This window comes from Stenotrophomonas cyclobalanopsidis, assembly GCF_008710035.1.
GTDB lineage: Bacteria > Pseudomonadota > Gammaproteobacteria > Xanthomonadales > Xanthomonadaceae > Stenotrophomonas > Stenotrophomonas cyclobalanopsidis.
In genome coordinates this window covers 36,681-93,600 of the sequence record NZ_VYKI01000008.1, presented here as the reverse complement: position 1 = coordinate 93,600, position 56,920 = coordinate 36,681, and the positions used below count along the sequence as shown (strand labels likewise).

Genomic DNA, 56,920 nt, shown 5'->3' with positions numbered 1-56,920 from the left:
GCGGAACAACACCGGGCCAGGCGAGCTCAGCTTGACGCCAATGGCCAACACGGCGAACACCGGGGCCAGCACGATCAGCGCCAGACCCGCCACCAGGATGTCTTCCACGCGTTTGGCCAGCCGGAAATTGTGGTCCGCCAAGCCTTGGCGCACACCGATCATCGGCACGTTGCCGACCTGGTGCACACCCGGATTCAGCGTACCCCAACCTGTAGTGTCCGGAATCAGCCGCACCGGCACCGGGTAGCGTTCGATCTGCTTAAGCATGGCCTTCATGTCACCGGCATCACCTGGGGTCATCGACACCCAGAGCTGATCGAATTCGCCACGATGCTGGTCCATGTAGCGCGGCAGGTCGGCCAGCACCCCTAGGCAACGGGGCGCATCACCGCCGCGGCGAACAGCAAGATCGCCCTTAGCGGAAAAGTAGCCGACCACTTCCTTGCCCAGCTCAGGCTTGCCGCGCAGCAGACGATGCAGCTTCAACCCCGACGAGCGCAGGCCGACCAGCAGCACGCGCTCGCGATCCAGGCCGCGGGCGCGCAGGCGATGCAGTTGCACCCGCAACAATACGCGAACGCCGACCATGCCGATCAGGCCTGACACATACCAGGTCAGCAGCCAGCGCGTCGGAACGGCCCCGGCCATATCGACCAGGACAGCATAGAAGGAGAACAACCCGAAGCTGCACGACCACGCCAGCAGCAGTATCCACAGATCCACCACAAGGCCGCGGCCACGCCACGCGCGGTAAACCGGCCCGATCATGAAGCAGACCATCGCGCTCAGCAGCAAGGCACCAAACACTACGCGCTGCGACGGGTCCGGCGCTGCCGAGCCATAGAAGAGAACGTGGGAGAGGATGGCCGAAATTGGTACGACGATCAGGTCGCCGAGGCGAAGCGCCAGCTCGAGGGCGGCCCGCGCTTCGACGCGCCTGCGTGACCGACTGGGGTGGCTGGCGAGCCCTTCTACGGATCCATGTAGCACGAGACAACTCCTATGAACGTTCCGCAGATCCGGGCGAGATCCAAAGCGGCCCCGGTCTCCCCAGCCGGCGCCTGCATTTCGTTGCGGTTCTATTGAGTACTGCGTGATTGTGTCTGAAGTCCGTCACAAAAGATAGCAGCCGGCTGGGGCTTATGTGCCGCACCTGGACATCAAGCGAGACGCAGGCCCATGATTTATATCACTTTGGATCAACTGGCCCGGGCTAAAATCGTGACGCAGGCCCGTCAAGCCTTTGGCGCCCCACCCCGCACTGCACCAAGCCCCGCCACATCCCTCTGCTACCATCGCCGGTTCAGTCCGCCGCATCCCCCACCTGCCCGTGGCGGCAACAACTACGTAACGAAACACAGGAGTCTGCATGTCTTCCGAGCTGCTCAAGTCCCTTGGTCTGGACGCGATCAACGCTGGCACCTACCTGGGCAACGGGGAATGGTCGAGCGCCACCGCCGGTGAGCTGATCACCCCGGTCAACCCGACCACCGGCGAGCCGATCGCGCAGGTCCGCGCGACCACCGAGGCCGAGTACGAAACCGTCGTCGCCCGTGCCCAGGAAGCCTTCAAGACTTGGCGCACCACGCCGGCCCCGCGCCGCGGCGAAGCCGTGCGCCTGTGTGGCGAAGCACTGCGCAAGCACAAGGACGCCCTGGGCTCGCTGGTCGCGCTGGAAATGGGCAAGAGCAAGCCCGAAGGCGACGGCGAAGTGCAGGAGATGATCGACATCGCCGATTTCGCCGTGGGCCAGAGTCGCATGCTGTACGGCTACACCATGCATTCGGAGCGCCCCGGCCACCGCATGTACGAGCAGTACCACCCGCTGGGCCTGGTCGGCATCATCTCGGCTTTCAATTTCCCGGTCGCGGTGTGGAGCTGGAATGCCTTCCTGGCCGCCATCTGCGGTGACATCTGCATCTGGAAGCCGTCCAACAAAACCCCGCTGACCGCCATCGCCTCCATGCGCATCTGCAACGACGCGCTGCGCGAAGCCGGTTTCCCGGACATCTTCTTCCTGGTCAACGATGCAGGCACCGCCCTGTCGGAAGCGCTGGTGGAAGACCGTCGCGTGCCGCTGATCAGCTTCACTGGCTCGACCCAGGTCGGCCGCACGGTCAACGAGAAGGTCGCTCGCCGCCTCGGCCGCTGCCTTCTGGAGCTGGGTGGCAACAACGCGATCATCCTGGACGAGACCGCCGACCTGAAGCTGGCTGTGCCGGGCATCGTGTTTGGCGCGGTCGGTACCGCCGGCCAGCGCTGCACCACCACCCGCCGCCTGATCGTGCACCGCTCCATTTACGCCGACGTGCTGGCCACCCTGGTCAAGGCCTACAAGCAGGTGGAAGGCAAGATTGGCGACCCGACCGATGCCGCCAACCTGATGGGCCCGCTGAACAGTGACGGCGCCGTGCAGCAGTTCCTCGATGCCATCGCCCAGGCCAAGGCCGCCGGCGGCACCATCGAAACCGGCGGCACCCGCATCGATCGTGCAGGCAACTTCGTGCTGCCGGCCATTGTGTCGGGCCTGAAGAACAGCGACGCGGTGGTCCAGCACGAAACCTTCGCGCCGATCCTGTACGTCATGCCGTACGACAGCCTCGATGAAGCCATCGACATGCAGAACGGCGTGCCGCAGGGCCTGTCGTCCTCGATCTTCACCCAGAACCTGAAGACCGCCGAGAAGTTCCTTTCGGCCGCCGGCAGCGACTGCGGCATCGCCAACATCAACATCGGCACGTCCGGTGCGGAGATCGGTGGCGCTTTCGGTGGCGAGAAGGACACCGGCGGTGGTCGCGAGTCGGGTTCGGATGCATGGAAGGTCTACATGCGCCGCCAGACCAACACCATCAACTATTCGGATTCGCTGCCGCTGGCCCAGGGCATCAAGTTCGACCTGTAACGCTGTTTTGTAGTGCCGAGCCATGCTCGGCAGGACGGGCCATGAACACTGCAGGAAGTGCAGCCGAGCATGGCTCGGCTCCACAAGGTATGAAGCCGACCCTCGACTTCAGCGGCCGCCGCGTACTGATCGCCGGCGGCAGCAAGGGCATCGGCCGTGAACTGGCGCTGGCATTCGCCGGCGCCGGCGCACGGGTCTCGGTCTGCGCCCGCGGCCTGCCCGGGCTGCAGGCACTTCAGGCCGATGCCGAGGCACAGGGCACGCCCCTCCATGTTGCCGCGGCCGATCTGGCCGAGATCGAGCAGATCGGCGGCTGGCTGCAGGCCGCCGCCGATGCGCTTGGCGGCATCGACGTACTGGTCAACAACGCCACCGGCTACGGCATGGCCGACGACGAGGACGGCTGGGCCGCCAGCCTGCAGATCGACCTGATGGCCGCCGTGCGTGCCTCCCGCCTGGCGCTGCCCTGGCTGCGGGCCTCGGATGACGCCTGCATCCTCAACCTGTCCTCGATCGCCGCCCAGCAGCCCCGCCCCGGTGGCGCGCCGTATGCGGCGGCCAAGGCCGCACTCTCGCACTACACCACCTCGCAGGCGCTGGCATTGGCGGCGGACCGCATCCGGGTCAATGCCATCGCGCCGGGCTCGATCGAGTTTGCCGATGGCCTGTGGGCCCGACGCCGCGTGGAAGATCCCGAGCTTTACCACGGCACCCTGGCGAAGATACCGTTCGGCCGCTTCGGCCACCCGCGCGAGATCGCCGACGCCGCGCTGTTCCTGTGCTCGCCGCTGGCGCGCTGGATCACCGGCCACGTGCTCAACGTGGATGGTGGCCAGGTGTTGATGGGCTGAACCCGGGTCGCGCGCCGCGCTCGCCGGGCATGGCCCGGCGCTACCGCTGCCGTCTCGCCCATGGGCTTGCTGGCCCGCAGGCACTATCATGTGTGCACTGCCAAGGAGGATCCCCATGAGCGTGGCACCCCGACAGACAAGCGGCCTGGCCGTCCTCAGCCTGGTGCTGGGCATCGCCAGCTGGACCGTGCTGCCCTTCGTGGCCAGCATCGTGGCCATCATCACCGGGCACATGGCCCGCAGCGAGATCCGCCGCCGCCCCGCCGAGCTGGAAGGCGACGGACTGGCCCTGACCGGCCTCATCCTGGGCTGGTTGAACGTGATCATGCTGGGCCTGGGCCTGCTGGTCATCGTCCTGTTCTTCGGCGGTCTGGCCTGGCTGGCCACGCTGTCGAACTGACCGCCATGAGCGCGTCGGACAGCACTGAACGCTTCAGCAGCCGGGTCGCCGATTACGTGCGCTACCGCCCGGACTATCCCGCTGCCCTGATGGACTGGCTGCACGGGTCGATGGCCGTGCCCACCTCGGCGCTCGTCGCCGACATCGGTGCGGGCACCGGCATTTCAAGCCGCCAGTTCCTGGCCGCCGGCCATCCGCTGGTGGCGGTGGAGCCCAATGCACCCATGCGCGCAGCCGCCGAGCAGTGGCTGGCACCGCAGTTTCCACTGTTCCGCGCCGTCGATGGCCGCGCCGAGGCGACCGGGCTGGCCGATGCAAGCGTCGATCTGGTCAGCGCCGCGCAGGCCTTCCACTGGTTCGACACCGTAGCAGTGCGTGCCGAATGGCAGCGCTTCCTGCACCCGGGCGGACTGGCCCTGATCTACTGGAATTCGCGCCTGCTCGATGCCAGCCCGTTCCTGGTCGGCTACGAGCAGCTGCTGCTGGACTACGGCACCGATTACACCGCGGTGGCCGAGCGCTACCAGGACGATGCCACCATGCAGGCCTGGTTCGGCCCCGGCCTGCGCGGCATGATCGAGCTGCCCAACGTGCAGCACCTGGACTTCGACGCCCTGCGCGGGCGCCTGCTGTCTTCTTCCTACGCACCGCAGCCCGGGCACCCGCGCCATGCGCCGATGCTGGCTGCGCTGCAGGACCTGTTCAGCGCCCATGCGGTGGATGGACAGGTCGCCTTTGAATATCGAACCCGAGCCTTCCTCGGCACGCTGGACTGAACCGACGCATGTATTCGCTTGCCCGCCCCTTCCTGTTCTCGCTCGACGCCGAGCGCGCCCACGGCCTCGGCCTGTCCGCACTGGACACGGCCTACCGCACTGGCACCACGCCGCTGCTGGCCGCACGCATCGCGCCGATGCCGAGCACCGTGTTCGGGCTGACCTTCCCCAATCCGGTCGGCCTGGCCGCCGGCCTGGACAAGAACGGCGAGCACATCGATGCCTTGTTCGCGCTGGGCTTCGGCTTCGTCGAGATCGGCACCATCACCCCGCGCCCGCAGGACGGGAACCCGAAGCCGCGCCTGTTCCGGCTGCCGGCGCACCAGGCCATCATCAACCGCATGGGCTTCAACAATGCCGGTGTCGATGCGCTGGTGCGCAACGTCGAGCGCGCGCGCAACCGCCGCGGCCTGCTCGGCATCAACATCGGCAAGAACAAGGACACCCCCAACGAGCAGGCGGTGGATGACTACATCACCTGCCTGGACAAGGTGTATGCGCTGGCCGATTACATCACCGTCAACATCTCCTCGCCCAACACCGCCGGCCTTCGCGAGCTGCAGGAAGAGACCGCGCTGCGCCAGCTGGTCAGCCAGCTGCGTGACCGCCAGGAAACCCTGGCCGCGCAGCACGGTCGCCGCGTGCCGATGCTGGTGAAGGTGGCGCCTGACCTGAGCGAGCGCGACATCGATGCTGCCGCCCGCGTGCTGGCGGAACTGGAGGTGGACGGCGTGATCGCCACCAACACCACCATTGATCGCAGCCGCATCGCTGGCGATCCGCTGGCCAGCGAGGCCGGCGGCCTGTCCGGTGCGCCGGTGCTGGACCAGTCGACCCTGGTGCTGCGTCGCCTGCGCGCGCGCCTGCCCGAATCGGTGCCGCTGGTGGGCGTGGGCGGCATCCTCTCCGGCGCCGACGCGGTGGCCAAGATGGCCGCCGGTGCCGCCCTGGTACAGTGCTACAGCGGCCTGATCTACCGTGGCCCGTCGCTGGTGGCCGAGTGCGTGGAGGCGATCCGTCGCCGCCGCGAAGCGCCCAGCCGTGGTGCGGTGGCGCCGCTGTGAGCGCGCCCATGAACGGCCACGACACTTCCGCCGCACCGCTGCGCTGGACCCTTACCGAAAACGCCCCGCTGCAGGCGCTGAACACTTTCCACGTGCGCGCCAACGCGGCGCAGCTGCTGGAACTGCACGACCCTGCCCTGCTGCCGGAGGTGCTGGCCCTGCCCAGCGTGGCCAATGGCCCGCTGCTGGTGCTGGGCAGCGGCAGCAACGTGCTCATCGCCGATGACCTGCCGGGCACCGTGCTGGTGTTCGGCAACCGCGACATCAGCTTCCTCGAACACCGTGCCGACCACGCGGTGATCCGCGCCGGCGCCGGCGTGTCCTGGCACGGCCTGGTGATGTTTTCGCTGCAGGAAGGCCTGTCCGGCCTGGAAAACCTCGCGCTGATTCCCGGCACCGCCGGTGCGGCGCCGATCCAGAACATCGGTGCCTATGGCGCGCAGGTGGGCGAGTTCATTCAGACCGTCGAAGCCTGGGACTGCCAGGAGCAGGCCTGGGTGCGCATGGACAACGAACAGTGTGGCTTCGGATACCGCGAAAGCGTGTTCAAGCGGCAGCCCGACCGCTACCTGATCACCGCCATCGAACTGAGACTGCCGCTGCTGCACGCCCTGCGCATGGACTACGCCGGCATCCGCGAGGAACTGCAGGCACAGGGCGTGGAACTGCCCAGCGCGGTGGACGTGGCCAATGCGGTCATCACCATCCGCCGTCGCAAGCTGCCCGACCCGGACGTGCTGGGCAACGCTGGCAGCTTCTTCAAGAACCCGGTGCTGCCGCTGGAACAGGTGGACGTGCTGCTGCAGCACTTCCCCGAACTGCCAGTGTTCCCGGCCGAGCGCGATGACCAGCGCAAGGTCTCGGCGGCCTGGATGATCGAATCCTGCGGCTGGAAGGGTTTCCGCGAAGGCGACGCCGGCGTGGCCCCCAGCCATGCCATGGTACTGGTCAATCACGGCAACGCCACCGGCGCCGAATTGCTGGACCTGGCGCGGCGCATCTCCGCCTCGGTGCTGGAGAAATTCGGCGTACCGATCGAACCGGAGCCGCGCCTGCTCGGCGCCCAGTGGTGAACGCCACGGCACGGCCCGCGCTCGCCACCCCGGCGCGGGCGGCGCTGCTGATGCTCGCCAGCACGATGGCGTTTGGCCTGATGGCCATCGCCATCCGCTATGCGACGCGCCACGTGCCGACCCAGGAAGTCGCGTTCTTCCGCAACGCGTTCGGCCTGCTGGCACTGTTGCCGATGCTGCTGCGCCCGGGCCGTGCGCCGCTGAAGACCCAGCAGCTGCCGCGCTATTTCGTGCGCAGCGCGATCGGCCTGGGCTCGATGCTGTGCGCGTTCTGGGCGCTGGGCCACCTGCCCCTGGCGCAGGCGGTGTCGCTGTCCTATTCCACACCGTTGTTCGTGACCATCGCCGCGGTGCTGTGGCTGGGTGAAACCGTGCGCGTGCGGCGCTGGGCGGCGGTGGTGGTGGGTTTCATCGGCGTGCTGGTGATCGTGCGGCCGGGCACGGCGGGCTTTTCCGCCGGCAGCCTGATCGCCGTGGCCGCGGCCCTGCTCAGTTCGCTGGTGGCCATCCAGATCAAGCAGCTGACCCGTGTGGACAGCGCCGACACCGTGGTGCTCTACACCTACGTGTTCTGGGTGCCGCTGTCGCTGGTGCCGGCCGTGTTCGTGTGGGTCTGGCCCACGGGCGTTGCGTGGGTGTGGCTGGTGGTGACGGGCGTGATGGGTACGGTCGGCCAGCTGCTGTGGACGCGCGCTTTGCGCTTGGGCGAGGTATCGGCCCTGACCCCGATCAGTTTCCTGCAGCTGCCGCTGGTGACGCTGTGTGGCTGGCTGTTGTTTGATGAAAGCGTGGACCGTTGGACGCTGATCGGTGCCGGCATCATCCTGGCGGCGAATGCGTATATCGCGCATCGCGAGGCAGTGCTGGCGCGGCGCGCCGCGAGCGTGGCAGCGACGGCGGCCGCGAAGCCGGCGGAATAAAGGTTGTTCGGCAGGGCTTGCAGCCCTGCACCTGCCGGAAGTGCCGGCCGCTGGCCGGCAACCTCAAGAGCAAGAGCGGCATTCCGTGGGATGGCGGCTGTTGGGAACTGCTGGTGGTGGGTGTCGACCGTTGGTCGGCACATCTGTCAGATATCGAATGAATTCATCCACGCATGGCGTGGCTCTACTGCGACAGGCGGTTGGTAGGTGTCGACCTTGGTCGACACGATTTTTCCATCAGATATCGAATGAATTCCTCCGTGCCGACCAACGGTCGGCACCCACCAAAGCAGAATGCCGTTCTGACAGATCGCGGAGGTCTGTCGAAGGCGGGGTGTGTGAGCGGCATGGGCCCGAGGCATGCCTCGGGCGGGTTGGGCAGGACGCCCAACCCCGGTCTTGCCGTGTGCGCAGGACAGCGCACACGAGCAAGCCGCGACCAAGCCTACATGGACGTGTTTACGGCGTCTCCCTCAACCGGACCCACCCCGCCATCCCACGGAAGGCCCGCTTTTGAAGTTGAAGTTGACGTTGACGTTGACGTTGCCGTTGCATTGATCAGGTGCCGGGCGCAGCCCTGCCGAAGCCCTACATCGCGCTGTAAGCCCGCTCCGCCGCACAGAACACATTCCCAGGCGCGAACAACTCCCCCAGGTGATGCAGCGCCTGCCGACGCTGCTGCGGTGGCCTGTAATCGCCATCGCCCCCCATCAGCATCTGCTGGAACGCCACCAGATCCTGCAGGATGCGCGCATGCCGATACCACGCGATCCACTGCGCATCGCCCAGGTCATCGCCATACCCATCGGCAAACCCCTGCGGACGCTCGCGCCCCCAACGACCACCCACCGCTGCCCCGACGAACATCAGGTCGCGTTCGCGCGGCGCCAATGACAGCCCATCCCAGTCGATCAGGTGCAGCGCCCCGTCGTGACCCATCAACAGGTTCCCCGCGTGCAGATCGGTATGGCAGGGATGCAGCAGCGGCTCCCGCTCCGCCAGCGCCTGCCGCAGCGCCAGCGCACGCTGGTGCAGCGCGGCGATGCGCACGCGCTGCCGCGCCCACACCGCGTGGAAGGCACGCCCCCATCGATCCTGCGCGGCCGGCAAGGTCGCTGGTTCCTGCAGCCAGTGCCCTACCGTATCCAGTGCCTCGCAGGACAGCGACTGCCGCGGCAACCCTTCGGCCAGCGCCTGCGGCAACCGCGCGGTGTGCAGGCGATGCAGCACTTCACCGAGACGCCGCCATTGCATCGCACTCAGCGGTGCCTCGAAACCGGACTGTCCTTCGATATAGGGAAACAGGGTGAACTGCAGACCCCAGCGCTGCACCGACGCACCACCGGTCATGGCCGGCCACGGTGCCACGATCTCCTCGATGCCCAGCGTACCGCGCAGCCAGTGCAGGCCGTCCCACACCTGCGGCGCCACCTGGTAGCTGCGGCACTTCAACCACCACTGGCTGCCGCGCGCATCGATGCGGAACACGCTCGCGTTGGCGTCGGCGCCCACCACGCGCGGGACCACCGCGGTGGCGGTGATGCCGTAGGACTGCTGCAGTACTTCGTTGATCTGCTGCGCCGACGCAAAGGACATGGGGCGGTCTTGCCGTGGAATCCTGACGCAGTGTCGCAGATGGCCAAGTCGGCTCGGTGGCGATCACGTCACAACATTGCGTCAGTGGACAGCGATGCGCTGATATGTCGCAGTCGCAGGCGCAGCTCAGCGTGCGTAGAACCCCAGGAACATGGCCACCGCCGATTCGGCGACCTTGCGCCGTTCGACCGGGCCCAGCGGCGGCTGGCCCATGGTGACTTGCGGCCAGAACGCGAAGCCCTTCACCAGGCCCTGCAGCTGGTGGTCGGCGAATTCCGGATCGACCTCGCGCAGGCGTCCATCGGCGATGGCGGCGCGGATCCATGCGCTCACGCCGCCTTCCTTTTCACCCATGCGGCAGACAATCGCCTGCGCACGCTCGGGCGAATGGATGATCTCGGCCATCGCCACGCGGGCCAGATCGATGAAGTTGGCATCGCCCAGCAGGTCAAGTTTCTGCCCGATCAGCTGCAGCAGCTGCACGTCCAGCGGCTGGTCGGCGCGGTACGGCAGCACGACGGCGGCCATGCTGCTTTCCCACAGCTCTTCCAGAATGTGGCCGAACAGCGCTTCCTTGCTGGGGAAATGGTTGTAGACCGTGCGCTTGGACACGCCGGCCGCCGCCGCGATGCGGTCCATGCTGGTCGCCTCGAAGCCGGCGCTGCGGAACTCCTCCACCGCCGCGCGCACGATGGCTTCGCGTTTGCGGTCGGTCAGGCGTTGCAGAGCACGGGACATGGCGGGGGCCTGGTAACTGAACAGATGCACAGATTTTACACCGACCAGTATACTTTTCAGAAGTCGGAAACTACACTGTGCAGTGTACCCAGCGGACGTCCCCGATGAAGCGCCTGCTCCTCATCCTCCTGATCGGAACCCTTGCCGTGACCGCCTACACCTTCTGCAAGTCGTGGTCCCTGCCCCGCTTCCCGGACTCGCCTCAATTCCGCAATGGCAAGTTCCGCAATGTTTTACCAAAGCCCGCCACGGGCCTGCGTGATGGTCTGGAGATCTGGTGGGCCTTCATGTTCAACAAGCCCAATGGCACCGTGCCCACGCAGCCGATTCCGGTGCAGGCGCTGGACCGTGCCACGCTGGACGCCGCACCGGATCGCACCCTGTTCCGGCTTGGCCACTCCACGATCCTGCTGAAGCTGCGCGGCCAGTACTGGCTGACCGATCCGGTCTTCTCCGAGCGTGCCTCGCCGGTGCAGTGGATGGGCCCGGCACGCTTCCACGCACCACCCATCAGCATTGAAGACCTGCCGCCAATCGCGGGCGTGATCCTCTCGCACAACCATTACGACCATCTGGACCATGCCGCGGTGATGCAGCTGGCCGGCAAGACCGCGCGCTTCATCGCGCCGCTGGGCGTGGGCGACCAGTTGATTGCCTGGGGCGTGGATGCTGCCAAGGTCGAGCAGCTGGACTGGTGGCAGTCGACCGAGGCCAATGGCCTGCGCCTGACCGCCACCCCGGGCCAGCACTTCTCCGGCCGCGGCCTGGGTGACAGCGATCGCAGCCTGTGGGCCTCGTGGGTGATCCAGGACGGCGACTTCCGCATCTTCTTCAGCGGCGACACCGGCTATTTCGACGGCTTCAAGGCCATCGGCGAGAAGTACGGCCCGTTCGACCTGACCATGATCGAGACCGGCGCCTACGACAAGCGCTGGGCCTTCGTGCACATGCAGCCCGAACAGACCCTGCAGGCGCACCTGGACCTGCGCGGCAAATGGCTGCTGCCGATCCACAACGGCACCTTCGACCTGGCCCTGCACGCCTGGCAGCAACCGTTCGAGCGGATTACCGCGCTGGCGGCGGCGAAGAACGTGCCCGTGGCCACGCCGATGATGGGCCAGGCGCTGGACATGCAGGCGCCTGTGGCGGGTACGCGATGGTGGGAACCCTCACGCTGAACCTAGGTAGCGGCCAACCTTGGTTGGCGCCCTCCGTCGACCAAGGTCGACGGCTACCAGAGCACCCACAGCCATTCACCCTCGCTGGTGAATGCCAAGTCCCTTGGCCCCCTCGGCCAGACCCGGCCGCAGCTCCAGCGAGGGAATCAGGTAATCCCCTGCGTTCTGCCGGCGGTATGGAATCACCGCGTCAACGGCCAGGCCATCCAATCGCCTGCCCAGACCTTCCAGCACGTCCGCCACGTTCTGCTCGCCCACCTTGCTGCTGCGGTAGATCACGTGGGGCGGCAGCACATCGAAACCTGGATAGAACAGGATTCCGTGCTGGATCGGGAACAGCAGATCATCGATTGGACCGTTGATGCCGCGGGCGGCGTAGTGCGACTCCCAGCCACCGGTCGTCACCACCAGCATCGCGCGCTTGCCGGCCATCGCGCCCTCGCCATAGCGGTCGCCCCAGTGGCGGTCCGAATGCTCACCCACGCCATAGGCGAAGCCATAGGCATAGACCCGGTCGACCCAGCCCTTGAGGATGGCCGGCATCGAGAACCACCACAATGGAAACTGCAGGATGACCGTGTCGGCCCAGCGCAGCTTTTCCTGTTCGGCGGCGATGTCGTCACTCTGCCGGCCATTGGCATAGGCCTCGCGCGAATCCAGAGAGGCATGGAAAGGGCGTTGCGGATCGCGCCCCGGGTGGTCATCGCCATCGATCGGCGCCTTCCAGCGCATGGCATACAGGTCTGACACCTGCACGGCATGGCCCGCCGCCTGCAGGCGCTGCACGGCGAAGTCCTTCAGCGTGCCGTTGAGCGAGGTGGGTTCGGGATGGGCGTAGACAAGCAGAACGTTCATGGAGCACCACAGTGGGGAATGCCGGTGACGATAGGCAGTATCGCGCTATAGTTGAAATGAATTCCTGCAATTGCACTCATTGCCATGGACAATATCCTGCGTCGCATCGACCTCAACCTGCTGGTGACCCTGCAGGCGCTGCTGGAAGAACAGAACGTGACCCGTGCGGCCGAACGCCTGCATCTGGCCCAACCCACGGTCAGCATCCAGCTGGCGCGGCTGCGCGGCCTGTTTGATGATCCGCTGCTGCTACCGGGTTCACGCGGCATGCGCTGCACGGCCCGCGCCGAGGCGCTGCGCGAGCCGCTGGCTGAAGCACTGGATGCGATCCGGCGCACCGTCGCGCCCGTGCAGTCATTCGATCCGGCCAGTGCCCAACAGACCTGGCGGATCATGGCGTCGGACTTCGGCGAATCCACCGTTGTGCTACCGGCACTCCCAGGCATCCGCGATGCCGCGCCGGGCACACGCTTGGCGGTGGTCAGCCTTGCGCCGGCGCAGATGGTGGCGCAGGCCGAGCGTGGTGAGATCGACCTTGCCATCCACATCGCTTCTGAAGCGCCGCCGTCACTGCATCAGCGTCCGCTGTTCCAGGAACGCTATGTACTGGCCGGCCGGCGCGACCATCCGAAATTGAAGCGGCGACCGACGCTGAAGCAGTTCTGCGCGTTGCAGCACGCGATCGTGTCCCCCGATGGCGGAGGCTTCCACGGCAACACGGACAGCGCGTTGGCGCATGTAGGTGCACGCCGCGAGGTCGTGCTGTCGGTGCCGCACTTCCTGTTCCTGCGCAGTGCCCTGCTACGCACCGACCTGGTCGCGATGATGCCTTCACGCTTTGTGGAGGCTGACCCTGCGTTGAAGGCGGTGGAGGCACCGATCAACGTGCCGGGATTCGAGATGATGCTGTTCTGGCACGAGCGCGTGCACCGCGATCCCGCGCATCGATGGCTGCGCGAGCGCTTGGCAGCCCTGTAGAGGCCAACCTTGGTTGGCGCTCCGTTCGCTCTGGTAGAGGCCAACCTTGGTTGGCGCTCCGTTCGCTCTGGTAGAGGCCAACCTTGGTTGGCGCTCCATTCGCTCTGGTAGAGGCCAACCTTGGTTGGCGCGTTTCGTCGACCAAGGTCGACGGCTACCAAAGCGTAGTCACAGATCCGGCAAGCCCGGCGGATTGGTCTGCGACTCCGGGACGGCCTCTTCGGCCAGGTTCCAGCGCGCCAGCGCCTGCGCATAAGTGCCGGTGCGGATCTGCGTGTTCAACGCTGCGGTGATGGCATCGGCCAGACCGCTACCCTTGCGCGTGGTCGCCGAGATCGCCGCGGCATCCGGCCAGCCGCCGGGGAACAGGCCCACCCGGCGCACTTTGCCATCGCGCGCCGAATAGGCGCCCGTGGCATTCGGCTCGAACGACACATCGGCACGACCGGTGATCACCGCCAGCCGCCCCACCACGGCATCGTCGAAGTACTGGTACTCTACCGGCTTCAGGCCCGCGGCGATGTTCTGCTGGTCCCAGTGCCGCAGGATCTGGTCCTGGTTGGTACTGGCGCCCACCACCACCTTCAGCCCGGCCACGTCCGCGGGCTTCTCTATCTTCTGGATCGGCCCGTCGGTGCGGGTGTAGATGCCCAGCAGGTCGAACCGGTAGCTGGAGAAGTCGAACTTCTTCTTGCGCTCCTCGGTCACCGTCACATTGGACAGCACCGCATCGTACTTGCCGGATTCCAGCCCCAGCGGCCAGTCCGGCCATGCCACCGGCACCAGCACCAGCTTCAGCCCCAGGCCATCGGCAATCAGCTTGGCGATGTCCGGCTCGACCCCCACCACCTGCTTGCTGTCGGCACCGTAGTCGGCCAGCGGCAGCTGCGCCGGATGGGTTGCCACGGTCAGCACACCGGGGGTCACGAAACGATAGCCCGCCGGAATCAGGGCCTGCGCTTTCGGGTCAGTCGTGCCGGTCAGTGCAGGCGCATCGGCGCCGGCCAGGGTCACACTGGCGGCAGGCGCATCTGCGGGCCCGCGCACGCGCGAGTAAACGATGCCGGCGATGCCGATGACCAGCGCGGCGCCGATCAACAGAGTGCTGCGCGAGGGACGGCGCGATGCTGCAGGGCTCATGGAAGTCCTCGGGTTACAGAGTCTTGGCCAGGAAATCAGCTGTACGTTGCTGCCGCGGCCGCTCGAACAGCGCCTCGGGGCTGCCCTGCTCGATCACCCGCCCCTGGTCCATCATCACCACGGTGTCGGCCACGCGGCGGGCGAAGCTCAGTTCGTGGGTGACGATCACCAGGGTCGTGCCGGAGCTGGCCAGCTCCTCGATCACGCTCAGTACTTCGGCCACCAGTTCCGGGTCCAGCGCCGAGGTCGGCTCGTCAAACAGCAGCACCTTCGGCTGCAGCGCCAGTGCACGGGCAATGGCGATGCGCTGCTGCTGGCCACCGGAGAGCTGCCGCGGGAAGGCATCGGCCTTGTCGGCCAGGCCGACACGCTGCAGCAGGTCGCGCGCCTGCTGCTCGGCCTGCACACGCGGCAGGCCACGCACCGCGATCGGCGCCTCGATGATGTTCTCCAGCGCGGTCAGGTGCGGGAAGAGGTTGAAGCCCTGGAACACCATGCCGACCTCGGCACGACGGCGGCGGATCTCGCGCTCGGGCAGCTCATGCAGCGTGTCACCGTCGCGGCGGTAGCCGATCAGCTGTCCGCCCACGTTCACATAGCCGCTGTCGGCGCGCTCCAGATGGTTGATCAACCGCAGCAGGGTCGACTTGCCTGCGCCCGAAGGACCGATCAGCACGGTCACGCTGCCGGCGCGCAGTTCCAGGTTCACATCCTCCAGCACGGTCTGCTCGCCAAACACCTTTCCGACACCATGCAGTCCGACTGCAGCACCCTGCCCGGGCTCGACCTGGGCCGCGACACGCGGGCGGCTGGCCACGCGCGCCTCGCTCCGCACCACGGGCCTGACCGGTGAAGACACACGCGAGATGCTGCGTTCGCGCTGCATCTGGCCCCGTGCGAAACGCTGCTCCACCCGCCGCTGCAGCAGCGACAGCACGGTGAGGATGACCAGGTACCAGACCGTGGCCACCATCAGCAGCGGCACCACTTCCAGGTTGCGGCGGTAGATCACCTGCACGGTGTAGAACAGCTCGGGCAGTGCCAGCACATAGACCACCGAGGTACTCTTGGCCAGCCCGATCACATCGTTGAAGGCGGCCGGCAGGATCGAACGCATTGCCTGCGGCAGGATGATCCGGCGTACCTGGCGACCGCGCGGCAGGCCCAGCGCCGCGGCTGCTTCGTACTGCCCGTGGTCCACCGACAGAATGCCGCCGCGGATGACCTCGGCCGAGAACGCCGCCTGGTTCAAGGTCAGGCCCAGTACCGCCGCAGTGAACACACCGATCAGCTGCGTGGTCGGGTACGAGAACAGGCTGATGCCGGTGAACGGCACGCCCAGTTCGATGGTGCTGTAGAGATAGCCAAGGTTGTTCAGCAGCAGCAACAGCACCAGCAACGGAATCGAGCGGAACAGCCACACGTAGCCCCACGACACCGCCGACAGCAGCGGCGAACCGGAGACGCGCGCCAGGGCCAGCAGCGTACCCAGCGCGAAGCCCAGGCCGGTGCCCAGCGCGGTCAGCAGAAGGGTACGGCCCAGTCCTTCCAGCACCGGGCGCGCGAAGAACCACTCGGCGAACGTGCCCCAGCCCCATCGCGGGTTGCCCAGAACCGATTGCAGCCCGATCAGGATCAGGGCCAGCGCCAGCACCGTGCCGACGGTCTGCAGCGGGTGCCGCACCGGTACGATCCTCAAGGCCGGTGTGGACGCGGTTGCTGGGAGGGCGGCGATGCCCTCCAGCGCGGTGGAAGGCGTGCTCATGCATGGGCTCCGTGCAGCAGTGCAGCACTGGCCGCCGGCAACGGCGCCGACGCGTGCAGGTGTTTCTCAAACGGCAGGTGCGCAATCGTCTCCGGGTCGGCGTGCAGGTCGAACAGCGCCGTGTAGCCATGGCTGAGGTACAGGCCCACCGCCTCGGGCTGGCGGAAGCCGGTGGTCAGGAACACGCGGCGATAGCCCTGCCGTGCGGCCTGGTCTTCCAGTTCCTGCAGCACGCGGCGGGCGATGCCCTGGCGGCGAAGGCCGGGCAGCGTCCAGATCCGCTTGAACTCGGCGGTGTGCGCATCGCGGTGCGGCATGAACGCGCCGCCGGAGATCGCCCCGCCATCGCGCAGCAGCAACACGAAAGCCCCCACCGGTGCGGCAAACGCCTGCGCCGGGTAGCGCTGCAGCTCCTCGCGTGCGCTGCCACCGACGCGTCCGCGCACATCGGCGTAGCGGCTGTCGTACTCCTGCTCCAGGCCATCGAACAGCGGTCGCGCCAGCGGGTCATCCACCGAGGTGTAGAGGAAACGCTCGTTGTCAAACTGCACGCTCATGCCGCGTCCTCCACCAGGTAGTGCTCGGCCAGGCGCGCCCACAGGCTGGCTGCCGGGGCGATGGCTGCGTCGTTGAACACGTAGCGCGGGCTGTGCAGCGGCGCGCTGTCGCCGTTGCCGACGAAGACGAAGCTGCCGGGGCGCGCCTGCAGCAGGAACGCGAAGTCCTCGCTGGCCGTACGCGGCGCGAACGCCGGGACCACCTGCGCCTCACCAAAGCCCTGCCGTGCGACCTCGCGGATGTAGGCGGTCTCCTGCGGATGATTGATCACGCTGGGGAAGCCGCGCGGGAATTCGATCTCGGCACGCGCGCCGAAGGCAGCGGCGGTCTGCTCGGCAATGCCGGTTACCCGACGGCGCAGGGTGTCGCGCACTTCCGGCAGGTAGGCGCGCACGGTCAGCTTCAGCTCCACCACGTCGGGAATCACGTTGGCCGCCTGCCCACCGTGGATCGACCCCACGGTGACCACACCCATCTGCCGCGGGTCCACATTGCGCGACACCACGCTCTGCAGCGCAGTGATGATGTGCGCGGCAGCCAGGATCGGATCGACACTGCCCTGCGGCTCGGCGCCGTGGCCGCCCTTGCCGAGCACCTTCAGCCGCGCCCAGTCCACCGACGCCATCGCTGGACCATCGACGAAACCGAAGTGCCCCACCGGCACGCCCGGCCAGTTGTGCAGGCCGTAGATGGCATCCACCGGGAAGCGCTCGAGCAGGCCGTCCTCGATCATCTTCAGGGCTCCCGAACCGGTCTCTTCGGCCGGCTGGAACACCAGCTGCAGGGTGCCGTCGATGCGCCCATGATGGGCCAGGTAGTGCGCCGCCGACAGCAGGATTGCGGTGTGGCCATCGTGGCCGCAAGCGTGCATCAGGCCTTCGTTCTGGCTGGCATATGCAAGGCCGGAATCCTCCTGGATCGGCAGTGCGTCGATGTCCGCGCGCAGGCCCAGCCGACGATTGCCCTGCCCGCGCTGCAGCGTGCCCACCACACCGGTGCCACCAATGCCGGTGGTCACCGCGTAGCCCCATTGCTGCAGCAGCTCGGCCACGCGGGCGCTGGTGCGATGTTCCTTGAACGCCAGCTCGGGGTGGCGGTGCAGGTCATGGCGCAGCGCGATGGCCTCTTCGGCGCGTGCTGCAATCTGCGGCAGCACGCCTGTTGCCGTCGGGTTCCGCCGGGCATGGCCCGGCGCTACCGGGTCCGTGCGCTCCAGAGCGCGCCCATGCCCGTCGCCGCCACGATCCGGTAGCGCCGGGCCATGCCCGGCGCGCGTTGCATCCAATAAAGCCCGGTGCAGGATCGTCATCGTCTTACCCCGCCTTCCGCGCCGGTTCGGCGTCGGTTGCATGGCGGCTGGCCTTGCGCGGCAGGCCCAGATGGTCGCGCAGGGTCTGCCCCTGCAGCTCGCGCCGGTGGTAGCCACGCGCCTGCAGGATCGGCAGCACCAGCTTCACGAAATCATCCAGGCCTTCGCGCTGCGCGGCAAAGCCGAGGATGAAGCCGTCGCTGGCACCGGCATCGAACCAGCGGATCAGTTCGTCGGCCACGTGCTGCGGCGTGCCGATGAAGTTCGGGCGCGGGCTCACCGCCTGCAGCGCCACCTGGCGCAGGGTCAGGCCCTGCTCGCGGGCGTCCTGCTTGATGCGGTCGGTGGTGGAGCGGAACGAGTTGCTGCCAATGTCACCCAGCTCGGGGAACGGCGCATCCGGGTCGTACTGGCTGAAATCATGGTGATCGAAGAATCGCCCCAGGTAAGCCAGCGCATCATCCAGGCTGGCCAGTGCGGCAATGGCCTGGTACTTGGCCTCGGCTTCGGCCTCCGTGTGGCCGACGATGGGGCCGATGCCGGGGAAGATCTTCACATCGTTGCCGCTGCGGCCGTGGGCAATGGCCGAGTTCTTCACCTTCTGGGTGAAGGCACGCGTTTCCTCCAGCGAAGGCGAGTGGGTGAACACCGCATCGGCGTACTTGCCCGCCAGCGCGATACCATCATCGGACGAACCAGCCTGGAAGATCACCGGCTGCCCCTGCGGCGAGCGCTGGATGTTCAACGGGCCTTCGACCTGGAAGAACTTCCCCTTGTGGTCCAGGCGGCGGAACTTTTCCGGCGCGAAGAAGGTGCCGCTGTCGCGCTCACGCACGAACGCATCGTCATCCCACGAGTCCCACAGGCCCTGCACCACGTCCAGGTACTCATCGGCAATCTGGTAGCGCAGCGCGTGCTCCGGATGCGGGCGGCCGTAGTTGCGACCCGAGCCTTCCAATGGCGAGGTCACCACGTTCCAGCCGGCGCGGCCGCCGCTGAGCAGATCCAGCGAGGCGAACTGGCGGGCGACGGTGAACGGATCGCTGTAGGAGGTCGACAGCGTACCGGCCAGGCCGATCTTCTTCGTCACGGTTGCCAGCGCGGACAGCAGCGAAATCGGCTCGAAGCGGTTGAGGAAGTGTGGGATCGACTTCTCGTTGATGTACAGGCCATCGGCCACGAAGCCGAAGGCGATGCCGTTGTCCTCGGCGGTGCGCGCGATGTCGATGTAGAACTGCAGGTTGACGCTGGCGTCTGTCGGGTTGGAAGGGTGCTTCCAGGCATGCATGTGGCTGCCGGGGCCCTGCAGCATGATGCCGAACGGAATGTGGCGCGGAGTGGTGCTCATGGGGGTCGCTCCTGCAGGTCAGGCCACCGCCGCGCGCGGCGCGGGCGACAGCAGTTCAAGGGATGTCAGGCGGGCATCCAGGTCGGCCACGGGGGCGTCCAGGATGAATTCACCCACGCCGAAGCGCCGGTGCAGTGCGTCCAGCTCGCCCCGAACGTGCGCGGCATCGCCGGACAGCACGCTGGGACGGGTTTCCTCGATGCGGAAGTGGCTCACCTTGACCTGCCGCGCGTACTCTGCGGCGGCTTCCGGGCTGGGCAGGTTCACTGTCTGCCCCGGCCCCAGATGCAACTTGTAGACGCGCAGTGCCCCGATGTGGCGTGCGGCGGCTTCGCTCGTGGGGGCAGCGAAGGCGACGGTGGCCAGCAGCGGCGGATGTGCAGACACCGCGCGATAGGCCTCGAAGGCCGCCTCGATATGGGCTGGATCGCCATCGAAGTGCGCGGCATAGACGAAGCGCCAACCGAGCTCGGCCGCCTGTCGCGCGCTCTGGGGGCTGGCGCCCAGCAGGAAGCGCTCGGGTGCGCTCTGCGGCACGGGCCGCGCCTGCGCGTCTTCCTGTGTGCCGGACAGATAACCTTCCAGATCACGCAGCTGCTGGGTGAAATCGGCGAAGGCCGGTCGGCCCGCGGCCAGCGCTGCGGTCGAGGCCGGCAGGCCACCGGGGGCCTTTCCCACGCCCAGATCCACGCGGCCCGGCGCCAGCGCCGCCAGCAGATTGAAGTTCTCGGCCACTTTGTAGGGAGCGTAATGGCGCAGCATCACCCCACCGCTGCCGATGCGGATGCGCCGGGTCTGCGCCAGCACCCACGCCGCCAGCACTTCCGGCGCCGGGCTGGCCAGGGTTGGCGCGGCATGGTGTTCGGCGAACCAGTAACGGTGGTAGCCCAGCTGTTCGGCACGCTGCGCCAGCTGCAGGCTATAGCGCAGCGCCTGCTCGGGCGTGCCGCCATCGGCCACCGGGCTCTTGTCCAATACGCTGATCAGATAGCTCATGCGCGCGTCCTCGCTCAGGGGTGGGCCACGGGAATGCCGAGCAACCCGTTCAGGGCAGCCAGGATGGGTTCGGCACCAGACACGTACAGGCGCTCGTGGTGGGCACCGTTGGCGTGTTCGCTGTGCACGCCCTGCGGCAGCACCAGCTTGGGCAGCGACTGGTCCTGCTCGCCGATCTCGGCAATCACCTCGCGGCGCGGCCGGGCAAAGCCGATCCGGCGCACGTCCAGATGTGTATCCAGACCGTCGATGCTCGACAGTGCGCCTTCCAGCAACAGACTGTGGCGGCAGAAGAAGCGCTGACCGGGCAGCTGACCGTCCTCGAACTCGCGGTCCAGCAGGAACAGGATGGGTTTGGGGGTTGCGTCTTCAGCCACGGGGTCGTCCTCATCAGGTCCGGCACCGCAGTGCCGCTTCGTCTTTGATGCTAGAGAAGGGCGGCGCTGCATCAGCGCCATCGCGCGACAATCGGCGGTCAGATCCGGCCACGCAGATGCGCCTTGGCCATAAGCAAAGCGCCGCCGGTTATGCCGCGCATTCGCTACTCACGCGATGCGCCGCAACGGCGCCGGCGCAGCGAGCGCCTGCACCGTCAGGTGCCCAGCGGCACGTTCGGCCGCCAGCGCGATACGCGCCTGCAGCGCCGCGCTGTTGATCTGCGCGCCATCGAAATCCGCCGGCGTGGCATACACCCCTATCGGCAGCGTGTGCGCCTGCAGGAAGCTGAACAACGGTCGCAGCTGGTGGTCGATCACCAATGCATGGCGTTCGCTGCCACCGGTGGCGGCCAGCAGCACCGGCGTATCCACCAGCGCCTCCAGCCCGATGAAATCCACCAGGTGCTTGAACAGCCCCGGGTAGGAACCGCGATACACCGGCGTGGCCACGACCAGCAGATCCGCCGATTCCACCGTGGCCAGCGCCTGTTCAACGAACGGCTCAACCTCTCCACGCGTCAGCGACTGCCCAAGCGAGCGCGCGATCGACGCCAGCTCCACCAAAGTCACGCTGGCATGCAGGCGCTCCTGCAGTGCGTCCAGCAGGTGCCGCACCAGCAGCAGCGTCCGCGACGTCGCCGAACTCGTCGGCGAGCCAATCAGTGCAACCACGTTCAATGCAGATGACATGCAAACCTCCGTTGTAGAGTCGAGCCATGCTCGACTTCGGTTCAATCAGAACCGGTAGTTGACCCGCCCGTACCAGAACGCACCCACCGTGCTCAGCACATCGCCGGTATCCCAGGTGGTTTCGATGCTGGCCACGTCGCTGGCGCTGCGCGCGTACCCGGGCACCTTGCGGGTGCGCTTGTCGAACACGTTGTTGATGCCCAGCGCCGCGCTCCAGCCGCCGCCCAGCTCGACGCCGCCGGACAGATGGGTCACCAGTACCGGCGGCTGCTTGTATTCCACGCCGTTGTTCAGGCGCTTGATCGGGCCGTAGTAAGTGAAGTCCAGGTTCGAGCGCCAGCGCCCGTTCTGCCAGCCCAGGCCTGCCACCTGTGTGTAGCTGGGCGTGCGGAAGCGCAATGCGTATTCGCTGGATTTGGTCAGCAGGTTGATGTTCGGCAGACCCTGCAGTGCAGCAGGAATATCGCTGACCTTCTGGATGGTGGTGCGGCCCACATTGGCCGCGTAGGTCCAGCGCAGCTTGCCCCACGCGGCGTCCTGGTTCGCTTCCAGGGTCAGCTCGACGCCGCGCGTGCGGGTGTTGCCCACATTGGTGAAGTAGCTGGCATAGAACGCATCGCCGGGCAGGATGCTGATGCCGGCCGTACGCAGCAGCGCATCGATGGTGTTCTTCTGCGCCGCGGTCAGCACCGTGCCGCTGTTGTCGGTGATGTTGGCCGGGTCCTGCGCGTTGTAGCCGATCTGGCTGGACTGGCCCAGCTGCCCGCGGATATCGATCTGGTAGGCGTCCACCGCCAGATGGAAGGCCGGGCTCGGGTCCCAGGTCACACCCAGGCTGTAATTGGTGGCCTTCTCAGGCTTCAGCGGCGTCGCACCGAGGGCAACCGCCGCCGGCGATGAAACCTGCGCCACCAGCGTGGTGCCGCAGGGGCAGCTGCCGGTGGCCTGGTAGAACTGTGCCCCCAAGCTCGGCGCATGGAAGCCGTTGCTGACCGTTGCGCGCACCCCCAGCGCATCGGTGAAATCAAAGCGCGTGGTCAGGCGCCCGGTCGACACGCTGCCGAAGTCCGAATGGTCTTCCCAGCGCGCGGCCGCATCCAGGTACCAGCGCGAGGTGATGTTGCTGGCCGCGCCCACGTACATCGCCTTGCTGTTGCGCGTGGCCTTCACCGCATCAGCGGTCGAGTAGCCGACGAAGGCGGCGGCACCGAAGCCAGTGTACGACTCCCACTGCCCTGCCCCGCGCTCGTACTGTTCATGCTGGTACTCGGCGCCGGCACTCATTTCCAGGGGCGAAGCGAGTGCTGCGACCTCGAAGCCGCGGCGCAGGTCCAGGTTCGCGATGCCCTGCTGGAAATCCAGCTTGCCGTCGTAGAAATCGGTGGGCGAGCCCGGGTATGGCAGCGAGAAGTTGGCCGAGTTGCGCGTGTAGGTGCGCACCGTGCTGCGGTTGCCCGTCAGGCTGGCGTCGTAGTCCCAGCCCACCAGCTGGCCCTTCACCCCGGCACTGCCGGTGTACTGCTTCTCCTTGGTTTCCAGCACCGGCAGGAAGCCATCGGGCCACACGCTCAGCACGCTCGGCGCCTTGTAGGTGGTGAAGATGGTCGCCGGCAGGCGGAAGTTCTGGATCGCCTGCGCGCTGCGATCGCTCGCCGTTGCAGTGGCATAGAACTGGGCGTTCTCACCCAGGCCGTGGCCGGCATTCAGCGCGAAGGACTTCAGCGAATACGACGGCGAACTGAGGATGGTGTTGGCTTCGGCATCGCGCGTGGCCTCGGCCGGGTTCGGCGTGGCACCGGCGGGCAGCTGGTTGTTCGGCCGCAGCGCGACCAGGTTGCCGTTGGCATCCACCGCTGGGTAACTCAGGTAGCCGCCGATGTAGCGGCGCGTGCGGATGGCGTGGCGCTGGCGGGTGGTCTCACCGGACAGGTTGACGAAGCCATCCTCACCCCACGGCAGGCCGACGTTTGCACGCACGCTGGTCCGCGTACCGTCGCCGTCGATGCTCTGCCCGCTTTCCACCGAAACATCGCCTCCATGCGCCTGCGATTTCAGGATCACGTTGACCACGCCAGTGATGGCATCGGAGCCGTAGATGGCCGAGGCACCATCGCGCAGCACTTCGACATGGTCGATGGCCGCCACCGGAATCAACGCGAGGTCGGCCCAGGCATGGCCGGGATAGCCACCGCCATTTGCACCGCTGACATAGGCGCTGGCATTGCGGCGTTTGCCGTTCACCAGCACCAGCGTGTAACCCGGCGACAGATTGCGCAGCTGGTAGCCGCGGATCAGGCTCTCCTGGTCACTCTGGTAGCCACCGATCTGGCTCAGCGACGGCAGGCTGCGCTGCAGCGCTTCGAGCAGGTTGGCCTGGCCAGTGGCCGCCAGATCCTCGGCGGAGATCACGTCGATGGGCGTGGAACTGTTCTTGACCGTGCGCGTGCTGGAGCGTGAGCCGGTGACCACCACTGCATCCAGGGTGGAGGCGGCCAGCGTGGCGGACGTGGCCGTCGCCGCGTCTGCGGGGGCATCTGCCTCGGCAGCATGGGCAGAGGCAGCAGCCAGCGCGGCTGCAATCAGGACAGCAAGGGAATTCAGGACAGGCGAATGGGCGGCAGGCATGGGGGCTCGTGGGGGTGGGCCGGAGACACACCTCCATTCAAAGACCCCGGCCGGCAACGCAACAGCCGATATCGCGTCACCCAACCGTCATATCCGGCCAGCCACATGACCGCTGGTCATGACCTTACGCAAGCCCCCGCCGGGTAGATTCGACCGTTGGTCGACTATCGCGCTACCAGCAGTCGACCAACGGTCGACTCTACCCTTCGGCCTCCACCATATGCCCCGCCGGCATCTGCACATGCCCGCACGCCACTGCGCGCACCGCAGCCGCCTCGGTAGCATCACGCCATGAGCATCGACCCGACCGCGCCCACCGTCGCCATCGTGGCCTGCCACGGCCAGGGGTTGTTCGAGTTCGGCTGCGCGGTGGGACTGTTTGCGCCCATCCGCCCGGAACTGGGGGTGGCCTGGTATCGCACCCAGCTCTGCGCTGGCGAACCCGGTGCACTGCGCATGCTCGGCAGCGCCCAGGTGCAGCTGCCCTACTCGCTCGACGCTATCGACGACGCCGACATCATCGTCATCCCCGGATGGCGCGAGCCCAGCGAACGCCCACCGCAGGCGCTGCTGGACGCGCTCATCCGCGCCCACGCGCGTGGCACACGCATCACCTCCATCTGCTCAGGGGCCTTCGTGCTGGCCTGGGCCGGCCTTCTCGATGGTCGCCAGGCCACCACCCACTGGCGGCTCACCGAAGCACTGGCGCGGGAGTTCCCGCGCATCCACGTGCGCGAGGATGTGTTGTACGTCGACACCGGCGACATCATCACCTCGGCCGGCTCGGCCACCGGCATGGACATGATGCTGCACATGGTCCGCAAGGACTACGGCGCGCGCGTGGCCAACCTGGTGGCCGAGCGTCTGGTGCTGGCGCCGTGGCGCGATGCCGAGCGCAGCCAGCGGGTCAGCCGGGCCATCCCCAACGGCGAACCCACGCGGCTGGCCAAGCTGATGGAATGGATGCGCCACAACCTGCGCGAGACGCATTCGCTGGGCAGTCTTGCCGAGCAGGCGGCGTTGAGCCAGCGCACCCTGCAGCGGCAGTTCCTCGAAGCCACCGGCCTGTCACCCATCGACTGGCTCATCCGCGAGCGCGTGGCGTTTGCCCGCGAGCTGCTGGAATCCACCGACCGACCGCTGCAGTGGGTAGCCGAGCAGGCCGGCTTCGGCTCGCAGGAATCCTTCCGCCGGCATTTCCGTGGGCTGGTCGATGCCAGCCCGACGGAATACCGCAATCTGCATCGCGGTGCGCTCAGTCCGGACCGGCTGGTCGGCTGCTGATCGCCATACGCATCAACGCACCTGGCGCGAACGGATCCGCCAGCACTGCGCGGCGAAGCCGATCACGAACACCACCGCGCAGCCGAGCAGCACCTGCAGCACCACCGGTGCCAGCGGCGCGGCGGCAATCGGATGTCCCACCGGCAAACGCGTCAATGTCTCATTGGTGCCCGGTACCAGCGACAGCAGGAAGCTGAAGGACAACGCGAACGTCGACAGGTACGGCGCCATACGGCCGAGGAAACGCAGCCGCCCCGCCAGCACGCCGCCGAAAGCGACCAGCAGCACGATTACCCCGAATGCATGGCCGGGGTTCAATCCGCCGGTGCTGGAAACGGTGAAGGCCGTCGCGACCGACAGCACCAGGCCCAGCACGTAGAGCTTGCCCGAGCGCGTGGCCGGGTCAATCGCGCGATGGCGGATGAAGCCATACAGGCCGGCCAGGACCGGGATCAGGCTTACGGCGGTGTGGATCGCGCCGAGGTTGGAAAGGGGGTGTGCCATGGGAGGTCTCCGCTGATGGTAACAACCTACTAGTAGGTAGGTTTAAAAGGTAAAAAGAAGGCCCGCGCTGCCGCAGGCCCATCACACAAACCTCAGGCCGCCGCGGTGAACCGCGCGATGGCCAGGCGCGCCAGCGCCGCAAACGTGGCCGAATCACCCAGGCCGCGCGCAGCCAGCATCGCGCCGTGCACCGAGGACATGAACGCCTTGGCCTCGTCTGCTGCCGAACCCTGCAGCCGCAGCTGGCCCGTCGCCGTGCCCTTCTCCAGGGTCAGCGCCAGCCAGCCGCTCAGATCCTCGAAATGGCCGCGCACTTCATCGGCGATCTCGGCCGGAATCATCGGCGCCTCGGCGGCCAGCATCGCGCAGATGCAGAAAGAAGAGGTGCCGCCGGCAATGCAGCTGGACCAGTAATCCACGTAGGCATTGATCTCCTGAAGCGGGTCGCCCAGCTGCCGGTCGAGCAGCGCCAGGCCCTCGCGCGCCTCGGCCCGGTACAGCACCACCACCGTACGCACCAGCTCCGCCTTGCTGGGGAAGTGGTGATGGATGCTGGCCTTGCTGATGTTCACCCGCGCCGAGATGTCGGCGTAGCTGAAACCGTTGTAGCCGCCGGCTTCCAGCAGCGAACGGGCGTGGGCGAGGATCTCGTGGGCTTTGGGGGAGAGCGGGTCTTTCATGGGGTCAACCTACTAGTAGGTAGTCCAAATGTCAAGCCCGCCAGGCGTGGCGTGGCGCTACCAGGGGTCCTGGCATGGCTTGGCGCCACCGGGGGTGCCGCGCCGCGATTCGCGCCGGGCGAGGCCCGACGCTACCGGCGTGAGGATGGCGCTCGCATTTCTTTCACTGGCACGCCACCCCCGCGCACGCAGGATCGAAGCCCCAATCCCGGGCTTTCCAGAAAGGTGTTCTGCAATGGACAAGAATCGTACCGAAGGTGCCAAGAACCAGGTCAAGGGCACGGTGAAGGAAGTGGCCGGCAAGGTCACCGGCAACAAGACGCAGGAACTTGAAGGCAAGGCACAGAAGGGCGTTGGAAAAGTGCAGAGCGCCGTCGGCAAAGCCAAGGATGACGCGCGCCACTGAGTCACTGGGATACCGCCGCGCCCCACCACGCGGCATCCGGGTGCCCTCAGTCGAGGGCATCTGCAGCTCCGCCACATGCATCGAGAACTTTCCCCGCTGTGACTCCACCGACCACGCAACGCATCCTGCTGGTAGAGGATGACACGGCCATCCGCGAACTTACCGAGGATGTCCTGTCCGAGAGCGGCTACGACATCACGGCGGTTGGCGATGCAGAAGCGGCGGTTGCTGCGCTATGCAGCGCCGGGTCATTCGATCTTCTGATTTCAGACATCCGGCTGCCAGGCATGAACGGTTGTGAGCTCGCGCGCCACGCGCAGGGCCGTGACCCCGCGCTGCGCGTCCTGCTGATGACCGGTTATGCCGGACAGCTGGCGGGCGACCCTGAGATCTTGCCCCGTCACTGTCCCCTTCTGCGCAAGCCCTTTACGCTGCGGGAACTTCTGAAGTCGGTGCACGCCACGATCTGAATTCCCCTGCCAGCAACCGGTCCACGCGCCGCTCGAGTTCGACGGCAGAGAAGGGTTTGGTCAGAATCTCCATCCCCGCCTCAAGATGCTCACCGCCCACCGCCGCAAATGCTGCATAGCCGGTGATGAACAGGACGGGCATCGCCGGTCGCGACTGCCGACCCGCGTCGGCAACCTGCCGCCCATTCAATGTTCCCGTCAGGCCCACATCCGTCACCAGCAGGTCGAACGAATGATCAGTCGCCAACAACGAAAGCGCCTCGCTGCCATTCGCCGCTTCGGTCACGTGATGCCCCTGCGTACTCAGCACATCGCGCACCAGCGCCCGGATGGATGGTTCATCCTCAACCAGCAGCACCGAGCGGCCCGAGAGCAGTGGCATGGTTGAAGCATCCGCCACGGGCTCGGCGCAGGTCGCCGGCGCGGCACTGAACTGAGGCAGATACAGGCTGATCGTGGTGCCCTGCCCCGGCGTGGATTCGACGTCCACCTGCCCGCCCGACTGCCGAGTGAACCCGTAGATCATCGAAAGGCCGAGCCCGGTACCCTGGCCGATCGGCTTGGTGGTGAAGAACGGTTCGAACACCTTCTGCAGCACGCTGGCATCCATACCGGTGCCGGTGTCACACACGGAAAGGCGTACATATGTCGCTGCGGGCAGTCCAAGCTGCTCACCGCGTGCGCTGGTCACCACCTCGATGTCCGAGGCGATGACCAGCGTTCCGCCTTCGGGCATGGCGTCGCGCGCGTTGATGCAGAGGTTGAGGAGGGCGTTCTCCAGCTGCGGCGCATCCACCAGTACGTCATCGCCGCCGTCCTGCAGCCGCGTTTCAATGCCGATCGAGGGCCCGATGGAACGACTGAGAATGTCCAGCATGCCGCTTACCAGCGTGGAAACGCGCACGGACGATGGCGCCAGGGTCTGCCGCCGCGAAAACGCGAGCAGCCGCTGAGTCAGTGCCGCAGCCCGGTCGGCGCCACCTCGGGCCATCTCGAGGTAACGCTGCAGATCCTCCACGCGTCCCTGCCCCACCCGCAGTTCCAGCAGCTCCAGACCCATCGAAACAGCGGTCAGCATGTTGTTGAAATCGTGCGCGATGCCGCCGGTCAACTGGCCCAGCGATTCCATCTTCTGGCTTTGCCGCAGACGCTCTTCCATGGCCATCAGTTCGGCCGTTCGTGCCTGCACCCGCTCTTCAAGGGTCAGGGTCAGCTGTTGCAGACGCTGCTGGTCAATGCGGCGGTCACTGATGTCAGCCGCTGCACCGAACCACTCCCGTACCTGCCCGTCTTCATCCAGCAGCGGCACGGCACGCATCTGCAACCAGCGAACCCCGCCGTCGGGCATCAGGCTGCGGTGTTCCACCTCCAGCGCCGAACCCGTCTCGCGTGCCTGCTTGATGGCGGCATCTACCGCGTCACGATCGGCAGGGTGGATCAACTGATCGCGCCACGACCCGCCGCCCTCGCGAAGGTCCGCAGCGCCACCCTGGCGATAGATCAGGTGCACCTGCTGCCAATCGGCAGAAATGGCGTACAGCGACTGCGTCGCCGCAGCAACCAGCGCCCCCAGTCGTCGCTCGCTCTGCACCAGCGCTTCGGAGGCGTGTCTCTCAGCCGTGCGGTCGCGGAACACCACCACATAGCCTACGGCCTCGCCTTCATGGCCACGCAGAACCGTCATCGAGCCATGCGCCCAGAACCGTCCCCCATCGCGGCGGCGCAGCCAGCGCTCACCGCTCAGACCACCCCGCAACAGCGCTTGGTCCATGTTGTGGTGGAAGCGGCCAGCCTGCCGGTCGTCGTCCAGATACAGCACCTCACCATGCCGGCCCAGCACTTCGGATTCGTGCCAACCGAGAATCTCCTCCGCGCCGCGGTTCCACAGCGTCACCAGACCGTCCATGTCGAAGGCGATGATCGCGTAGTCACGGGCACTGTCCATGATCTGCCGGTGCCGCGCCTCGGTCAGCGAGAGGTGACGCTCAAGCGCGACCTGCGTGGTCAGGTCCAGCCCCTGAACGAAGATGCCGTTGACCCGCCCCACCTCGTCTTTGCATGGCTGGAACACCACGTCGACAATATGGCGCGGATCGATGCCGGCCTGCGCGATGCCGCTGTCATAGGCCACCTTGCGCCCGATGTACGGCTCACCGGTGCGGTACACCTCATCCAGCAGATCCAGATACCCCTGGTCCAGCACCTCCGGCAGCGCCTCGACAATGGGCCGGCCAATCACCTCGCGGTGCCCGATCAGGCTCGCATAGCCCGGATTGACCAGCTCAATGCAGTGTTCAGGCCCGGTCAGGAACGCCATGAACAGCGGGGATTTCTCGAACAGCGCGATCAGCCGTTCGTTCTCGCGTGCCAGACGATCCTGCGCCACCACCATCCCGGTCACTTCCTTGGTCACGCAGATGGCGCCCGCGACCGTTTCCTCGTCCCCATGCAAAGGGGAGAACGAGAACGTCCACCAGGTGTCTTCCGGCGTCCCATAGCGGTTCATCGCCACCGGCACATTCTCGAACCGCGACCCCTGCCCGGCAAAGGCCTGCTCGATCGGCTCGCGTACCGCAGACCACGCATCCGCCCACAGGCTGCGCAGCGGTGCTCCCATCGCATGGTCCAGGCGCGGCCCCAGGATCGGTGCGTACGCATCATTGAAGAGGAAAACCAGCTCGTCGCCCCAGACCAGGTACATGCTTTCCGGGGAATTGAGCATCAATTCCACCGCGCAGCGCAGCGACGCGGGCCATTGCGCCGTAGGCCCAAGCGATGTGGAGGACCAGTCGTAATGACGGACGCGATCCGCCGCAACGCCTGCAGCACGGGGAAATGCGGGAAAATAGGGTTGCACTTCAATTCCTGGAGAAAAGCGGGAGTCGCAGCACCCCGGGGCATCCGGCCCGCTGCAGAAAGTGAGACTGTCGGCACCAATGTACGGCATCGGGGAGCACGCCGCCGTCAACGGATCACCCGCGCAGCGCTCGCCCGCAGAACGCGTGAGCAAAGCCTCACGCCTCCCAGAAGGCGGCTCCGTATAGTGACGCCCGTCACATACGAACCCCTTCCATGCTCCGCGCATTTGCGTACTCAAGCCACATGCCGGCGGGTCTTTCCGATGAAAAAATCCGCAGCATCATCTCCCAATCGGCCTCGTTCAATCGCGTTGCAGGCGTCACTGGGGCTTTGCTCATCAGTGGGCAGCAGTTCTTCCAGTATCTCGAGGCCCCCCCTGACGGACTGACGACCGTCATGCATCGCATCCACGAAAGCCGCTCACACCACACCCTGGTGCAGGTGCTGGATGCACCCATCGAAACCCGTGCGGTGCCCTACTGGGCAATGACCCGGGTCGAAACCGGCCAAACCATCGTCTCCGGCCTGGTCAACGCGCAGTGGGACGAGTTCGGGCGCCGCGCCTCCGTGGCCAGCCCCGGCATGGAGCTGCTTGCATCGCTGCTGCGCCCGCACTTTCCTGCCCTGGGCGGTGCAGCAGCGTAAGCAAGGTTGAGCGCAGCGTCAGGCGGCCTCGCGCCGCCCCAGCGAACCCATCGTGAAGATATAGCCCGCCTCCAGCAGGAAGCCACGCATGCGCTGCTCGGCCGTCCTTGGGCAGGAGATCAGCTCTGGGCCGTACAGGGCGTAGACCCAGTGGTCTTCGCCCAGCTGCTCGCGGCGCACACCCGAACGCGGCGACTGGCAGGCCCAGGTCCAGGCCTCGCGCAACCGTTCCGGGCCGATCGATTGACCATTGCGCAGCCGGAAACTCAGCCAGCGCACCATACCCCCATTCGATTCTTCCATGCTTCCCCCCTTGTGTGAGCAGCCACCGTAACGGCTTACCCCGTCATGCCGGAGTGATCACGCTCACGCATGGGCCCGCTCCCAGAAATCTACCAGTGCCCCCAGTCCCGGTACCGCACGGCGATCATCGCGCACGGCCGGAAACTGCCGCTTCCATTTGCCTGCCGCGATGGCATGCAGGGCCGATACGTCCACGCTGCGGCAGACCATCGACCAGTTGCGGAAATAGCGCTCGTTCACCGCTTCATCAAACAGCACCCCCACACGCTCATGTCGGGTATCCCGCTCGATCCGGCCGAAAACCTGGTCGATAGCAACGTGCGGGCCTTCCAGATACTGGAAGAACCGATGCCCATCAAACAGCAGCACACCAGTCACCGACAATGCCTGGTTGCGCGCCATGGCGGTGATGAGCAGGTCGTCTATCGAATCGGCGGCCAGAGGGCACGACGCGGTGCTCTGGTAGGCCAGCGCACGCAAAGGCAGGGCGGACATGTGTACTTCCGGAAGTGAGGGTGACGCGGCGCAGCGCGTCACGGCGAACGAGCAGACGTGTGCGACACGTTAGCCAGCCGCCCGTGCGGGTCTTGTGACTATCAGCCGACATCTGCGTCCGGTCAGTCCTCAATGCGACGACACATACATCGCGTCCACCGGCGCCGGCGGCAGTGCGAAGCTGCGCCGCATCCGCGCCACCTCGGCTGCCGGCGGCAACGCGAACAACCGCTTGAACTCACGATTGAACTGCGACGCGCTGGCGTAGCCCACCCCCAGCGCCGCCGCCTCGGCCGTCATGCCCTGGCGCAGCATCAGCAGGCGCGCCTGGTGCAGCCGGGTCGACTTCACGTACTGCATCGGTGAGGTACCGGTAATGGCACGGAAGTGATCGTGGAAGGTCGGCACGCTCATCTCCGCCTCCGCCGCCAACGCATCCACATCCAGCGCCGTCGCGTAGGCCGCATGGATATGCCGCAGCACCTTGCCGATGCGGCCGAAGCGCCCCCGCATCGCCAGTGCCTCGCGCATCGCGCCGCCCTGTGCACCGGTCAACACGCGGAAATACAGCTCGCGCACCAGCGCCGGGCCGAGCAGCGCCGCCTCCAGCGGATCGCCCAGCGCCTCCAGCAGGCGCAGCACGGTGGCCTGCATCGCCGGCTCCATCGGGCTGGCCATCATGCTCTGCGCCGGTGCAGGCACCGTGTCCACGAGCGCCTCCAGCTCCAGCATCAGCTCCGCGGCCAGCTGCAGGTCCAGGTGCAGGTAGATCGCCAGCAGCGGCGCGTCGGCGCTCGCCTCGGTTTCCATGGTGAACGGCACCGGCACCGACACCGCCAGGTAATGCTGCGCGTCGTACTGGTACACCTTCGCGCCCATGTAGCCGCGTTTCACGCCCTGGCAGACGATCACGATGCCCGGGTCATACAGCACCGGCGTCCGCGGCAGTGGGCGGTCCGAGCGCAGCAGGCGCACGCCCGGCAGGGCCGTCAGCGTGTAGCCCTCCTGCGTGGCCTGCACCCGCAGCAGGCCGACCATGCGCGCCTGCATCGACGGTTCAACAGCGGGCACGGGCACCTCATAGGAATAGGCAAGAATGGCCGAATCCTAGGTCTGGGCCGTCGTCCAGGCAAGCACTAACGTGCAAGTCCCGCAACCGAGACCCATGACCATGACGATCTCTCGCCTCCTCCTCATCACCGGTGTCAGCAGCGGCTTCGGCCGTGCCCTGGCCGAGCAGGCCCTGCAGGCCGGCCATCGCGTGCTCGGCACCGTGCGCAGCGAAACCGCCCGCAGCGACTTCGAAGCCCTCGCCCCCGGCCAGGCGTTCGCGCGCCTCTTGGACGTCACCGATGCCGACGCCATCGATGCCCTCGTCCGCCATATCGAAACCGACATCGGCGCCATCGACGTACTGGTCAACAACGCTGGCTACGGCCACGAAGGCGTCCTCGAGGAATCCTCGCTCGCCGATCTGCGCCAGCAGTTCGAGGTGAACGTGTTCGGCCCGGCCGCCCTCATCAAGGCCGTACTGCCGCACATGCGCGCGCGCCGCCGCGGCCACATCCTCAACATCACCTCGATGGGCGGATTCATCACGATGCCGGGCATCGCCTGGTACTGCGGCAGCAAGTTCGCGCTGGAAGGCATCAGCGAAGTGCTGGCCAAGGAAGTGGCCGGCTTCGGCATCCACGTCACCGCCGTCGCGCCCGGTTCGTTCCGTACCGATTGGGCCGGCCGCTCGATGGTGCGCTCGCCACGCGCGATCGAAGATTACGACGCCCTGTTCGACCCCATCCGCAGCGCGCGCGAGGCCAAGAGCGGGCAGCAGCTGGGCGACCCGGTCAAGGCCGCGCAGGCCATGCTGCAGCTGATCGACAGCCCCGCCCCGCCCACCCACCTGCTGCTGGGCAGCGATGCGGTGCAGCTGGTGCGCGGCAAGCTGCAGGATCTGGCCGCCGGTATCGAGGCGTGGGAGGGCCTGAGCCGTTCCACCGACGGCTGAGCCGGCCTGGCCGCTGCGCTCGCCGGGCATGGCCCGGCGCTACCGGGGCACGACCCTGTTGGTCGGCACGCTGCCGGCTCCCCGGTCCGCGTGAAGGCCGTGCGCACGGTTCGCCCTCCCCCCGGTTGTAGCCTGAGCGCCTACCAGCAGCCAAGGAGGCGCGAGGGTGAATGCATCGATCCGGCAGGTGAACCTGCAGCGGCTGATCCTCGCGCTCGCCACGCTGTCGGCACTGGTCATGCTGGGCAACACGCTGTGGGCCAGCTACCAGGTGCAACGCCAGCAGCTCATTGAAAGAAGCCTGGAAGCCAACCGCGTCTACGCGCACTCGCTGGCCCAGTCCACCCAGCATTTCGTGCTGAACGCGCAGCAGCAGCTCGCGGTCGGGGCCGAGCGCCTCAGCCGCAGGCTCGACCAGCCGGCAGCACACGATGATGAAGTGGAACGCATCAAGCTGCAGACCGATGCCTTCAACAGCGTCATCTCGGTCAATGCCCAAGGCGTGGTGGTCGGCACCTCGCCCGCGCTGCCGGAACTGCACGGCAAGGCACTCACCAGCGCCGCCAACCGCAAGGCACTGCAGCAGCGACTGCCGATGGTCAGCGATCCGTTCATCGCCCACACCGGCAACCTGGTCGTCACCCTCTCCCACCCGGTATTCGATGCCGACGGCGACTACGCCGGCTACATCACCGCCTCCATCCACCTGCGCGACCCGAACGTCCTGCATTCCCTGCTTGGCACGCACCCCTACGAGGATGGCTCATACCTCTACGTGGTCAGCCGCGATGGCACCGTGCTCTACCACCCCGAGCCGGACCGGGTCGGACAGCCCGCCACCCGCAATGCCGCCTTCGATGCGCTCAGCCAAGGGCGTGCCGGCGCAGTGCATTCGCACAACAGCCGCGGCATGCACATGCTGGCTGGCTTCGCACCGGTGCCCGCTGCCGGCTGGGGCATCGTCGCCCAGCGCCCCATCGAGGCCGCCACCGCGCCCATGGGCAGCCTGTTCGTCACCGTGCTGCGCAATGCCGCGCCGTTGGGGCTGCTGTCGCTGGTCCTCATCTGGCTCTGCTCGCGACGCATCGCCGCGCCGCTGCAGCAGCTGGCCCGGCACGCGCAGGAAGGCGATGTCGGCGCCGCCATCTCCCGGGTCAAGGCGGTCAATTCATGGTATTTCGAAGCCGCCCAGCTGAAGCAGGCGGTGCTGGTCAGCTTCCGCAACCTCAGCGACCGCATCGGCAAGCTCGACCTGGCTGCGCTCACCGATCCCCTCACCCAGCTGCTCAACCGGCGCGGGCTGGAACGGGCGCTCAGTGCGCTCACTGCCTCCGGCGTGCCGTTCGGGGTCATCACTCTCGACGTGGACCACTTCAAGGATGTGAACGACCGCCACGGCCACGACGCCGGTGACCAGGTCATCGCCGGCGTCGCCCAGAGCATGCGCACCAATGCCCGCCCGCAGGACGTGCTGTGCCGCCTGGGTGGCGAGGAGTTCCTGGTGCTGCTGCCGGAGGTCACCGCTGATACCGCGCTGCAGGTGGCCGAGCGACTGCGTGCCGCCATCGAAGCGCAGGCCTTCCCCAAGGTCGGGCACATCACCATTTCCGCCGGCGTCAGCCACTACCCGGAAACCGAGACCGACCCCGATCTGGCCATCCGCCAGGCCGACAAGGCGCTCTACCGCGCCAAGCACGGCGGCCGCAACCGTGCCGTGCTCTACCGCAGTCGCAACCATCGGCCTGCAGCGCCCTCTTGACGTGGTGCTTGCTGCGTCTACACGGCACCACCGCAATACACCTGCAAATCTGGCAACGCCCATGGTTCAAGGCATTGCGACGATCTGGCTCCCGCGTTCCCGTTCAACCGGTTAAAGCACATGGCCCCTACCCGCTCTGAAGAACGCATGTCGACATTGGGCAGCCTGGATGCCCTGGACGAGGTTGTCAGCAGTTCACTGGACCGCCTCACTGAACTGGCCACGCGCCTGTTCCAGACCGACGTGGCCTTCGTTTCCCTCGTTGAGACCGACCGCCAGCGGATGATTGCCCGGCAGGGCCTGGACGTTGCCGAGATGCAGATCGAGCATTCCATCTGCGCCCACACCATCCGCTCCGCCGAGGGCATGGTGGTCGCCGACCTGCGCGCCGACCCTCGCTTCACTGGCAACCCGCTGGTGGTGAAGCCGCCACATCTTCGGTTCTACGCCGGCGCGCCGTTGCTGGCCAAGAATGGCGTAGCCATTGGCGCCCTCTGCGTGATGGACCCTGCAACCCGAACGTTTTCCGAAGACGACCGCAGGCAGCTTCAGACACTGGCCATTGCGGTCATGAACGAGCTTGAGCTGCGGGTCCTCACGGGCCGCCGCGACCCTGTCAGCGGACTGCCCAACCGCCATCAGTTCTCGCTGGACTATGCCGCCTGGTCGGCACGCGCCCCACAGCGCGTGTGTGTGGCCGTATTGGTAGACGTGCTGGATCTACCAAGGGCGAATGAAGCTGGGCAGGTGCTCGGCATGGCTCCGCTGGAAGCGCTCATCCGCCGCGCAGGTGCGCGCATCAAGTCCGCCCTGGAAGGCGTCGCCGAGGTCTACCACGTGGGGGTGACCCGGTTTGCATTCGTGCTGAGGAAGTCTGATGGTGAGGCTGCCGAGCGGATGGTGAACGAGCTGCAGGGCCGCCTGACCCGCCCCATGCTTGCTGCCGCCGTACCGATGTCCCCGATGTTCCATGCCGGCCTGTGCGAGATCGAACTGGACCGCCACAGCGCCGACGATGTCCTCCGACGCATGCTGATCGGCCTGCACTGCGCGCACAGCACCGGCGCACCGTTCTGCTGGTACTCGGCCAGCCGGGATGCCGGCTTGAAGCGCGGCTATCGTCTGGCGACCGACGCGGAGCGAGGACTTCTGAATGATGAATTCTATCTGGTGTACCAGCCGCGCTATCGCGCGCGGGATCTGGTGCCGGTGGCCGCTGAGGTACTCCTGCGCTGGAACCATCCCGACCTGGGCGCAGTGAGCCCGGCCGAATTCATTCCCGTGTTTGAGCGCACTGCACTGATGGAGGTGGTGACCGACTGGGTACTCGACCGTGCATTGACGCAATTGGCCCAATGGCGTCGGGAAGGGATTTCGATGGTGCTGTCCATCAACCTGTCACCGCGTGATGTTGCACGTGTTGGCATGTCCACCCGCCTGCTTGCACATATCCAGAGGCACGGCCTGCGTTGCCAGGATGTGGAAATCGAAATTACCGAAGGCGAGTGGCTCCGTGCGGATTCGCCGCCCGGCGAGCAACTGAAAGAGCTGGCAGCCGCTGGAGTGCGCCTGGCCGTGGATGATTTCGGCAGTGGCTACAGCAACTTTGGCTACCTCACTGAGTTGCCCATCCACACCATCAAATTGGACAAGTCGATGATCGACGACCTGTCCACGGATACCCGCGCGCAACTGAAGGTGCAGGCGGTCATCAGACTGGCTCAAGGCCTGGGTTACAACACGGTGGGCGAAGGTGCCGAGACCCATGAGCAGGTGGCCCTGCTGCAGGCGTACGGCTGCGACGAGATCCAGGGCTTTGCGTTGTCGCGCCCGGTAAGCGCCACGGAGCTGGCCCAATTGCAGACGGCGCCGTACGTTCTGGCGTGAGTCATACGCCGGGCTGAACGGGGCTGAGTGCGTTCATCTTCTTCGCACACTGTTGTCTAGGCGAAGCGGGCATGATGGCGGCGTAGCAGCAATGCCCCTTCCACTGGATTCCCTTTGCAGCCGTCTTCCCCCTCGGCCGGATCACCGGCCTCGCCGTCGCGTACCTTCTTTGAGTACCTGGCCGTACGGGCCGGTGAGCAGTGGTTCGCGGTGGACGTCCAGGCCGCCGTCGAGATCCGCGGCCCGGAGACCTTTGACCGCCCGGTGGGCGAAGGCGGGCCCAGGCTGACCGTCCGCGGGGACGCCCTGCGCGTGGCCGATCTGCGCCGCCTCAGCGGGCTGGCCCCGTTCACCTACACCTGTGCGGCAATGGTGCTGGTGCGCGCGGGGAGTGACGTAATCGGCTTGGCCGTGGATGAAGTGGGCGACATCGAAAGCGTCCCCCGCAAACAGCTGCGGGCGGAAAATCCGCTGGGGTATGTGTTCTGCAGCCAGAGCATTGCCATGGCCGACAACGGCGAAATACCGCTGATCGACCCGATGTTGTTGATCGCCGCGTAGCCCGTGTAGAGCCGAGCCCACGCTCGGCTGTTCTTGCCCATCACGCCCGGCAACGTTGAGCCGAGCGTGGGCTCGGGCCTACCCCCCTTCTCGCCGCCCTCGCAACGCGTGCTGTAGGGTGGCGCCATCTGGCTCCTCTGCGGTGCGAATCCTTCGTTCCCCTGTCTAGCCCTCTACCGGCTCGACACATGAACTCACCTTCTGCATTCCGGGTGCTCCGCATCCGGCCGCTGCTGCGCCTCAACGGCACCGTCGAGCGGGTGGATGTGCTGCACGGCGCCTGCGCGAACTGTGGACACCAGGCTCGCTATTCCCAACCTGGCGGTCTGCGGCAGGTCGGCCTGGACATCGAGTTGACCTGCGCCCACTGCGGCAACACCGGCACGTTGACCGAGGCGCGCATCTTTGCCGCGTGGGTACAACAGGTACGGCGGGACCGCGTACTCGTCCTCGCCGGAATCGACCCCGAAGCGCTCTACGGCCCTTAGCCGCCTCACCCTGCGCCGCGCGCGCAGCGGCCTATTGGCACACCACTTCCACATTCACCCCATCCGGGTCCAGCACATACGCCGCGTAATAGCCGCGGTGGTAGCGTTCGCGTATGCCGGGGGCTCCATTATCGACGCCCCCTGCGCCCAGCGCCGCCTGGTGAAACGCGTCCACCTGGGCCCGCGTTGCGGCCGCAAAGGCAATGTGGGTGCCCTGCCCTGGCACGCCCTTATCGTGGAACCACAGGCAGGGGTAACCCTCAGCGCCGAAACCATGGCGCGCACCGCCTGTGGCCGTCCGCACCTGCAGCACATGCACGATGCCCAACGGTGCCAGTGCACAGGCATAGAACGCGCGGGAAACCGCCGCATCGCGCACGGCAAATTCAATGTGGTCCAGCAAGCTCATCGCACGCTCCTCATGGTGGTGTGGTGCTTCACTCCAGGTCCGCATCGATACGCGTGATACGCCCCGCCGTGTCCAGCGTCATCACCAGGCGGCCAGTCTCATGGCCGAAGTCACCCTTGAAATCGACCCGCACGCAACCCCGCCCGCGGGCGTCGGCATCCACCGCCAGAATGCGGGTCACCGTGTGGTACGCCACGAAATAGCGCGCAATGTAGTCCCGCACGCCGGCCGCGCCGTCAAAACGGTGGCCGGTGGACGGGTCATCAATTACCGCATCCGGCGTGAACAGCGACACGGCCGCATCCACGTCGAATGCATTGGTCGCCGCCACCAGCGCGTCGGCAGTGCTGCGCATCCTTTCCATCGAAGCAGGCATACGTATCATCCTCCGTGTTGCCAGGGTTTGTGCACGAATTCCAGGCTGTAGCCATCCAGATCCCGCACCTGTGCAGCGTAGTAGCGCCGGTCGTAGTGCAGCTGTGCGCCCGGCAGGTGCATCACCGTGGCGCCCGCATCCAGCGCCGCGGCGAACGCCGCGTCCACCTGCGCCGTGGAAGCGGCGGCAAAGCCCACATGCACCGCCTGCGGTGCCGGCACGCCCTGCCGCAGCCAGAAGAACATTCGCCCACCCGCGCCGAACCCCTTCAGATCCGGGTGGCCGGGCGGGCCTTGGCGGCCGTCGTAATCCAGCCGGCGGTCGATGCCCAGCAGCGGCAGCACATGGCTGTAGAAGGCGATGGCTCGCTGCGTATCGGCAACGGTCAGAAATACATGGTCCAGCATCAGAGGGCTCCTGTGCAGTGATCAGATGACATAGCCGCCGGACACTTCCACGTTCTGCGCCGTCACCCATCCGCTGTCCGCGCACAGCAGCGATGCAATGACCCGGGCCACTTCCTCCGGCTCGCCCACCCGGCCCAGCGCGGTCTGCGCAGACAGCGCGGTTTCGAACGCCGCGTCCAGGCCGCCGCCCAGCTCGGTCCGGATCGGCCCCGGCGATACCGAATTAACGCGAATGCCCTGCGGCCCGAACTCCTTGGCCATGTAGCGTGTCAGCACTTCCAGCCCGCCCTTGAAGGCCGCATACGGCGCCACCCCGGCCGTCGCCACCCGCGTGGTGGCGCTGCTGACATTGACGATGGACGCCTGCGGGCCCAGCAGCGGCAGCAGCATCTGGGTCAGGAAAAAGGGGCCTTTCAGGTGCACGTTGAACAGGCCATCAAACTGCGCCTCGCTCACCGTGGCAATGGGGTTGAACAGGCCATGGCCGGCGTTGTTTACCAGCCCGGTCAACTGCGCGGTGGGCCAGTGTGAAGCCAGGGCATGTTCCACCTCCGCGCGGAAGCCGGCAAAGGTGTGCACCTGGCCCACATCCAGCGGCAGCGCCACAGCCGGGCCGCCTTCGTCGGCAATCTGCCGCACCACGGCCTGGGCAGCCTCTGCGTTCTGCTGGCAGGTCAGGATGATGCCGTGGCCGCGGCGTGCGCAGGCCCGGGCGGTGCTGGCGCCAATGCCGCGGCTGCCGCCCGTGATGAGGGTGATGGACATGGACACTCCGTATTGGGGACAGCCCTCACCTTAGGCAAACGGGCCCGCAGCGGCCGTCCGGATCCTCGCCCATTCCTGCCCAATCCTGCTTTGTGCCTTGCGCACGCGCCGCGCGAAGCGTCCAATGCCGGCATGCAAACCCAGCTTGAAGAACTGCGCGCGTTGACGGCGCATGCCCAGAACCGCCGAACGGAGACGGGCATCCCGCGCGTATCGATGGTGCAGGGCGCCGTACCCGAGCACGAACTTGCCGCCGTCTACGAGCCGATGGTCAACCTGATCCTGCAGGGCAGCAAGTCGATGACCGTGGGCAACCAGACCCTGCATTACGACCCAGCCACCTACTTTGTGATGTCCGTGGATCTGCCCGCTGCCGGCGTGGTGCGCAGCAGCGCTGCCGGTGCACCGTATCTGGCGGTCGCCCTCAGCCTGGACCCGGTGCAGCTGTCAGGCCTCCTGGCCGACCTGCCCCCGCCTGCCCCGGCCGCGCAGGCCAAGGCTTTTTCCGTGGCGGCCGTGACCCCGCCGCTGCTCGACGCCTGGGTGCGGCTGCTGCGCCTGATGCAGCACCCCGCCGACATTGCGGCACTGGCCCCGGCCTACGAGCGCGAAATCCTCTACCGCGTGCTGCAGGGCCCGATGGGCTGGATGCTGCGCGATATCGCCAGCCCCGACAGCGCACTGGCGCGGGTCAACCACGCCATCCAGGCGATCCGCCGCGACTATGCCCGCAGTTGGCGGGTGGAAGACCTGGCCGCCGATGCGGCCATGAGCGTTTCCGCCTTCCACCGCCACTTCAAGGCGGTGACCTCCCTCAGCCCGGTGCAGTACCAGAAGCAGGTGCGCCTGCTGCAGGCTCGCACGCATCTGTTGGCCTCCGGCTGCAGCGTCATCCGCGCCGCGCACACCGTGGGCTACGAAAGCCCCACCCAGTTCAGTCGCGAATACGCGCGCGCGTTCGGGCACCCGCCAGCCAAGGATGTCGCGCGCATTCAACAGCGCAGTGCCGGCAAGAGCTGACGACACCGGTCAGGCAGACGCACTCATACCTGCGCCATGCCCCCATCCACCGCCAGCTCGGCGCCGGTGGTGAAGCTGCTCTCGCTGCTGGCCAGGAACAGCGCGGCCGCGGCCACTTCCTCGGCCCGGCCCAACCGCCCCATCGGCACCAGACCGGTAATCGCTTCGCGCACCTCGTCGCTCACCGCATCGAACATCGCGGTATCCACCGGGCCGGGGCTGACGACATTCACGCGGATGCCCTTCGGCGCCAGCTCATTCGCCCAGGTGCGCGCAAACGCGCGCAGTGCCGCTTTGCTCGCGCCATACACGCCGTAGCCCTTCGTTCCGATGGCCCCGGCAATGGAGCCGATCAACACGATGCTGCCACCGGCCGGCATCAGATCAAGCGCACCCTGCGCGGCAAGCAGTGCCGCGCGCACGTTCAGCGCGAAGGTGCGGTCGAACAGGTCTTCGCTGACGTCGCCCAGGATCGCGAACTCGGAAATACCGGCGTTGATGACCAGCACATCGATGCGGCCTGCCTCCGCACGGATGTGATTGAACACCTGTGCAAGCCCAGCCGTCGTGCCCGCATCAGCGCGCAGCGGGTGGATGCGCCCGGTTCCCGTTTCCGCCGAGGGCTGCGGCGCGGCCTCCCCGGCTGAGCGGCTGGTGGCGTACACCGTTGCGCCCTCGGCGGCGAAGCGCAGCGCGATCGCGCCACCAATGCCTGAGCCGCCACCGGTCACCAGGGCCACTTTGTCCTGCAATCTTTTCATTACGACCTCGCTTGGGTAAGTGCGGTCGATGATATACAGCTTATACTTACGGCAGAATACGCACTTAAGCTAGCGTAGATATCGTGGAGTAAACCGATGGCCCGCCCTGCCCGCCCGCATACCCGTACCGACTGCGTTGCCGAAGACGCGCTGATCGACGTGCACCGTTCGCGCCCGATCCTCGAACAGATCGCCAGCAAGTGGTCGATCCTCATCCTCACCGTGCTGTGTTCGCGCCCTTCACGATTCAACGAAATCATGCGCCGGCTGGACGGCATCACCCACAAAGCGCTGGCCGATGCGTTGAAGCGGCTGGAGCGTAATGGCTTGATTCAACGGCATGTGCTGCCGACCACGCCCGTGGGCGTGGAATACACCATCACCGCGTTGGGGCGTTCGCTGCAGCAGCCGTTCACCGCGCTGTACGACTGGGCCTTGCACTACGGGCCGGAGATGGAGCGCGCCCAGGCTGAGTACGACCAGGCAAGGTAGCGCCGGGCCATGCCCGGCGAGCGCAGCGGCGCCGCTACCCATCAGCTGTCGCATCCGGCTCGCCAACAGCGCCGCTCAGGTCGCTTCAAGGCACACCTCACGCCGTCAACGCGTTCGGCAAGGCCGCTTCATACAAGAACTAGTAAGCGGGAAGCGTCACAAGCGCCTGCGCTCGCCGCGCACTTTGCGTCATTCCTAGTCGTGAACGGCGTAAGTAAAGCCCGATGGCGTCATTCACTGTCGCGTGCGTCCGGGATGAAGCATGCGACACTCGCGCCTGCCTCGCCAATGTCCTCATGATCTTCGGATTTTTCTCATTGCATCGAACAAGCAGGCGTAAACACCATGGCATGCCACTGACAACGAGTGGCCGGGTCTGCAAACCCGCGATGCATTGATGTGCCTGTTGTTTGCGCTTGCCCGCCGGTACCGCCCGGAAACCGGTACCGGCGGGCAATCCGTCGGCCTGTATGGCGGGCGGTGCGTGGGGGTATTCGTACCCACCGGCCAATGGCACATATTGCATCCCGGTTTGCAGCCACGCACCGTCCGCCACCCGCTTCCGCGTGGTGGCGCTGTTAAGTACAGCCACGGAAGCCGACGCCATGACCATTCGCAAGAACCCGCCCTTCTCCGTCGATGACCCCATCAACGACGACAACAACCCTTCCTCTGACCTCAGCACCTTTCAGGGTTGCCTCAAGCGCATCCGCGATGGCGAAGGCTCCGATGGAATGCTGTGGCCTGAGGAGAACCTTACCGAAGGCCGCAGGCAGTCGCTGGCCCGGATTGATCGTGCCGCCGTGGCGATTCTGACGGGGGTCGAGATGCTGCATGCAGCACGCCGGTGCGAGTCGGTGGCCACGCCCAGCCGACACCTCGACGAAGGCGTGGTTGAGGGGTTGTTCTTCGCCTGCCGAGAGCTGGCAGAGCTGGTTTGCAGGGAAGTCAGGCCGGCCTGACGATGCGGCAACCGCACGGTAGCGCCGGGCCATGCCCGGCGGAAAACCCGAATGCGCCGCGCTGCGCGCTCGCGGGGCATGGCCCCGCGCTACCACCACCCTTCGCCGGTAGCGCCGGGCCATGCCCGGCGGAAAAACTGAATGCGCCGCGCTGCGCGCTCGCGGGGCATGGCCCCGCGCTACCGCCACCCTGCACCGGTCGCGCCATGCCCGGCGGGAAACGCAAACGCGCCGCGCTGCGCGCTCGCGGGGCATGGCCCCGCGCTACCAACACCCTGCACCGGTAGCGCCGGGCCACGCCCGGCGGAAAACCCGAACGCGCCGCGCCGGGCGCTCGCGGCGCATGGCCCCGCGCTACCACCACCTGCACGGTAGCGCCGGGCCATGCCCGGCGGGAAACCCACACGCGCCGCGCTTCGCGCTCGCGGGGCATGGCCCCGCGCTACCACCATCTCGCACCGGTAGCGCCGGGCCATGCCCGGCGGATAACCCCAACGCGCCGCGCCGCGCGCTCGCGGGGCATGGCCCCGCGCTACCACCACCCTGCACGGTAGCGCCGGGCCATGCCCGGCGGAAAACCAAACGTCCCTTGCAGCCACGCTTAGCGCGCGGTCCAACCGCCATCCATCGGAAGCGCCGTGCCTGTCATCTGCGCCGCGGCATCCGACGCGAGAAACACCACCATCTCCCCAAGCTGCTCCGGCGTCACGAACTGCAGCGATGGCTGCTTCTCGGCCAACAGCTCACGTGCAGCGGATTCCTGGTCCGTTCCTCCCCGCTCCGCCAACGCGGTAATCTGCTTCTCCACCAGCGCGGTCCGCACCCAGCCCGGGCAAATGGCGTTGGCCGTAATGCCCGTGCCCGCGGTCTCCAACCCGGTGACCTTGGTAAACCCGACCACGCCATGCTTGGCGGCCACATAGGCCGACTTGTTCACCGATCCCACCAGGCCGTGCGCCGACGCGATGTTGATGATGCGGCCCCATCCCCGCTGCTTCATGTGCGGCAAGGCCGCCGCCGTTGCATGGAATACCGCCGACAGATTCAGCGCCAGAATCGCATCCCACTTCTCAACGGGGAATTCCTCGATCGAGGCGGTGTGCTGAATGCCCGCATTGTTCACCAAGATGTCGATGCGCCCCAACGTGGCAACGGCGCGGTCGATCATTTCGCGTACCGCGTCGCCACGGGAAAGGTCGGCGCCATCATGCGTCACCCGCACGCCGAACTCGCCTTCCAGGCTGGAGCGGATGCGTTCGATCTCCTGCGGATCGCCAAACCCATTCAGCACGATGTCGGCGCCTTGCCTCGCCAGGGCCGTGGCAATGCCAAGGCCGATACCGCTGGTTGAGCCAGTGACTACCGCGACCTTTCCACTGAACATGGGCAAGCTTCCTTGGGACGGAGGCCCAAGTGTAGATCCACGCCACGCGTGGATGCTCCCCCGCGTCGGCCCGCAGCTAGAACCGCAGGCCCGCCCGATCAACGGTCGCCAGTGGACTGGCCTTCCGCACCGCCTCAAGGAAGAGCAGGAAGTCGCGGTTGAACAGCGTCAAGTTGTTGGTAAACGTCACGCACTTTCGGCCCGCTGCTTTGCTGAAGCACACCTGCCAGACATAGCGCCCGTAGATCCTGTCGGACGTTCGTGTGACTGAGGTGATCTGCGAAAGTGGAACCGCCGTGGGCACCGGCCCCCGCCGCAGATAGAAAGCTTCCGTATCGAAGAAGTAGTGCTCGCGATCCTCTTTTCCATCGACCATCGCTAAGGTCATGGAGCTACCGGAGATCCGGCGAGGCGGGTTCAGACGCAGCCCTGATCCCAACGCAGAACGGGCTTTCAGTGACGCACGCCGATGAATGAGCCAGATGGTAAGCAACGGAAGTGCCGCAAGGGCAGCGACGGCCACGGTTTTCACAACTACCAGTGTGCTCGGCACACAGAACTCCTGGATCAACATTCAGCATTGGCGACCACCCGGTCGCGTGGGGCGACTGATCCACGCCACGCGCGCCGGCCGCGTCCCAAGGACGAAGCCGGTGCGCCATGGTGCCACGGCGCCACATGCGATGGAAAAGCCGCCTTACTACAGTCGCTCGACCAACCGCTGCCCCACTTCCCGATGTGCATCCTGTGGATCGCTCCGAAGCGCTTTTCCCTAGCATCTAAGCATAAATCTACGCATTGCCGCTGGACCTGAATAGATTGATGCGAATATCCCCCAATAGGGACAGTCTCCAGGACGAGATGATCTTCCTCCTTCTAAGCCAATTGACGAGTTCAACGTTCTGAACATTATTCTCAATTGTAGGCTTGTGATACCCGACGTTAATCTCGGAATATGGCCTCGGGAGTTCCGCCAAGATCCCGCGAACCTCTGCCGAACTCAAGATCTTCTCGTACCTGTTGAACAGCGAGATCTGTATGCGGACGGGCTCTGAATTGACAATAGCGGCCCGGGCTCCCTCAGCATTGAGCATAACGGTATCTGCCCCTATTTGCTCAAGGATCATCCCCACCTTGCCGGCCCGCGCCGGTAAGCCACCTAGTGAGGTCAGATCCATCGCCCGGATAGTCGCCAACTTTTGGGCGTCCCCGATATTCTCGCTGAGAAGCTTCTCCCGGAAATCATCGTCAAGCCCGAACTCCGCGACTTCCATAAGATACTTGTCAATATTCTTCGCCACAAATAGCAGCTGAAGATCGATCTGTTCCGCGAGCGCCGATACCGTGTCATTGGAGAAGCTAATACGCGCCTCCTCGATCAAAATTCTCCATTTACTGGCGTCAAGCTCGTCCGGGAATTTACTGAAGGTCCTTGGGAGCTGCTTGACGTATGCGCGGTAGGTAGTGTCCTCCAACGCATTATTGCTGATCAAGAAAAGGCGAAGCTTCGCGGTCTTATCATCACCTGCGATGGGCTGTGCGGTCAAAGCGTCAAGCGCTGCTTTCGTCTCTAGGAAACCGGTAAGAACGCCCGCATCAAAGGCATCACTGTTCATGAAGGCACGGCAGTTTTCCCAGCTGGCCTCGATCCTACCCAGTTGGAAGACAAGGGACTGGAAGCGGACGGGCACGTCATCGAATGACTGGATGGTCGCTGACTGCCTCTCAAGAATTGTACTTATAACGTCAAAATCCACATCCTCTCGCCCAAGCAGGTTAAGGATGGCCGCAACGCTTTCGCGCGTATCGCTATGCAGCGGGAGGAGCACGTCTTTCAGATACAGCTCGAAGCCGTCCTCAATCCGTGAAATCAGTTGGGGATTATCCATGCCAGTCACCGTGGTGAAGTTCTGGGTGCGCAGGGGGGTGAGATCATTGACACCCAAAATTGCGTGAAAAATGAACTCCAGGTTTTCGATCGAGAGTGTGTAAAAGCCCTCTTCGAAGAGGAACCGGGCCACTCCGGGAAAGCCTTCCACACTCGACAGGTCCTGAACTTCAATCCCGAGCAGCGCAAGCCGAGACGGATCAAAGTCAATTCCAAGAGCGAGAACTCGAGCCAGCTTATCTGATACGAACTGCGACACCTTGGGATACGTGACCGGCAAAGCCTCGAGTGCCTGCTCAGAAAGATGGGCGATAACCTGGCCGATATGGGAAAAACCGCGTTCGTCGAGAATAGCAGGAACATAGCCGGGCCAGGTTGCCTGAAGGCCGTCCACCAACTTGGGGATCTCCGCGCCAGCCACATAGTAGCTTGCGAAAAACGCCTCACAATTATCGAAGTCCGAGGCCATGTAAGTGAACATCTTGGCCAACTGCTCTCTATAAGTTGTGGCGTTACTCAGCAGGCAGTCTACGATCTTCACATTCAGGACGTAGGGTTGCCGGAAATCCTCGCCCCGCATTCCGGCAATGACTTCCTTAACATTGTCAATTGGGAAGTCGGGGGGCGGGACAATGAAGCCACGTATCTTGATCAAAAATTTATTGTCATTCGGAGACATCCGACCCGCGTGAAACAGCGACGTATACTGATAGTAGGTATCGTCGATGTGCCCTTCCAGAATAAGAAAACGAGCCAACTCGTGACCATCGCCGAAATCGTTGAAAATGTCTTCCAATTCCTCTGCGCTGATCCTGATGATTTCATTGAATTTTGCTGAACGCAGTCCGGCACCGCTCATCCGCAGCGACTGAAGCTTTTTGGCAGCAAGACTTTTGAACTCTGCCGCGCGCCGTTGGATCTCTTTCTGTCGATCACTGAACGCCCGCAGGCTATCGACTTCAGACTGCAGCCCGGAAATATCGACGTTCTGGTTGCTGGCGCCGTAATAGTTATTGATTGTTACTACCACCTGCTCGGCGGAAATGATCTGATCGAAATCGTCGCTTCTCACAAGATTGCCGATCTCAATCATAGTTTGGCTGTTCCGGCCGACTCGAGATGCCAACGGGGGCAGCCGTTCGACCAACGCCATTGCGTAGATCCGACGCAGCTCAAGCAGATCGGTTGGAACCTGTCTCTCTGCCGAAGCTAGACTGGCCTCTACTTCATCTATTTCTGACCGATTTTTCACCTCGGCGCGGGCGATCAACTCATCGTGGCGAGCAAGAATCTTTGCGAGATTGCCCTTCCCGCTATGCAGACTCTCAAAGTCTCTTGGGAAGACATTCTTATAGATCAAGACGGCCAGAAGCTTGTTCGCGTCTAGAACATTTTCATCATCAAGCTCCAGGTTCGCAGCATAAATCGCATACTCATTAAATATGTTATGAATGAGCCTGAGGTCATTTAGATAGCGCGACACTTCGCGAAGAAACTGCTGGTCAAAGCGACTGTCGAGTGACAGGCGCTTTCCCTGTTCCAGAACCTTATCAATCGAATTTGATGAATTGATAATAGGTATGACAGGAATGATAAACTCGAAGAACTTCGTTCTCTCTGTGTTTATAAACATATCGTCACGCAGTGCGTACAGGAAACGGATAGGTCGCTTCACTCCAGCATTCGCGTTTACGAGACTGTTAATTTCACGCAGGGTTACAAAGATATCAGGATCATCGAACCGATCAAGATCCTCAATAATTACGAGATCATAATTCGTGGATTGAAAGAAATAAACAATCTCATCGAGATGCCTATTTAGTATTGACTCCTGACTAACTGCAGCAGGAGTGATCTCGATATCTTTCAGTGAAATACTCTTGAGCGAGACACCGAAGCTCGCCTTGTAGACTTTATATATAGTTATCCACAGGAAAGAAGCGCCGATCGCAAACCAAATGTAATGCGGCAAGTTGCCGATGGAAACCGGAAGAAAATATGTTCCATCGATAATTTCATCGCGCTTTTGGAAGATGTTCCAAGATGCAGTTGCGCCAATGATTGCAAAAAGAGAAAACAGGATCGACCACCTCCCGGGCGATTCTATCCTTTTGAAGCGTGAGAGCGGGAGCTGGTTCGCATCTGCTCCATAGAGCATCTGCTGCAGGATGCTCCGCTCTATCTCCTGCTTGCTAACTTTCCCTTTAGAGGGAGCAGACTCCGCGAGAAAGGCTGCAAGAGATATCTGCAGAACCGGGCGCCGATACCTCTGCACGAACGACTTTATAATACTACTCTTGCCCGATCCATATGGCCCGGTCAGCGCAATGTTTGACACGCGGGGATTATCTGTCGCGTAGACGAGCGCTTCCGAGTAGACGCCGGCCTCGTCTGCCTTGCTGGTCGGCGCAAGATCGATGAACTTGGTCGGGAGTTCGGCAGTTTGTGTCGAGCGGCCACGCCGACCCGCCATCTTTGCGACTATTTTTCGCAATTTGTCCCCAGATTCCTTTAGGAGAACTACAGATCGTTCGAGCATTGGCAATGCGTCCCCTCGCATCCAAACAAGATGGCAAAGCTTCTGCCAGTCGCCAGCACATTGATTTTTGCACCGACCATTCGGCGTACCCGCCCTCCGGTCAGACGCTCAGCCCCGTTGACCGCCCCATCGTCGTATGGCTCTACGTGTCGTCAGATGCTGGGTACACAAGGTCGCTGAAGATGTTATCACCATAGGTGCCTTACGGCCGCGATCCTTCCCCCAACCGAGATCGAGAGATGAAGAAGGCAAACACGGTATGGAAAAAGCCCGGCAATCCAAGTCCTAGGAGGTGCGCAGGCATGAAGGACCTGCAGGAAGCTCATGACGACGGGATGCAGTCGATCCATGTCGGAAAAAATCTGGCATCCCTGCCAGGGAAGGATGAGAGCTGCTGCTCTCGGTCCAGCAGGGCCCGAACAACGACGGTGTTGCCGCTCCGACAATTAGCCGTGCCAGTGGTTCGGTGCACCGCGTCGGACGACGTACTACAGGGCGACCGAAAGCGCGGCCCAAGTCAAAGCCAAGCTGCCTGAGCCAATTAAGGGGATGATCGACGAACCTTCGTTCGGCTACCTCACTGCCGCTGCATTGTTGGGCATAAAAAGATCACCGGACAGCGAATCTTCCACCACAAGGTCTGGCAGGTGCACAAACGCCCGCTCAGCCAGGGCTCGCCAATCCAGGCGGAGCATTCTCGCGCCGACGGTCCGGATCATCGTTGGGTCACCGAGCTGTGCCGCGTTTTCTGTGGCAGGGATGACTGGCTGAGCCCCATCGATGGAATTCTGTAAATAGTGAAGCTCTCGCTCGCCCCTAGAACAAGGAGGGCGCCTCTCGGCGCCCTCGTTCTTTCAACTCATTCCCACTCAATAGTAGCCGGCGGCTTCCCCGAGATGTCATAGACAACCCTTGAAACCCCCCGCAACTCGTTGATGATCCGATTACTAACCGTCCCCAGGAACTCATACGGCAAATGCGCCCAATGTGCGGTCATGAAGTCGATCGTCTCCACCGCACGCAGCGCAATCACCCACTCATAAGCGCGCGCGTCGCCCACCACACCCACCGACTTCACCGGCAGGAAGACGGCAAACGCCTGGCTGGTCTTGTCGTACAGATCCGCCTTGCGCAGCTCATCAATGAAGATGGCATCGGCCTTGGCCAGCAGTTCGGCGTATTCGCGCTTCACTTCGCCCAGGATACGCACGCCCAGGCCCGGGCCCGGGAACGGATGGCGGTAGACCATGGTGCGCGGCAGGCCCAGCTCAACGCCAAGGCGGCGCACTTCGTCCTTGAACAGCTCGCGCAGCGGCTCCACCAGGCCCAGCTTCATGTGCTCCGGCAGGCCGCCAACGTTGTGGTGGCTCTTGATCACATGCGCCTTGCCGGTCTTGCTGCCGGCCGACTCGATCACGTCCGGGTAGATGGTGCCCTGCGCCAGCCACTTGGCGTTGCTCAGCTTGTTCGATTCTTCATCGAAGATCTCAACGAACAGGTTGCCGATGATCTTGCGCTTGGCTTCCGGGTCGCTCACGCCTTCCAGCGCGGCGAAGTAACGGTCGGCGGCATTCACGCGCACGACCTTTACGCCCATGTGCTCGGCAAACATCGCCATCACCTGGTCGCCTTCCTGCCAGCGCAGCAGGCCGGTATCCACGAACACGCAGGTCAGCTTTTCGCCGATGGCCTTGTGCAGCAGCGCGGCCACGACGGACGAATCGACGCCGCCGGACAGGCCCAGGATCACTTCGTCATCGCCTACCTGCTCGCGCACGCGAGCAATCTGGTCGTCGATGATGTTGGCGGCGGTCCACAGGGTCTGGCAACCGCACACGTCCACCACGAAGCGGCGCAGCAGCGCCTGGCCCTGCAGGGTGTGCGTCACTTCCGGGTGGAACTGCACGCCGTACCAGCGCTTTTCTTCGTTGGCCATGGCGGCCACCGGAATGCGGTCGGTGGTGGCGGTGATGGTGAAGCCCGGCGGTGCAACGGAGACATGGTCGCCGTGGCTCATCCAGACGTTCAGCTTCGGCTCGCCGCCGTGGTCGCTCAGGCCCTTGAACAGTGCATCGGGGTGGATGACGTTCACTTCGGCGTGGCCGAATTCGCGCTGGTCAGCCGCTTCGGTGGCACCGCCCAGCTGCGCGGCCAGGGTCTGCATGCCGTAGCAGATGCCGAAGATCGGCAGGCCGCTGTCGAACACTTCCTGCGGTGCGGCCGGGGCGCCCGGCAGCGTGGTCGATTCCGGGCCACCGGACAGGATGATGCCCTTGGCGCCAAACGCGGCAATGTCAGCCGGGTTGTGGTCCCAGGCCCAGATTTCGCAGTAGACGCCCAGCTCGCGGATGCGGCGGGCGATCAGCTGCGTGTACTGCGCGCCGAAATCGAGGATCAGGATCTTGTCGTTATGGATGTTGGTCATGGCGCCCTGGCAATGCAGTAGGGAAAACGAAAACTTCGAATGCTTTTTCAACAGCGCATAGAGAAAGAGGAACGGGAATCAGATTCCTCGTTCCTCTTTCTCCGGCCCGCGTCAGGCGCGGTAGTTCGGCGGTTCCTTGGTGATCGTCACGTCGTGGACGTGGCTCTCACGCTGGCCGGCGCCGCTGATCTTGACGAACTTGGGCTTGGTGCGCATGTCGTCGATGGTGGCGCAACCCACGTAGCCCATGGTGGCGCGCAGGCCGCCCATCAGCTGATGGATGATGCCGCCCACCGGGCCGCGGTACGGCACGCGGCCTTCAATGCCCTCCGGCACCAGCTTGTCGGCGGTGGCGGCGTCCTGGAAGTAGCGGTCCTTGGACCCCTTTTCCATGGCGGCCAGCGAACCCATGCCGCGGTAGCTCTTGTACGAACGGCCCTGGTACAGCTCGGTCTCGCCCGGCGATTCCTCGGTACCGGCCAGCAGGCCACCGACCATGATGGTCGAGGCACCGGCGGCCAGCGCCTTGCCGATGTCACCCGAGTAACGGATGCCACCGTCGGCGATGAGCGGGATGCGGTCCTGCAGGGCCTCAGCCACCAGGTCGATGGCGGTGACCTGCGGCACGCCGACGCCGGCGACCACGCGGGTGGTGCAGATCGAGCCCGGGCCGATACCGACCTTGACTGCGTCCGCGCCGCTGTCCAGCAGCGCCAGTGCGGCTTCGCCGGTGCAGATATTGCCACCGATGACCTGCACGTGCGGGAAGTTCTTCTTGACCCAGCTGACGCGGTCCAGCACGCCCTGCGAGTGGCCGTGCGCGGTATCGACCACGATCACGTCCACGCCGGCGGCGACCAGCGCTTCCACGCGGCGATCGGTATCGCCCCCCACGCCGACGGCAGCGCCGACCAGCAGGCGGGTCGACAGATCCTTGGCGGCGTTGGGGAAATCGGTGTTCTTCTGGATGTCCTTGACGGTGATCAGGCCACGCAGGGCGAAATCATCGTTGACTACCAGCACCTTCTCGATGCGGTTGCGGTGCAGCAGCTGCAGCACTTCTTCGCTGGCGGCGCCTTCCTTGACCGTGATCAGGCGATCCTTCTTGGTCATGATGTGGCGGACCGGATCGTCCAGCTCGGTCTCGAAGCGCATGTCGCGATGGGTGACGATACCGGCCAGCAGACCGTCGCTGCCCACCACCGGCACGCCGGAGATGTTGTGTGCCTGGGTCAGGGCCAGCACGTCGCGGATGGTGGTTTCCGGGCCGACGGTGATCGGGTCGCGGATGACGCCGGCCTCGAACTTCTTGACCTTGGCCACTTCCGCGGCCTGCTGTTCCAGGCTGAGATTCTTGTGGATGATGCCCATGCCACCCAGCTGTGCCATGGCGATGGCCAGGCGGGCTTCGGTGACGGTATCCATGGCCGCAGACAGGATCGGAAGCTTGAGCTTCAGGTCTCGGGTCAACCGCGTTTCGAGGTTGACGTCCTTGGGCAGGATGGTCGAGTGGGCGGGGACGAGCGAGACGTCGTCGTAAGTGAGTGCTTCAGCCTGGATGCGCAGCATCGGCATACCCGAGATGTGGGGAAGCGCGACATTTTACCCCTTTTTCACGCCCCGTGGGAGGGGGTGGATGCGACGCAGTGTCGCGCGGGCGACGCCTTTGGTAGGCGCCAACCTTGGTTGGCACAAACAGGGAGAGGTCGTCACCCCATCTGGGGCCCAGGCGCCGGACAAATCGTGCCAACCAAGGTTGGCACCTACCAGGAGCGGGTCATGCAGGCCGACGCCGCCCCGGTAGCGCCGGGCCATGCCCGGCGAGCGCAGCGGCGCGGTTGAATCAGGACGCTTCCGCCGCTTCCAGCGTGTTCTGCATCAACGTGGCCACGGTCATCGGGCCGACGCCGCCCGGCACCGGGGTGATCCAGCTCGCCCGCTCGGCCGCAGCCTCAAACCCGACATCGCCCACCAGCCGGCCATCGTCCAACCGATTGATGCCGACGTCGATCACCACGGCGCCCGGCTTCACCCATTCGCCCGGCACGATGCCCGGGCGGCCCACGGCCACCACCAGGATGTCGGCGTTGCGCACGGCCTGTTCCAGCACGTCCTTGGGGGTGAACTTGTGGCAGCTGGTGACGGTGCAGCCAGCGATCAGCAACTCCAGACCCATCGGCCGGCCCACGTGGTTGCTCACGCCCACGATGGTGGCGTTGCGGCCACGCACCGGCTGGTCGGTATGGCCCAGCAGCGTGGTGATGCCGCGCGGGGTGCACGGGCGCAGGCCGAATTCACGCAGGGCCAGGTGGCCGACGTTTTCCGGGTGGAACCCGTCCACGTCCTTGCGCGGGTCGATGCGCTGGATCAGGCGGCGCGCGTCGGGAATGCCCGGCAGCGGCAGCTGGATCAGGATGCCGTTGATCTTGGGGTCGGCATTCAGCTGGTCGATCAGGTCGAGCAGCTCGGCTTCGGTGGTACCGGCCGGCAGATCGTAATCGTAGGCTTCGATGCCGACCTTTTCCGCCGCGCGACGCTTGTTGCGTACGTACACGGTCGAGGCCGGGTCGCCACCCACCAGCACCACGGCCAGACCAGGGCGGCTACCACCGGCGGCCACGCGGGCGTCGACGCGCACCTTCAGGCTGTCGAGCAGGTTCTCGGCGATACGGCGGCCATCGAGGATGCGGGCAGGAAGCTGGGGGGCGGAGTCAGTCATCGAGTGTGGGGGCAGGCGGCGGCGGGGACGCTATTGTCCCTGATTCAGCCCCCCCTCGCCCACCGCCACGGCACCGATCCGCCCGCCCTTGTAGAGCCGAGCCTATGCTCGGATCACGCGCGCAGCGCGGCTCTATCGCAACCTGACTGAAGAGCAGCCGAGCATCGGCTCGGCTCTACTCTTCTTCTTCCGGCACCTGGTCCGCGTTCAACGTGCGGGCCTTGCGCTTGGGCGCGGTGAACGGGGTCGGCGTCGGCACGCCCGGCAGCGCGCTGCCGAACACCATGTGTGCGCCGGCACGCAGGCTGCCGCCGGCCATTTCCAGTTCGAAACGCTCGGCATCGCGCTCGCGGATCTGCTCGGCGATCTCCTGTGCGTCGTCCTCGTCCGCACCCAGCTCCATCAGCGCGGCCTGGCCGAACATCAGCGCCGATTCAAACGTTTCGCGGATCTGGAAATCGACACCGGCATGGATCAGCCGCAGCGAGTGCTCGCGGTCGAACGAGCGCACCAGCAGCTTGGCCTGCGGGAATTCATGCGCGACCAGCTCAACGATGCGGTCGGCATCTTCGGCATTGTTCACGCACACCGCAATCGCCCGCGCGGAACCTGCACCCGAGGCGTGCAGCACGTCAAGACGGGTGCCATCGCCGTAGTAGATCTTGAAACCGAAGCGCTCGGCGTTGTGGATCATGTCCACGTCGTTGTCGATGATGGTCACGTCCACGTCGCGGGCCAGCAGCGACTGGCTGGCCACCTGGCCGAAGCGGCCGAAGCCGATCATCAGCACGCTGCCGGACAGGCCGTCGGCGGTGTCCACGCCTTCCAGGCTCACCTCGGGCTTGGGCGCCACGCGCTTGTAGACCAGCACCACCAGCGGAGTCAGCGCCATCGACAGCACCACCACGGCGGTGAAGTTGGCATTGATGTCCACGTCGATGACGCCGGCACTGGCGGCGGCAGAGAACAGCACGAAGGCGAATTCGCCACCCTGCGCCATCAGTACGCCACGGTCCATCGCCTGTGCGTGGTCGCTGCCCATCAGGCGCGCCACCACGTAGATGCACAGCGCCTTGGCCGCCATCAGCGCCAGCACCAGGCCGACGATCATGGGCCAGTTGCCGGCCACCACGCCCAGGTCCAGCGCCATGCCCACGCTGAGGAAGAACAGGCCCAGCAGGATGCCGCGGAACGGTTCGATGTCCGCTTCGATCTGGTGGCGGAAGGTCGATTCGCTCAGCAGCACGCCGGCAAGGAACGCGCCCATCGCCATCGACAGGCCGGACAGCTGCATCAGCAGCGCCGCACCCAGCACCACCAGCAGCGCGGCGGCGGTCATCACTTCGCGCGCTTTCGATTCGGCAAGCAGGCGGAACAGCGGATTGAGCAGGAAGCGGCCGACCAGCACCAGGCCGACGATGGCACCGACGCCGATCGCCACCGACAACCAGCGCGAGCCCTCGCCATCGGCACTGCCGGCGCTCGGTGCCATCCACGCGACCAGGGCCAGCAGCGGCACGATCAGCAGGTCTTCGAATAGCAGGATGGAGACGATCTTCTGCCCCGACGGCAGCGCGATGTCACCGCGCTCGGCCAGCAGCTGCATCACCACCGCGGTGGAGGTGAGCACGAAGCCGGTGGCGCCGATGAAGGCGACCTGCCACGGCAGGCCGAACAGCTTGGCGATGCTGGTCAGCACCAGCGCACAGGTGACGATCTGCAGCGTGCCCAGCCCGAAGATTTCCTTGCGCAGGCTCCACAGATGCGAGGGGCGCATTTCCAGGCCGATGACGAACAGGAACATCACCACGCCCAGCTCGGCCGTATGCAGGATCGCCTGCGGGTCGGAGAACCAGCCCAGGCCGAACGGTCCGATCGCCAGGCCCGCGGCGAAGTAACCCAGCACCGAACCCAGGCCAAGCCTGCGGAACAAGGGCACCATCACCACCGCCGCGCCCAACAGGGCCACGACCTTGACCAGCTCGCTGGTCGCTGCTTCTACCGCCATGCGGTGTATCCCCGAAAACCGAAATCGGCCTCAACGATAGAGCAAGTTTTCTGACGGCAATAGCATCGACGTTGCGTTTAGTTGTGCTGGAAATGGAACGATGGCGGGATTAAGAAGCAGGATCGTTCCGAAATCGTGCCCTGTAGAGTCGAGCCATGCTCGACAGCCGTTCGCGACACCCCCCCCGCACTCGAGCAAGGGGCGAAAAAAAAAAAGGACA

General features: G+C 65.4%; 52 protein-coding genes (1 of these 52 running past the window's edge). 21 read left to right on the top strand and 31 right to left on the bottom strand.

Going from position 1 to position 56,920, the window contains the following annotated elements:
* Positions 1-990: the 5' portion of an undecaprenyl-phosphate glucose phosphotransferase gene (locus FJU31_RS08620; protein WP_150454374.1), read on the bottom strand. The gene continues 468 nt to the left of window position 1, outside the view; 990 of the gene's 1,458 nt are visible here — the first part of the coding sequence; the start codon lies at positions 988-990; its stop codon lies off the left edge, out of view.
* Between the two features lie 379 nt (positions 991-1,369).
* Here FJU31_RS08620 and amaB point away from each other — a divergent pair, with 379 nt between their 5' ends.
* The 7 genes from amaB to FJU31_RS08585 all read left to right on the top strand — a co-directional run bounded on the left by amaB (position 1,370) and on the right by FJU31_RS08585 (position 7,986).
* Positions 1,370-2,902 carry an L-piperidine-6-carboxylate dehydrogenase gene (amaB, locus tag FJU31_RS08615; protein ID WP_150454373.1) on the top strand — a complete coding sequence of 511 codons (1,533 nt, stop codon included), beginning with the start codon at positions 1,370-1,372 and terminating at the stop codon, positions 2,900-2,902.
* Positions 2,903-2,943: 41 nt separating this feature from the next.
* Positions 2,944-3,753, top strand: a complete 810-nt coding sequence (locus tag FJU31_RS08610; protein ID WP_150454372.1) for an SDR family NAD(P)-dependent oxidoreductase — start codon at positions 2,944-2,946, stop codon at positions 3,751-3,753.
* A 115-nt stretch (positions 3,754-3,868) separates the two neighbouring features.
* Positions 3,869-4,153: a DUF4190 domain-containing protein gene (locus FJU31_RS08605; RefSeq protein ID WP_150454371.1), complete on the top strand. Its 285-nt coding sequence runs from the start codon at positions 3,869-3,871 to the stop codon at positions 4,151-4,153.
* Positions 4,154-4,158: 5 nt separating this feature from the next.
* Positions 4,159-4,929, top strand: coding sequence for a class I SAM-dependent methyltransferase (locus FJU31_RS08600; RefSeq protein ID WP_150454370.1), 771 nt, complete (start codon positions 4,159-4,161; stop codon positions 4,927-4,929).
* A gap of 8 nt (positions 4,930-4,937) precedes the next feature.
* Positions 4,938-5,993: a quinone-dependent dihydroorotate dehydrogenase gene (locus tag FJU31_RS08595; RefSeq protein ID WP_150454369.1), complete on the top strand. Its 1,056-nt coding sequence runs from the start codon at positions 4,938-4,940 to the stop codon at positions 5,991-5,993.
* A gap of 8 nt (positions 5,994-6,001) precedes the next feature.
* Positions 6,002-7,066 carry a UDP-N-acetylmuramate dehydrogenase gene (gene murB / locus FJU31_RS08590; protein ID WP_150454368.1) on the top strand — a complete coding sequence of 355 codons (1,065 nt, stop codon included), beginning with the start codon at positions 6,002-6,004 and terminating at the stop codon, positions 7,064-7,066.
* A gap of 50 nt (positions 7,067-7,116) precedes the next feature.
* Positions 7,117-7,986, top strand: coding sequence for a DMT family transporter (locus FJU31_RS08585; RefSeq protein ID WP_150454428.1), 870 nt, complete (start codon positions 7,117-7,119; stop codon positions 7,984-7,986).
* A gap of 588 nt (positions 7,987-8,574) precedes the next feature.
* On the opposite strand, the gene FJU31_RS08580 is transcribed toward FJU31_RS08585, so the two are convergent.
* Entirely contained in the window at positions 8,575-9,582 is a 1,008-nt protein-coding gene (locus FJU31_RS08580) for an aminoglycoside phosphotransferase family protein (RefSeq protein WP_150454367.1), read from the bottom strand.
* A 126-nt stretch (positions 9,583-9,708) separates the two neighbouring features.
* Positions 9,709-10,320 (bottom strand): TetR/AcrR family transcriptional regulator, encoded by a 612-nt coding sequence (locus tag FJU31_RS08575; protein WP_150454366.1) that lies wholly within the window; start codon positions 10,318-10,320, stop codon positions 9,709-9,711.
* 104 nt (positions 10,321-10,424) lie between these two features.
* On the opposite strand from FJU31_RS08575, the gene FJU31_RS08570 reads away from it, so the two are divergent.
* Positions 10,425-11,498 (top strand): MBL fold metallo-hydrolase, encoded by a 1,074-nt coding sequence (locus FJU31_RS08570; RefSeq protein WP_150454365.1) that lies wholly within the window; start codon positions 10,425-10,427, stop codon positions 11,496-11,498.
* A 75-nt stretch (positions 11,499-11,573) separates the two neighbouring features.
* Here FJU31_RS08570 and FJU31_RS08565 read toward each other — a convergent pair whose 3' ends face one another.
* A complete protein-coding gene (locus FJU31_RS08565; RefSeq protein WP_150454364.1) occupies positions 11,574-12,353 on the bottom strand; it encodes an NAD(P)H-dependent oxidoreductase in 780 nt (259 codons plus the stop codon).
* 84 nt (positions 12,354-12,437) lie between these two features.
* Here FJU31_RS08565 and FJU31_RS08560 point away from each other — a divergent pair, with 84 nt between their 5' ends.
* Complete coding sequence (locus FJU31_RS08560) at positions 12,438-13,331, top strand: LysR substrate-binding domain-containing protein (RefSeq protein ID WP_150454363.1); 894 nt, start codon at positions 12,438-12,440, stop codon at positions 13,329-13,331.
* 168 nt (positions 13,332-13,499) lie between these two features.
* Here the strand turns inward: FJU31_RS08560 and FJU31_RS08555 are convergent, their stop codons facing one another.
* From FJU31_RS08555 to FJU31_RS08515, 9 genes are all read right to left on the bottom strand, one after another.
* Positions 13,500-14,471: an ABC transporter substrate-binding protein gene (locus tag FJU31_RS08555; RefSeq protein WP_150454362.1), complete on the bottom strand. Its 972-nt coding sequence runs from the start codon at positions 14,469-14,471 to the stop codon at positions 13,500-13,502.
* A 13-nt stretch (positions 14,472-14,484) separates the two neighbouring features.
* On the bottom strand, positions 14,485-16,236 hold the full coding sequence (locus tag FJU31_RS19555; protein ID WP_150454361.1) for an amino acid ABC transporter permease/ATP-binding protein: 1,752 nt from the start codon (positions 16,234-16,236) through the stop codon (positions 14,485-14,487).
* Entirely contained in the window at positions 16,233-16,793 is a 561-nt protein-coding gene (locus FJU31_RS08545; RefSeq protein WP_150454360.1) for a GNAT family N-acetyltransferase, read from the bottom strand. Before FJU31_RS08545 ends, FJU31_RS19555 begins: the two co-directional genes overlap by 4 nt.
* Entirely contained in the window at positions 16,790-17,947 is a 1,158-nt protein-coding gene (locus FJU31_RS08540) for a M20 aminoacylase family protein (protein WP_342788347.1), read from the bottom strand. Before FJU31_RS08540 ends, FJU31_RS08545 begins: the two co-directional genes overlap by 4 nt.
* 160 nt (positions 17,948-18,107) lie before the next feature.
* Positions 18,108-19,451 carry an LLM class flavin-dependent oxidoreductase gene (locus FJU31_RS08535; protein WP_150454358.1) on the bottom strand — a complete coding sequence of 448 codons (1,344 nt, stop codon included), beginning with the start codon at positions 19,449-19,451 and terminating at the stop codon, positions 18,108-18,110.
* A gap of 18 nt (positions 19,452-19,469) precedes the next feature.
* Positions 19,470-20,447, bottom strand: coding sequence for an MsnO8 family LLM class oxidoreductase (locus FJU31_RS08530; RefSeq protein ID WP_150454357.1), 978 nt, complete (start codon positions 20,445-20,447; stop codon positions 19,470-19,472).
* A gap of 14 nt (positions 20,448-20,461) precedes the next feature.
* A complete protein-coding gene (locus FJU31_RS08525; protein ID WP_150454356.1) occupies positions 20,462-20,824 on the bottom strand; it encodes a DUF3088 family protein in 363 nt (120 codons plus the stop codon).
* Between the two features lie 168 nt (positions 20,825-20,992).
* Positions 20,993-21,574, bottom strand: a complete 582-nt coding sequence (msuE, locus tag FJU31_RS08520) for an FMN reductase (protein ID WP_150454355.1) — start codon at positions 21,572-21,574, stop codon at positions 20,993-20,995.
* 45 nt (positions 21,575-21,619) lie between these two features.
* Positions 21,620-24,199, bottom strand: coding sequence for a TonB-dependent receptor plug domain-containing protein (locus FJU31_RS08515; protein WP_150454354.1), 2,580 nt, complete (start codon positions 24,197-24,199; stop codon positions 21,620-21,622).
* 291 nt (positions 24,200-24,490) lie between these two features.
* Between FJU31_RS08515 and FJU31_RS08510 the strand changes: the two genes are divergently transcribed.
* Positions 24,491-25,483 (top strand): helix-turn-helix domain-containing protein, encoded by a 993-nt coding sequence (locus FJU31_RS08510; protein WP_150454353.1) that lies wholly within the window; start codon positions 24,491-24,493, stop codon positions 25,481-25,483.
* Between the two features lie 12 nt (positions 25,484-25,495).
* On the opposite strand, the gene FJU31_RS08505 is transcribed toward FJU31_RS08510, so the two are convergent.
* Positions 25,496-25,987 (bottom strand): hypothetical protein, encoded by a 492-nt coding sequence (locus tag FJU31_RS08505; RefSeq protein ID WP_150454352.1) that lies wholly within the window; start codon positions 25,985-25,987, stop codon positions 25,496-25,498.
* Positions 25,988-26,079: 92 nt separating this feature from the next.
* The gene (locus FJU31_RS08500) at positions 26,080-26,667 is read right to left on the bottom strand and encodes a TetR/AcrR family transcriptional regulator (RefSeq protein ID WP_150454351.1); all 588 of its coding nucleotides are present in this window, start codon (positions 26,665-26,667) and stop codon (positions 26,080-26,082) included.
* A gap of 235 nt (positions 26,668-26,902) precedes the next feature.
* Between FJU31_RS08500 and FJU31_RS08495 the strand changes: the two genes are divergently transcribed.
* The gene (locus tag FJU31_RS08495; RefSeq protein ID WP_079221650.1) at positions 26,903-27,073 is read left to right on the top strand and encodes a CsbD family protein; all 171 of its coding nucleotides are present in this window, start codon (positions 26,903-26,905) and stop codon (positions 27,071-27,073) included.
* Between the two features lie 125 nt (positions 27,074-27,198).
* Positions 27,199-27,543, top strand: a complete 345-nt coding sequence (locus FJU31_RS08490) for a response regulator (protein WP_150454427.1) — start codon at positions 27,199-27,201, stop codon at positions 27,541-27,543.
* On the opposite strand, the gene FJU31_RS08485 is transcribed toward FJU31_RS08490, so the two are convergent.
* Complete coding sequence (locus FJU31_RS08485; RefSeq protein WP_246161260.1) at positions 27,500-30,265, bottom strand: hybrid sensor histidine kinase/response regulator; 2,766 nt, start codon at positions 30,263-30,265, stop codon at positions 27,500-27,502. The two genes, FJU31_RS08490 and FJU31_RS08485, sit on opposite strands and share 44 nt — an antisense overlap.
* 350 nt (positions 30,266-30,615) lie before the next feature.
* On the opposite strand from FJU31_RS08485, the gene FJU31_RS08480 reads away from it, so the two are divergent.
* A complete protein-coding gene (locus FJU31_RS08480; protein WP_150454350.1) occupies positions 30,616-31,047 on the top strand; it encodes a BLUF domain-containing protein in 432 nt (143 codons plus the stop codon).
* An 18-nt stretch (positions 31,048-31,065) separates the two neighbouring features.
* Here FJU31_RS08480 and FJU31_RS08475 read toward each other — a convergent pair whose 3' ends face one another.
* The 3 genes from FJU31_RS08475 to FJU31_RS08465 all read right to left on the bottom strand — a co-directional run bounded on the left by FJU31_RS08475 (position 31,066) and on the right by FJU31_RS08465 (position 32,916).
* The gene (locus tag FJU31_RS08475) at positions 31,066-31,329 is read right to left on the bottom strand and encodes a hypothetical protein (RefSeq protein ID WP_108770666.1); all 264 of its coding nucleotides are present in this window, start codon (positions 31,327-31,329) and stop codon (positions 31,066-31,068) included.
* 84 nt (positions 31,330-31,413) lie between these two features.
* Positions 31,414-31,845, bottom strand: coding sequence for a BLUF domain-containing protein (locus FJU31_RS08470; protein ID WP_150454349.1), 432 nt, complete (start codon positions 31,843-31,845; stop codon positions 31,414-31,416).
* Positions 31,846-31,974: 129 nt separating this feature from the next.
* Complete coding sequence (locus FJU31_RS08465) at positions 31,975-32,916, bottom strand: AraC family transcriptional regulator (protein ID WP_246161259.1); 942 nt, start codon at positions 32,914-32,916, stop codon at positions 31,975-31,977.
* A gap of 100 nt (positions 32,917-33,016) precedes the next feature.
* Between FJU31_RS08465 and FJU31_RS08460 the strand changes: the two genes are divergently transcribed.
* The 5 genes from FJU31_RS08460 (at position 33,017) to FJU31_RS08440 (ending at position 38,545) form a co-directional block, all read left to right on the top strand.
* Positions 33,017-33,850 carry an oxidoreductase gene (locus FJU31_RS08460; RefSeq protein ID WP_150454348.1) on the top strand — a complete coding sequence of 278 codons (834 nt, stop codon included), beginning with the start codon at positions 33,017-33,019 and terminating at the stop codon, positions 33,848-33,850.
* Positions 33,851-34,016: 166 nt separating this feature from the next.
* Positions 34,017-35,609 (top strand): sensor domain-containing diguanylate cyclase, encoded by a 1,593-nt coding sequence (locus FJU31_RS08455; RefSeq protein ID WP_246161258.1) that lies wholly within the window; start codon positions 34,017-34,019, stop codon positions 35,607-35,609.
* A 120-nt stretch (positions 35,610-35,729) separates the two neighbouring features.
* The gene (locus FJU31_RS08450; RefSeq protein ID WP_246161257.1) at positions 35,730-37,496 is read left to right on the top strand and encodes a bifunctional diguanylate cyclase/phosphodiesterase; all 1,767 of its coding nucleotides are present in this window, start codon (positions 35,730-35,732) and stop codon (positions 37,494-37,496) included.
* 114 nt (positions 37,497-37,610) lie between these two features.
* The gene (locus FJU31_RS08445) at positions 37,611-38,057 is read left to right on the top strand and encodes a chemotaxis protein CheW (RefSeq protein WP_150454347.1); all 447 of its coding nucleotides are present in this window, start codon (positions 37,611-37,613) and stop codon (positions 38,055-38,057) included.
* Positions 38,058-38,245: 188 nt separating this feature from the next.
* Positions 38,246-38,545: a hypothetical protein gene (locus tag FJU31_RS08440; protein WP_150454346.1), complete on the top strand. Its 300-nt coding sequence runs from the start codon at positions 38,246-38,248 to the stop codon at positions 38,543-38,545.
* A 31-nt stretch (positions 38,546-38,576) separates the two neighbouring features.
* Here the strand turns inward: FJU31_RS08440 and FJU31_RS08435 are convergent, their stop codons facing one another.
* The 4 genes from FJU31_RS08435 to FJU31_RS08420 are packed head-to-tail and all read right to left on the bottom strand — an operon-like array spanning position 38,577 to position 40,502.
* Positions 38,577-38,948: a VOC family protein gene (locus FJU31_RS08435; protein WP_425473669.1), complete on the bottom strand. Its 372-nt coding sequence runs from the start codon at positions 38,946-38,948 to the stop codon at positions 38,577-38,579.
* Between the two features lie 34 nt (positions 38,949-38,982).
* A complete protein-coding gene (locus FJU31_RS08430) occupies positions 38,983-39,330 on the bottom strand; it encodes a nuclear transport factor 2 family protein (RefSeq protein ID WP_246161256.1) in 348 nt (115 codons plus the stop codon).
* A gap of 5 nt (positions 39,331-39,335) precedes the next feature.
* On the bottom strand, positions 39,336-39,737 hold the full coding sequence (locus FJU31_RS08425) for a VOC family protein (RefSeq protein ID WP_150454344.1): 402 nt from the start codon (positions 39,735-39,737) through the stop codon (positions 39,336-39,338).
* A 21-nt stretch (positions 39,738-39,758) separates the two neighbouring features.
* A complete protein-coding gene (locus FJU31_RS08420; protein ID WP_150454343.1) occupies positions 39,759-40,502 on the bottom strand; it encodes an SDR family NAD(P)-dependent oxidoreductase in 744 nt (247 codons plus the stop codon).
* A 132-nt stretch (positions 40,503-40,634) separates the two neighbouring features.
* Here FJU31_RS08420 and FJU31_RS08415 point away from each other — a divergent pair, with 132 nt between their 5' ends.
* A complete protein-coding gene (locus FJU31_RS08415; protein WP_150454342.1) occupies positions 40,635-41,522 on the top strand; it encodes an AraC family transcriptional regulator in 888 nt (295 codons plus the stop codon).
* A 23-nt stretch (positions 41,523-41,545) separates the two neighbouring features.
* Here the strand turns inward: FJU31_RS08415 and FJU31_RS08410 are convergent, their stop codons facing one another.
* Positions 41,546-42,283, bottom strand: a complete 738-nt coding sequence (locus tag FJU31_RS08410) for an SDR family NAD(P)-dependent oxidoreductase (RefSeq protein WP_150454341.1) — start codon at positions 42,281-42,283, stop codon at positions 41,546-41,548.
* A gap of 96 nt (positions 42,284-42,379) precedes the next feature.
* Between FJU31_RS08410 and FJU31_RS08405 the strand changes: the two genes are divergently transcribed.
* Positions 42,380-42,775 carry a winged helix-turn-helix transcriptional regulator gene (locus FJU31_RS08405; RefSeq protein ID WP_150454340.1) on the top strand — a complete coding sequence of 132 codons (396 nt, stop codon included), beginning with the start codon at positions 42,380-42,382 and terminating at the stop codon, positions 42,773-42,775.
* A 605-nt stretch (positions 42,776-43,380) separates the two neighbouring features.
* Complete coding sequence (locus FJU31_RS08400; RefSeq protein WP_150454339.1) at positions 43,381-43,737, top strand: hypothetical protein; 357 nt, start codon at positions 43,381-43,383, stop codon at positions 43,735-43,737.
* 601 nt (positions 43,738-44,338) lie between these two features.
* On the opposite strand, the gene FJU31_RS08395 is transcribed toward FJU31_RS08400, so the two are convergent.
* The 7 genes from FJU31_RS08395 to FJU31_RS08365 all read right to left on the bottom strand — a co-directional run bounded on the left by FJU31_RS08395 (position 44,339) and on the right by FJU31_RS08365 (position 56,700).
* On the bottom strand, positions 44,339-45,121 hold the full coding sequence (locus tag FJU31_RS08395; protein ID WP_150454338.1) for a 3-hydroxybutyrate dehydrogenase: 783 nt from the start codon (positions 45,119-45,121) through the stop codon (positions 44,339-44,341).
* 76 nt (positions 45,122-45,197) lie between these two features.
* Positions 45,198-45,695, bottom strand: a complete 498-nt coding sequence (locus FJU31_RS19440) for a hypothetical protein (protein WP_246161255.1) — start codon at positions 45,693-45,695, stop codon at positions 45,198-45,200.
* A gap of 217 nt (positions 45,696-45,912) precedes the next feature.
* On the bottom strand, positions 45,913-49,548 hold the full coding sequence (locus FJU31_RS08385) for a YobI family P-loop NTPase (protein ID WP_150454337.1): 3,636 nt from the start codon (positions 49,546-49,548) through the stop codon (positions 45,913-45,915).
* A gap of 859 nt (positions 49,549-50,407) precedes the next feature.
* Positions 50,408-51,973 carry a glutamine-hydrolyzing GMP synthase gene (gene guaA, locus FJU31_RS08380; protein ID WP_150454336.1) on the bottom strand — a complete coding sequence of 522 codons (1,566 nt, stop codon included), beginning with the start codon at positions 51,971-51,973 and terminating at the stop codon, positions 50,408-50,410.
* Positions 51,974-52,084: 111 nt separating this feature from the next.
* Positions 52,085-53,542: an IMP dehydrogenase gene (guaB, locus tag FJU31_RS08375; RefSeq protein ID WP_116863273.1), complete on the bottom strand. Its 1,458-nt coding sequence runs from the start codon at positions 53,540-53,542 to the stop codon at positions 52,085-52,087.
* A gap of 274 nt (positions 53,543-53,816) precedes the next feature.
* On the bottom strand, positions 53,817-54,692 hold the full coding sequence (gene folD, locus FJU31_RS08370; RefSeq protein WP_150454335.1) for a bifunctional methylenetetrahydrofolate dehydrogenase/methenyltetrahydrofolate cyclohydrolase FolD: 876 nt from the start codon (positions 54,690-54,692) through the stop codon (positions 53,817-53,819).
* Positions 54,693-54,867: 175 nt separating this feature from the next.
* Positions 54,868-56,700, bottom strand: coding sequence for a monovalent cation:proton antiporter-2 (CPA2) family protein (locus FJU31_RS08365; RefSeq protein WP_150454334.1), 1,833 nt, complete (start codon positions 56,698-56,700; stop codon positions 54,868-54,870).
* Positions 56,701-56,920 lie beyond the last annotated feature (220 nt).

Bases quoted from the DNA above. Each gene is read 5' to 3' on its own strand.
- amaB (WP_150454373.1), top strand. From the start codon at position 1,370: ATGTCTTCCGAGCTGCTCAAGTCCCTTGGTCTGGACGCGATCAACGCT.
- FJU31_RS08610 (WP_150454372.1), top strand. From the start codon at position 2,944: ATGAACACTGCAGGAAGTGCAGCCGAGCATGGCTCGGCTCCACAAGGT.
- FJU31_RS08605 (WP_150454371.1), top strand. From the start codon at position 3,869: ATGAGCGTGGCACCCCGACAGACAAGCGGCCTGGCCGTCCTCAGCCTG.
- FJU31_RS08600 (WP_150454370.1), top strand. From the start codon at position 4,159: ATGAGCGCGTCGGACAGCACTGAACGCTTCAGCAGCCGGGTCGCCGAT.
- FJU31_RS08595 (WP_150454369.1), top strand. From the start codon at position 4,938: ATGTATTCGCTTGCCCGCCCCTTCCTGTTCTCGCTCGACGCCGAGCGC.
- murB (WP_150454368.1), top strand. From the start codon at position 6,002: ATGAACGGCCACGACACTTCCGCCGCACCGCTGCGCTGGACCCTTACC.
- FJU31_RS08585 (WP_150454428.1), top strand. From the start codon at position 7,117: ATGCTCGCCAGCACGATGGCGTTTGGCCTGATGGCCATCGCCATCCGC.
- FJU31_RS08580 (WP_150454367.1), bottom strand. From the start codon at position 9,582: ATGTCCTTTGCGTCGGCGCAGCAGATCAACGAAGTACTGCAGCAGTCC.
- FJU31_RS08575 (WP_150454366.1), bottom strand. From the start codon at position 10,320: ATGTCCCGTGCTCTGCAACGCCTGACCGACCGCAAACGCGAAGCCATC.
- FJU31_RS08570 (WP_150454365.1), top strand. From the start codon at position 10,425: ATGAAGCGCCTGCTCCTCATCCTCCTGATCGGAACCCTTGCCGTGACC.
- FJU31_RS08565 (WP_150454364.1), bottom strand. From the start codon at position 12,353: ATGAACGTTCTGCTTGTCTACGCCCATCCCGAACCCACCTCGCTCAAC.
- FJU31_RS08560 (WP_150454363.1), top strand. From the start codon at position 12,438: ATGGACAATATCCTGCGTCGCATCGACCTCAACCTGCTGGTGACCCTG.
- FJU31_RS08555 (WP_150454362.1), bottom strand. From the start codon at position 14,471: ATGAGCCCTGCAGCATCGCGCCGTCCCTCGCGCAGCACTCTGTTGATC.
- FJU31_RS19555 (WP_150454361.1), bottom strand. From the start codon at position 16,236: ATGAGCACGCCTTCCACCGCGCTGGAGGGCATCGCCGCCCTCCCAGCA.
- FJU31_RS08545 (WP_150454360.1), bottom strand. From the start codon at position 16,793: ATGAGCGTGCAGTTTGACAACGAGCGTTTCCTCTACACCTCGGTGGAT.
- FJU31_RS08535 (WP_150454358.1), bottom strand. From the start codon at position 19,451: ATGAGCACCACTCCGCGCCACATTCCGTTCGGCATCATGCTGCAGGGC.
- FJU31_RS08530 (WP_150454357.1), bottom strand. From the start codon at position 20,447: ATGAGCTATCTGATCAGCGTATTGGACAAGAGCCCGGTGGCCGATGGC.
- msuE (WP_150454355.1), bottom strand. From the start codon at position 21,574: ATGTCATCTGCATTGAACGTGGTTGCACTGATTGGCTCGCCGACGAGT.
- FJU31_RS08515 (WP_150454354.1), bottom strand. From the start codon at position 24,199: ATGCCTGCCGCCCATTCGCCTGTCCTGAATTCCCTTGCTGTCCTGATT.
- FJU31_RS08510 (WP_150454353.1), top strand. From the start codon at position 24,491: ATGAGCATCGACCCGACCGCGCCCACCGTCGCCATCGTGGCCTGCCAC.
- FJU31_RS08505 (WP_150454352.1), bottom strand. From the start codon at position 25,987: ATGGCACACCCCCTTTCCAACCTCGGCGCGATCCACACCGCCGTAAGC.
- FJU31_RS08500 (WP_150454351.1), bottom strand. From the start codon at position 26,667: ATGAAAGACCCGCTCTCCCCCAAAGCCCACGAGATCCTCGCCCACGCC.
- FJU31_RS08495 (WP_079221650.1), top strand. From the start codon at position 26,903: ATGGACAAGAATCGTACCGAAGGTGCCAAGAACCAGGTCAAGGGCACG.
- FJU31_RS08485 (WP_246161260.1), bottom strand. From the start codon at position 30,265: ATGCTCAATTCCCCGGAAAGCATGTACCTGGTCTGGGGCGACGAGCTG.
- FJU31_RS08480 (WP_150454350.1), top strand. From the start codon at position 30,616: ATGCTCCGCGCATTTGCGTACTCAAGCCACATGCCGGCGGGTCTTTCC.
- FJU31_RS08475 (WP_108770666.1), bottom strand. From the start codon at position 31,329: ATGGTGCGCTGGCTGAGTTTCCGGCTGCGCAATGGTCAATCGATCGGC.
- FJU31_RS08470 (WP_150454349.1), bottom strand. From the start codon at position 31,845: ATGTCCGCCCTGCCTTTGCGTGCGCTGGCCTACCAGAGCACCGCGTCG.
- FJU31_RS08460 (WP_150454348.1), top strand. From the start codon at position 33,017: ATGACGATCTCTCGCCTCCTCCTCATCACCGGTGTCAGCAGCGGCTTC.
- FJU31_RS08450 (WP_246161257.1), top strand. From the start codon at position 35,730: ATGGCCCCTACCCGCTCTGAAGAACGCATGTCGACATTGGGCAGCCTG.
- FJU31_RS08440 (WP_150454346.1), top strand. From the start codon at position 38,246: ATGAACTCACCTTCTGCATTCCGGGTGCTCCGCATCCGGCCGCTGCTG.
- FJU31_RS08430 (WP_246161256.1), bottom strand. From the start codon at position 39,330: ATGCCTGCTTCGATGGAAAGGATGCGCAGCACTGCCGACGCGCTGGTG.
- FJU31_RS08425 (WP_150454344.1), bottom strand. From the start codon at position 39,737: ATGCTGGACCATGTATTTCTGACCGTTGCCGATACGCAGCGAGCCATC.
- FJU31_RS08420 (WP_150454343.1), bottom strand. From the start codon at position 40,502: ATGTCCATCACCCTCATCACGGGCGGCAGCCGCGGCATTGGCGCCAGC.
- FJU31_RS08415 (WP_150454342.1), top strand. From the start codon at position 40,635: ATGCAAACCCAGCTTGAAGAACTGCGCGCGTTGACGGCGCATGCCCAG.
- FJU31_RS08410 (WP_150454341.1), bottom strand. From the start codon at position 42,283: ATGAAAAGATTGCAGGACAAAGTGGCCCTGGTGACCGGTGGCGGCTCA.
- FJU31_RS08405 (WP_150454340.1), top strand. From the start codon at position 42,380: ATGGCCCGCCCTGCCCGCCCGCATACCCGTACCGACTGCGTTGCCGAA.
- FJU31_RS08400 (WP_150454339.1), top strand. From the start codon at position 43,381: ATGACCATTCGCAAGAACCCGCCCTTCTCCGTCGATGACCCCATCAAC.
- FJU31_RS08395 (WP_150454338.1), bottom strand. From the start codon at position 45,121: ATGTTCAGTGGAAAGGTCGCGGTAGTCACTGGCTCAACCAGCGGTATC.
- FJU31_RS19440 (WP_246161255.1), bottom strand. From the start codon at position 45,695: ATGTTGATCCAGGAGTTCTGTGTGCCGAGCACACTGGTAGTTGTGAAA.
- FJU31_RS08385 (WP_150454337.1), bottom strand. From the start codon at position 49,548: ATGCTCGAACGATCTGTAGTTCTCCTAAAGGAATCTGGGGACAAATTG.
- guaA (WP_150454336.1), bottom strand. From the start codon at position 51,973: ATGACCAACATCCATAACGACAAGATCCTGATCCTCGATTTCGGCGCG.
- guaB (WP_116863273.1), bottom strand. From the start codon at position 53,542: ATGCTGCGCATCCAGGCTGAAGCACTCACTTACGACGACGTCTCGCTC.
- folD (WP_150454335.1), bottom strand. From the start codon at position 54,692: ATGACTGACTCCGCCCCCCAGCTTCCTGCCCGCATCCTCGATGGCCGC.
- FJU31_RS08365 (WP_150454334.1), bottom strand. From the start codon at position 56,700: ATGGCGGTAGAAGCAGCGACCAGCGAGCTGGTCAAGGTCGTGGCCCTG.